At 68.8% G+C, this 57,671-nt stretch carries 41 protein-coding genes and 2 pseudogenes (1 of these 43 running past the window's edge); 27 read left to right on the top strand and 16 right to left on the bottom strand.

All coding sequences use genetic code 11. The features are described from left to right. The 4 genes and pseudogenes from F8271_RS32170 to F8271_RS04240 all read left to right on the top strand — a co-directional run. Nucleotides 1-570 (top strand): annotated as a pseudogene (locus tag F8271_RS32170) (hypothetical protein); the annotation flags it as partial. Nucleotides 571-683: 113 nt separating this feature from the next. Then, nucleotides 684-1,412, top strand: a complete 729-nt coding sequence (locus tag F8271_RS04230; protein ID WP_151488259.1) for a BTAD domain-containing putative transcriptional regulator — start codon at nucleotides 684-686, stop codon at nucleotides 1,410-1,412. A gap of 351 nt (nucleotides 1,413-1,763) precedes the next feature. Beyond that, nucleotides 1,764-4,955 (top strand): DISARM system SNF2-like helicase DrmD, encoded by a 3,192-nt coding sequence (drmD, locus tag F8271_RS04235; protein WP_225854152.1) that lies wholly within the window; start codon nucleotides 1,764-1,766, stop codon nucleotides 4,953-4,955. Then, complete coding sequence (locus F8271_RS04240; RefSeq protein ID WP_151488356.1) at nucleotides 4,955-9,037, top strand: DNA methyltransferase; 4,083 nt, start codon at nucleotides 4,955-4,957, stop codon at nucleotides 9,035-9,037. The genes drmD and F8271_RS04240 overlap by 1 nt, the downstream gene beginning before the upstream one ends. A 22-nt stretch (nucleotides 9,038-9,059) precedes the next feature. Here the strand turns inward: F8271_RS04240 and F8271_RS04245 are convergent, their stop codons facing one another. Continuing rightward, nucleotides 9,060-10,298, bottom strand: coding sequence for a type IIL restriction-modification enzyme MmeI (locus F8271_RS04245; RefSeq protein WP_151488260.1), 1,239 nt, complete (start codon nucleotides 10,296-10,298; stop codon nucleotides 9,060-9,062). Between the two features lie 69 nt (nucleotides 10,299-10,367). On the opposite strand from F8271_RS04245, the gene F8271_RS04250 reads away from it, so the two are divergent. The 4 genes from F8271_RS04250 (at nucleotide 10,368) to drmC (ending at nucleotide 18,335) form a co-directional block, all read left to right on the top strand. Then, nucleotides 10,368-11,669, top strand: coding sequence for a recombinase family protein (locus F8271_RS04250; protein WP_151488261.1), 1,302 nt, complete (start codon nucleotides 10,368-10,370; stop codon nucleotides 11,667-11,669). Between the two features lie 147 nt (nucleotides 11,670-11,816). Beyond that, the gene (drmA, locus tag F8271_RS04255) at nucleotides 11,817-15,527 is read left to right on the top strand and encodes a DISARM system helicase DrmA (protein WP_151488262.1); all 3,711 of its coding nucleotides are present in this window, start codon (nucleotides 11,817-11,819) and stop codon (nucleotides 15,525-15,527) included. Then, the gene (gene drmB / locus F8271_RS04260; protein ID WP_151488263.1) at nucleotides 15,527-17,557 is read left to right on the top strand and encodes a DUF1998 domain-containing protein; all 2,031 of its coding nucleotides are present in this window, start codon (nucleotides 15,527-15,529) and stop codon (nucleotides 17,555-17,557) included. The genes drmA and drmB overlap by 1 nt, the downstream gene beginning before the upstream one ends. Beyond that, nucleotides 17,547-18,335 carry a DISARM system phospholipase D-like protein DrmC gene (gene drmC / locus F8271_RS04265; RefSeq protein ID WP_151488264.1) on the top strand — a complete coding sequence of 263 codons (789 nt, stop codon included), beginning with the start codon at nucleotides 17,547-17,549 and terminating at the stop codon, nucleotides 18,333-18,335. Before drmB ends, drmC begins: the two co-directional genes overlap by 11 nt. 15 nt (nucleotides 18,336-18,350) lie before the next feature. On the opposite strand, the gene F8271_RS04270 is transcribed toward drmC, so the two are convergent. The 5 genes from F8271_RS04270 to F8271_RS04295 form a co-directional block, all read right to left on the bottom strand. Further along, nucleotides 18,351-18,629, bottom strand: a complete 279-nt coding sequence (locus tag F8271_RS04270) for a hypothetical protein (RefSeq protein ID WP_225854153.1) — start codon at nucleotides 18,627-18,629, stop codon at nucleotides 18,351-18,353. Then, complete coding sequence (locus F8271_RS04275; RefSeq protein ID WP_151488267.1) at nucleotides 18,626-19,285, bottom strand: hypothetical protein; 660 nt, start codon at nucleotides 19,283-19,285, stop codon at nucleotides 18,626-18,628. Before F8271_RS04275 ends, F8271_RS04270 begins: the two co-directional genes overlap by 4 nt. Nucleotides 19,286-19,790: 505 nt before the next feature. Beyond that, entirely contained in the window at nucleotides 19,791-20,477 is a 687-nt protein-coding gene (locus F8271_RS04285; protein ID WP_151488271.1) for a DUF2637 domain-containing protein, read from the bottom strand. After that, entirely contained in the window at nucleotides 20,474-20,872 is a 399-nt protein-coding gene (locus F8271_RS04290; RefSeq protein WP_151488274.1) for a hypothetical protein, read from the bottom strand. The genes F8271_RS04285 and F8271_RS04290 overlap by 4 nt, the downstream gene beginning before the upstream one ends. Then, nucleotides 20,869-21,117, bottom strand: a complete 249-nt coding sequence (locus tag F8271_RS04295; RefSeq protein ID WP_151488279.1) for a hypothetical protein — start codon at nucleotides 21,115-21,117, stop codon at nucleotides 20,869-20,871. Before F8271_RS04295 ends, F8271_RS04290 begins: the two co-directional genes overlap by 4 nt. 272 nt (nucleotides 21,118-21,389) lie before the next feature. On the opposite strand from F8271_RS04295, the gene F8271_RS04300 reads away from it, so the two are divergent. From F8271_RS04300 to F8271_RS04310, 3 genes are all read left to right on the top strand, one after another. Then, complete coding sequence (locus tag F8271_RS04300; RefSeq protein ID WP_225854154.1) at nucleotides 21,390-24,143, top strand: BTAD domain-containing putative transcriptional regulator; 2,754 nt, start codon at nucleotides 21,390-21,392, stop codon at nucleotides 24,141-24,143. Between the two features lie 90 nt (nucleotides 24,144-24,233). Continuing rightward, the gene (locus F8271_RS04305) at nucleotides 24,234-24,953 is read left to right on the top strand and encodes a hypothetical protein (protein WP_151488285.1); all 720 of its coding nucleotides are present in this window, start codon (nucleotides 24,234-24,236) and stop codon (nucleotides 24,951-24,953) included. A 44-nt stretch (nucleotides 24,954-24,997) separates the two neighbouring features. Next, complete coding sequence (locus F8271_RS04310; protein ID WP_151488294.1) at nucleotides 24,998-25,876, top strand: hypothetical protein; 879 nt, start codon at nucleotides 24,998-25,000, stop codon at nucleotides 25,874-25,876. A gap of 63 nt (nucleotides 25,877-25,939) precedes the next feature. Here the strand turns inward: F8271_RS04310 and F8271_RS04315 are convergent, their stop codons facing one another. Next, nucleotides 25,940-26,428 (bottom strand): helix-turn-helix domain-containing protein, encoded by a 489-nt coding sequence (locus F8271_RS04315; RefSeq protein ID WP_255473640.1) that lies wholly within the window; start codon nucleotides 26,426-26,428, stop codon nucleotides 25,940-25,942. 40 nt (nucleotides 26,429-26,468) lie between these two features. Between F8271_RS04315 and F8271_RS32175 the strand changes: the two genes are divergently transcribed. Both F8271_RS32175 and F8271_RS04320 read left to right on the top strand, forming a co-directional pair. After that, nucleotides 26,469-26,648: a hypothetical protein gene (locus tag F8271_RS32175; protein ID WP_192580136.1), complete on the top strand. Its 180-nt coding sequence runs from the start codon at nucleotides 26,469-26,471 to the stop codon at nucleotides 26,646-26,648. A gap of 135 nt (nucleotides 26,649-26,783) precedes the next feature. Continuing rightward, nucleotides 26,784-27,956 carry a serine hydrolase gene (locus tag F8271_RS04320; RefSeq protein ID WP_151488307.1) on the top strand — a complete coding sequence of 391 codons (1,173 nt, stop codon included), beginning with the start codon at nucleotides 26,784-26,786 and terminating at the stop codon, nucleotides 27,954-27,956. A gap of 418 nt (nucleotides 27,957-28,374) precedes the next feature. On the opposite strand, the gene F8271_RS04325 is transcribed toward F8271_RS04320, so the two are convergent. Further along, nucleotides 28,375-28,914, bottom strand: a complete 540-nt coding sequence (locus F8271_RS04325; protein ID WP_151488311.1) for a TetR/AcrR family transcriptional regulator — start codon at nucleotides 28,912-28,914, stop codon at nucleotides 28,375-28,377. An 86-nt stretch (nucleotides 28,915-29,000) separates the two neighbouring features. Here F8271_RS04325 and F8271_RS04330 point away from each other — a divergent pair, with 86 nt between their 5' ends. Then, nucleotides 29,001-29,891 (top strand): NmrA family NAD(P)-binding protein, encoded by an 891-nt coding sequence (locus F8271_RS04330; protein ID WP_151488318.1) that lies wholly within the window; start codon nucleotides 29,001-29,003, stop codon nucleotides 29,889-29,891. A 9-nt stretch (nucleotides 29,892-29,900) separates the two neighbouring features. Here F8271_RS04330 and F8271_RS04335 read toward each other — a convergent pair whose 3' ends face one another. Both F8271_RS04335 and sigJ read right to left on the bottom strand, forming a co-directional pair. Continuing rightward, nucleotides 29,901-31,088: an NAD(P)/FAD-dependent oxidoreductase gene (locus F8271_RS04335; protein ID WP_151488327.1), complete on the bottom strand. Its 1,188-nt coding sequence runs from the start codon at nucleotides 31,086-31,088 to the stop codon at nucleotides 29,901-29,903. Nucleotides 31,089-31,171: 83 nt separating this feature from the next. After that, entirely contained in the window at nucleotides 31,172-32,116 is a 945-nt protein-coding gene (sigJ, locus tag F8271_RS04340; protein WP_151488338.1) for an RNA polymerase sigma factor SigJ, read from the bottom strand. 137 nt (nucleotides 32,117-32,253) lie between these two features. Here sigJ and F8271_RS04345 point away from each other — a divergent pair, with 137 nt between their 5' ends. The 4 genes from F8271_RS04345 to F8271_RS04360 all read left to right on the top strand — a co-directional run bounded on the left by F8271_RS04345 (nucleotide 32,254) and on the right by F8271_RS04360 (nucleotide 38,599). Further along, nucleotides 32,254-35,805: a S8 family serine peptidase gene (locus F8271_RS04345; RefSeq protein ID WP_225854156.1), complete on the top strand. Its 3,552-nt coding sequence runs from the start codon at nucleotides 32,254-32,256 to the stop codon at nucleotides 35,803-35,805. Nucleotides 35,806-36,233: 428 nt separating this feature from the next. Next, nucleotides 36,234-36,503, top strand: coding sequence for a hypothetical protein (locus F8271_RS04350; RefSeq protein WP_151488339.1), 270 nt, complete (start codon nucleotides 36,234-36,236; stop codon nucleotides 36,501-36,503). Next, a complete protein-coding gene (locus tag F8271_RS04355) occupies nucleotides 36,503-37,537 on the top strand; it encodes a hypothetical protein (RefSeq protein WP_151488340.1) in 1,035 nt (344 codons plus the stop codon). The genes F8271_RS04350 and F8271_RS04355 overlap by 1 nt, the downstream gene beginning before the upstream one ends. A 132-nt stretch (nucleotides 37,538-37,669) precedes the next feature. Next, a complete protein-coding gene (locus F8271_RS04360) occupies nucleotides 37,670-38,599 on the top strand; it encodes an LLM class F420-dependent oxidoreductase (RefSeq protein WP_151488341.1) in 930 nt (309 codons plus the stop codon). Nucleotides 38,600-38,613: 14 nt separating this feature from the next. Here F8271_RS04360 and F8271_RS04365 read toward each other — a convergent pair whose 3' ends face one another. Then, entirely contained in the window at nucleotides 38,614-39,027 is a 414-nt protein-coding gene (locus F8271_RS04365) for a hypothetical protein (RefSeq protein WP_151488342.1), read from the bottom strand. Between the two features lie 101 nt (nucleotides 39,028-39,128). Here F8271_RS04365 and F8271_RS04370 point away from each other — a divergent pair, with 101 nt between their 5' ends. After that, nucleotides 39,129-39,899: a hypothetical protein gene (locus F8271_RS04370; protein ID WP_151488343.1), complete on the top strand. Its 771-nt coding sequence runs from the start codon at nucleotides 39,129-39,131 to the stop codon at nucleotides 39,897-39,899. Then, on the top strand, nucleotides 39,896-41,173 hold the full coding sequence (locus tag F8271_RS04375) for an FAD-binding protein (RefSeq protein WP_192580131.1): 1,278 nt from the start codon (nucleotides 39,896-39,898) through the stop codon (nucleotides 41,171-41,173). The genes F8271_RS04370 and F8271_RS04375 overlap by 4 nt, the downstream gene beginning before the upstream one ends. Here F8271_RS04375 and F8271_RS04380 read toward each other — a convergent pair. Genes F8271_RS04380 through F8271_RS04390 form a run of 4 tightly spaced genes read right to left on the bottom strand, consistent with a single transcriptional unit; the run spans nucleotide 41,158 to nucleotide 44,234 of the window. After that, nucleotides 41,158-42,303, bottom strand: a complete 1,146-nt coding sequence (locus F8271_RS04380) for a site-2 protease family protein (protein ID WP_151488344.1) — start codon at nucleotides 42,301-42,303, stop codon at nucleotides 41,158-41,160. The genes F8271_RS04375 and F8271_RS04380 overlap by 16 nt on opposite strands. 19 nt (nucleotides 42,304-42,322) lie before the next feature. Further along, entirely contained in the window at nucleotides 42,323-43,225 is a 903-nt protein-coding gene (locus F8271_RS04385; protein WP_192580132.1) for a 7-cyano-7-deazaguanine synthase, read from the bottom strand. A 5-nt stretch (nucleotides 43,226-43,230) separates the two neighbouring features. Next, nucleotides 43,231-43,473, bottom strand: coding sequence for a hypothetical protein (locus F8271_RS32180; protein ID WP_192580133.1), 243 nt, complete (start codon nucleotides 43,471-43,473; stop codon nucleotides 43,231-43,233). Further along, the gene (locus F8271_RS04390; protein ID WP_151488346.1) at nucleotides 43,470-44,234 is read right to left on the bottom strand and encodes a hypothetical protein; all 765 of its coding nucleotides are present in this window, start codon (nucleotides 44,232-44,234) and stop codon (nucleotides 43,470-43,472) included. The genes F8271_RS32180 and F8271_RS04390 overlap by 4 nt, the downstream gene beginning before the upstream one ends. Nucleotides 44,235-44,407: 173 nt before the next feature. Between F8271_RS04390 and pglW the strand changes: the two genes are divergently transcribed. The 3 genes and pseudogenes from pglW (at nucleotide 44,408) to F8271_RS33765 (ending at nucleotide 51,797) form a co-directional block, all read left to right on the top strand. Beyond that, the gene (pglW, locus tag F8271_RS04395) at nucleotides 44,408-48,550 is read left to right on the top strand and encodes a BREX system serine/threonine kinase PglW (protein WP_151488347.1); all 4,143 of its coding nucleotides are present in this window, start codon (nucleotides 44,408-44,410) and stop codon (nucleotides 48,548-48,550) included. Nucleotides 48,551-49,780: 1,230 nt separating this feature from the next. Then, nucleotides 49,781-50,914: pseudogene (locus F8271_RS32940) on the top strand (DEAD/DEAH box helicase); the annotation flags it as partial. Then, a complete protein-coding gene (locus tag F8271_RS33765) occupies nucleotides 50,814-51,797 on the top strand; it encodes a DEAD/DEAH box helicase (RefSeq protein ID WP_255473641.1) in 984 nt (327 codons plus the stop codon). The pseudogene F8271_RS32940 and the gene F8271_RS33765, both read left to right, overlap by 101 nt. Here the strand turns inward: F8271_RS33765 and F8271_RS04410 are convergent. Next, complete coding sequence (locus tag F8271_RS04410; protein ID WP_151488350.1) at nucleotides 51,778-52,005, bottom strand: type II toxin-antitoxin system VapB family antitoxin; 228 nt, start codon at nucleotides 52,003-52,005, stop codon at nucleotides 51,778-51,780. The two genes, F8271_RS33765 and F8271_RS04410, sit on opposite strands and share 20 nt — an antisense overlap. A gap of 203 nt (nucleotides 52,006-52,208) precedes the next feature. Between F8271_RS04410 and F8271_RS04415 the strand changes: the two genes are divergently transcribed. The 4 genes in view from F8271_RS04415 to pglX are tightly spaced (at most 34 nt apart) and all read left to right on the top strand, a layout consistent with a single transcriptional unit that may run on beyond the window. Beyond that, entirely contained in the window at nucleotides 52,209-53,528 is a 1,320-nt protein-coding gene (locus F8271_RS04415; protein ID WP_151488351.1) for a DUF3696 domain-containing protein, read from the top strand. Beyond that, complete coding sequence (locus tag F8271_RS04420; protein WP_151488352.1) at nucleotides 53,518-54,399, top strand: hypothetical protein; 882 nt, start codon at nucleotides 53,518-53,520, stop codon at nucleotides 54,397-54,399. Before F8271_RS04415 ends, F8271_RS04420 begins: the two co-directional genes overlap by 11 nt. Before the next feature lie 12 nt (nucleotides 54,400-54,411). After that, complete coding sequence (locus F8271_RS04425; RefSeq protein WP_151488353.1) at nucleotides 54,412-56,109, top strand: DUF262 domain-containing protein; 1,698 nt, start codon at nucleotides 54,412-54,414, stop codon at nucleotides 56,107-56,109. Between the two features lie 34 nt (nucleotides 56,110-56,143). Then, nucleotides 56,144-57,671: the start of a BREX-2 system adenine-specific DNA-methyltransferase PglX gene (gene pglX / locus F8271_RS04430; RefSeq protein ID WP_151488354.1), read on the top strand. 1,967 nt of this gene lie beyond the right edge of the window; the window shows 1,528 of its 3,495 coding nt (coding positions 1-1,528); its start codon is at nucleotides 56,144-56,146; its stop codon lies beyond the right edge, outside the window.

A 57,671-nucleotide genomic window follows, 5' to 3' on the forward strand; every position in this document is an offset into this window, starting at 1 on the left:
ACCGCCGACCCGACCACCGCCGACCCGACACACGCCGACGCCGCCCACCTCTACGCGGAGCTGCTGACCCGGCTCGGCAACCCGGCAGCGGCCATCCGCTGGGCCGGCTCCGCTCACCACAGCCGCGCCCACCTGCACGGACCCTCCGCCCGGTCCACCCTCGCCGCCGTCCACACGCTCGCCACCGCCCACCGGCAGGCCGGGCACCACCAGCGCGCCTACCACGCGTACCGGCACCTCGCCGACCAACTCACCGCCACCGCCGGACCCGACGCGCACCCCACCCTCGCCATCCAGGCCACCCTCGCCCTCGTCCTGCGCGACCTCGGCCACTGCGGCGCCGCTCGACGCCTACTTGCCGACACCATCACCGCGCACCGCCGCAACCACCCCCACCATCCCGCCACCGCCCGCATGCTTCACCACCTGCACGAAATGTGGCAGCACTGCGCAGACCGCGGACACGAACACACCGACATCGAGCCCCCCACAGCGGAAGAACAACGGCAGCACAGCCAGGCGAGATCTGAGGTCCTATGGCACTCCGCCGGTCATCTCTCCGACCGCTGAGCGGTCGGCACGAGTTCGGCGGGTTCACGACAGGGCGACAGGATCTGTACCGTGTCGATGATGAGCAACGAGCCCTCGCCCACGACGCCGAGGGCGGTCACTGGCACCCAGCCATGAACGACGCCCGACCCGAAGATCCTCCCGTGATCAGCCCTGCGATTGGCGCCAACGCGCGCCCAACTGGCGCCTGTGCGAACGGCGACCCCCTCGGCGAGCGAGCCAGTGTCGGAGCGAACCGGGTCCGCGTCCGGGTGCTCGGCCCGCCGGCCATCCTCGGTGTTCCCGAGGAGCAGCACGTACGCCCACAGGCTTTGGAGTTCCTCGCCTACCTAATTGCGCGGGGAGGGTCGGCCTATCAGCACGAGATCCTCGGCGACCTCCTGCCCGAGCCGCCGCACCGCCTCGCGGCGCAGCGGCTGCACACCTACACCTACAACCTGCGCCAGATCTTCCGCTCCACCGGCGGGAACGACACCTACCTGCGGCTGCGGCGACACCACTACACCCTGAACACCGACGCGTTCGACGTCGACCTATGGGCCATTCGCGAGGCGATGATCGCCTCGCAACGCGGCACCGACCCCGCAGCCCGCATCACCGCCTTGCGCCGCGCGGTCGCCGCCTACCGCGGGCCACTCGCCGCCGACACCGGATACCTCTGGCTCGCCCGGCACCAGCAAGCGGTAGCCCACGAGTTCGTGACCGCGGCCGTGACCCTCGCCGAAGCCCTCGCTGACAGGCCCGCCGAAGCCATCGCCGTCCTCGACATCGCCGCCCGCCACCACCCGGACAACGAACTCCTCGCCGCCGCCGTTGCCAGAATCCGCGATCGGTCAAGCTGACCACCGTCGCCCCGGACAGCGCCGCTGCCGCAACCGACCAGAGGTTCCCTACACTCCCAAACCGGCTCCTGTCAGATTCTGCGAACGCCTCAATTTCGTGATCTTGAAAGATTCACCCGAATGGACGATGAGCAGAATGGGTCAGATCGTTCCAAAGTCGATATCGACGGAGCCCTGACTAACCGCCAGAGGCGAGTGAGATTGGCGTGCCATCGTGGTCGCGGTGGCCGTGAACGTGGCGAGGCGCTGCCGGGGGGAGAGAGAAGGTCTCGTGCTTTTGGAAGAATATAAAGTGAGCGCGCGAACTGTCGTGATGAGTCGGATGTCAGAGCGCGTGATGGTGTCGAGGTCGTGACTGGGGTGGTTACTGCTGTGCTTGCTGCCGAGGATGTGAAGGCTGCTCGACGCGGTCTGCCGCCGCTGCCGGAACCCGGTCAGGTGGTCGAGGTTCGCGGCTCGACGTGGGCTGTGTCCAACGTTCAGGTGCAGGGTCTTCCGCGTAGCCCGGCCGACGAGTCGGTAGCGCAACTGAGCCACGTCGTCGACCTGCTTTCCCTCGATGAAGGCAGCCTGGGCGCGCAGCTCAGCGTGGTATGGGAACTCGAAGTCGGCCACTCTGTTGCCCCAGCGCAGGGCCTCCCGGACGTGATTCAAGTCGACGGTTTTGACGATCCGGAGACGCTGGCTGGCTTCATCGATGCGATGCGGTGGGGAGCCGTCACGAGCGCCGACCCCAACCGCTATCAGGCTCCGTTCTGGTCTGGGGTGAACGTAGAGGCGTATCAGCTCGAACCGCTCCGCCGGGCTCTTGGGGCACCGCGCGCGAACCTGTTGCTGGCCGACGACGTCGGCCTGGGTAAGACGATCGAGGCAGGGCTGGTAATCCAGGAGTTGTTCCTGCGTCACCGTGCCCGCACCGCGATCATCGTGTGTCCGCCGAGTCTGTCGCTGAAGTGGCAGGACGAGATGCGGGAAAAGTTTGGCCTGGAGTTCACTATCGTCAACTCCGAGCTGATGGCTGAGGTCCGTCGTACCCACGGTCTACAGGCCAACCCGTTCCGGATCTTCCGGCGGGTGATCGTGAGCATGGCCTGGTTGCCGCAGGTCCGGGCCCAGCGCCTCCTGCGCGACATCTACGCGCAGGCCACGAACGCCAAGACCGGCAGCCGGTACGCCTTCGACATCCTCGTCGTTGACGAAGCGCACCATGTGGCGCCAGCGAGTCCCTCGATGGTGAACGGCGGGCGCGGGTACGCGGTGGACACCCAGCGCACGATCGCCGCGCGGCAGCTCGCGGAGAAGTGCGAGCATCGTCTGTTCCTGAGTGCGACACCGCACAACGGGCACCCCGAGTCGTTCACGGCGCTGATGGAGATGATCGACCGCCGACGCTTCGCCCGTGGCGCGAACCTCGACCCCACCGCGCTCAAGGACGTGACGGTCCGACGGCTGAAGGCGGACCTGACCGGTAAGGGGTTCAAGAAGCGCCAGGTCGGGACGATCGAGTTCGACCCGTCGGAGTCCGAGCAGCGGATGTTCTCGCTGCTGGACGAGATCGTCACCAAGAGCGCACGTTTGAACGGCACCAAGCCCGGCGGCGACATCGTGACGATGCTGCTGAAGAAACGGTTCTTGTCCAGCCCGTTCGCCTTCGGCATGACCCTAAGCCACTACCTGTCATCGAGGGCTGGCCGCGGACTGTCTGACGACGAGTACGACGACATCTTCGGCGAGGGCCAGTCCGACGAGGAAGAGGGCTTGTGGGAGCAGGACGAGGCGGAGAGACTACGCGAGTCGAAGGTTTCCGACCCGCTCGTCGGAGCTGATCCTGGCCAGCTAGAGACCCTGATGAACTGGGGTCTGGGCTATGAGAGCCGCGCTGACTCCCGTGTCGATCGGCTTACCGGCTTCCTCGACGCGAACTGCCGTCCCGACGGCAAGCGCTGGACCAACGAACGCGTCGTCGTCTTCACCGAGTACGCGCACACCGTCGACTGGCTCACCCGCGTGCTGCGCCAGCGCGGCTACAGCGACGACCGGCTCGCGGTGATCCAGGGCTCAACCCCGCCGGATCAGCGTGAGTACATCCGTTCCCAGTTCACCGCTGATCCGTCAAAGGAGCCGGTGCGCGTGCTGCTCGCCACCGATGCCGCCGGTGAGGGAATCGACCTGCAGACCTACTGCCACCGACTGGTCAACTTCGACATCCCGTTCAACCCGTCCCGGCTCGAACAGCGCATCGGCCGCATCGACCGGTACGGCCAGACCGAAAAACCGAAGGTGTTCCACTTCCTGCCCGTGCGGGGTTCCTCCACATACGGCGCTGACTTGAAGTTCATGCAGATCATCGCCCGTAAGATCGCACAGGTCGAGTACGACCTCGGCTCAGCCAACCAGGTCGTCGGTGACGAGATCCAGGGCCACTTCGGGCGCCCCACACGTACGACGAAGAAGTCCAGGGGCATCGACCCCAACGAGGTCATCAACGCAGCCTTGGCCGGCGGCATGGAACTCAATGCCCGCCTCACCCAGCTGGAGCAGGGCTACGCGTACCAGCGCACCGAGATGCACCTCGAGCCGGCCAACTTACGCCGCGTGGTCGGCGCTGCGCTACGGCTCAACCACCAGGAAGCCCTGGTCCCGAACCATGAGTTCGCCCAGGACACCGACGCCGAGGTATTCACCGTGCCGACCCTCACAGCAGGCTGGCGAGACAGCCTCCGCGGCCTCGACACCCGCCTCGATCCCGGTGTACTGCGGCCCATCACCTTCGACCCGGAGGCTGCCGAAGGGAGAGCCGACCTGGTATACGTCCACCTTGGCCATCCGATTGTGCAGAAGGCTCAAAGGCTGCTGCGCCGGTCGTTGTGGAGCGTTGATTCGACTCTTCGGCGTGTGACGGCAGTGGTTGTAGACGGCCTTGATGAATCGTTCGTCGCCGCCGTGACCCGCATGGTTCTAGTCGGCCGCGGCGGCGTCCGGCTGCACGAAGAGGTCTTCCTGGCCGGCGTCCGGCTGCGCGGACGCCGCGCAATGGCCGAGGATCGGGCAGAGGAGGCACTCGATAAGGCGCTGGACCGGGAGAACCTCACTCTGGCTGATCAACGGGTCCGCGACCAGCTGTGCAACCTGTGGAACGTGGCTGACGCCCCGCTGCGCCTGCGACTCGAAGAATCGATGCGCACCCGCGCCGGCCGTCGACACGACCTGGTCACCGAGCAACTCGCCCGGAGGCAGGCCGCAGACGTGCAGCGGGCGACGGAGATTTTCGCCGCTTTCCGTGCCAATCTCCGCGACTCGCTCACCCGCCTTCGTGCCGAGGAAGACGCAACCGCTGGGCAACTGTTCACCGACCCGGACCAGCAGCGGCAGTGGCGGCGCGACATCGAGGCCATGTCCCGCCGCTTGGACGAACTCGATGACGAGCAGGCGCGTGAAGTCGCCGCCATCAACGACCGGTATGCCGAGGTCAAGCCGCACACGACCGCAGCCGCCGTCGTGTTCGCCCTGACCCGGGACGACGCAGATGGGTGGCAAGAGTGATGGTGCGCCGCTACAACACCCGACGCTCCACCCCCAGCGTTGCAGACCAGCACCGCGCCTGGCTGGAGCTGGTCGACACTGACGGCCCGTTTCTCGCCGTTGCGCCGCTCAAGCGCGTGTGGCCCCAGGGCATGCCCACGCTGTCCGACGCCCGGAAGGCCGCGTTGGTCGACGCCCGCAAGGATTTCGAGGCCGCGTGGGAGCGTCTCGACCGTGCACCGGACTCTGAGCAGGCCCTGGACACCTACCGCCTCGTGCGCGACAAGTGGGTCGAGACGATCCTTCGCGACGCCGCGGGCTGGGCAGAATCGCTGTCGTGGGGCGAAGTGCCAGGCGTGGAGGCGCACTCACCCAATCGGGCCGTCACTGTCCGCGCGCAGGCGTCGCTCAACGGCCCCGAAGGGGTCGGCGCGCTAGTTCACGTCGTCGATCCCGTCGAATCGCTGCGCGAGACCCTCGGCGACCTCTGGGCGGCCAATCCGATCGACCGCGTCGAGGTGATGCTGCGCGAGAACCGTATTCCCATCGGCATCGTCACGGACGGCCGCTGGTGGGGGCTCGTCTGCGCCCGGCAGGGAGCGATGCTCGCCTCTGGCCTCGTGGATGCGCTGACCTGGATCGAAGAACCGCGAACACGGGATGCGTTCCTCACCCTGATCGGCCGGCCGTACCTGATTGCTGGGGAGCCGAAGGACCGCCTTCCCGTGCTGTTCGAGGAGTCGGTTGCCGCAGCCGAGGAGATCACCGAGGCCCTGGGCGCCCAGGTACGGCGAGCGGTTGAACTGATCATCCAGTCCTTGTCCGAGTCGGCCGCCGACGCTCGACGACGCAGCCTTCCAGACCCGCTGTCGGCGCGCCCGCGCGACAGCTACGAGGCCGCCGTCACGGTGATGATGCGCGTCGTCTTCCTCCTGTTTGCCGAGGAGCGCGGTCTGCTGCCCTCTGGCGAACTGTTCGACCAGGGCTACGGCATCGCTCGCGAGCTTGATCAGCTCATCGCGCGCAGGACCGAGGAGAGCGAGGAGGCCCTCGACTCCACCTCGTTGACCTGGCACCGGCTTCTTGCGACCAGCAACGCCCTCTACCACGGCGCATCCTTTGAGAACATCCGTATGCCCGCCTACGGCGGCTCCCTGTTCGACCCGTCCCGGTTCCCGTTCCTCACCGCCGTGGCCGACCAGGGCTCCCTGGCCGTCACGGTTTCGGACCGTGTCATGCTTCACGTCCTGCAGTCCGTGCAGATCGCCGACATCAAAGGCGAAGCGCGGCGAATCTCGTTTCGCGACATAGATGTCGAGCAGATCGGCTACATGTACGAGGGACTGCTCGGCTACACCGTCGCCGTTGCCCACGAGGTCACCGTCGGCATCAAGGGCAGTCTGGGCGAAGAGCCCGAGATCCCGCTCGCCACGCTCGATGGGCTGGCTGCAAAGAATCCCGACCGTAAGAAGTTCGCCGATGCCCTCCGCGCCTGGGTGGAGCAGGATCAGCCCTCTGCCAAGCCACCGTCACGAGCTGCCATCGCCAAAGCCGTTGACGCCGACATCGACCCGAGCATCGTCAGCGCGCTTACCCAAGCCGTTGGCGACGACGTCGCCCTACGCGACCGCGTCAAGCCATGGCTCGGGCTGATCCGCCTCGACCTGCGCAAGCGGCCGATCGTCGTCCTCGACGGCGGCCTGCTCGTCAGAGAAACTCCATCCCGGAAGAACGCTGGCGCCCACTACACCCCGAAGTCCCTCGCCGAACAGGTCGTGCTCCACGCTCTCCAACCGCTCTGCTACGCGCCCGGCCCGCACCAGACAGCCGATTCGGCGACGTGGAAGCTCAAGTCGTCCAACGAGATCCTCGGCCTCAAAATCGCCGACATCGCCTGCGGCTCCGGGGCGTTCCTCGTCGCCGCCGCCCGCTACCTAGCCGAGCGCGTCGTCGAAGCCTGGACTATCGAGGACCGCGCGAACGCAGGCCGCAAAGACCTCTACACCCTCGCGATCCGCCAGGTCATCGCGAAATGCCTTTACGGCGCCGACATCAACGACATGGCCATCGAGATGTGCAAACTCTCGCTATGGCTCGTATCTCTCGACCGTAACCTGCCGTTCTCGTTCGTCGATGACAAGGTCTTCCTCGGCAACTCCCTGCTCGGTCTCACTGGGATCGAGCAACTTCGAAACCTGCACATCGATCCGCGCAAGGGAACCAAGTGGGTCACCAAGAGGCTGTCCTCCGGCACCGACCTTACGTACGTCGTTGACGTTGACGTCGACTCGATCATCGCCAAGGCTGTCGCCCTCCGCGAGAACCTTGCGTCACCAGTCGACGACGCTGACCCCGCTCGCTCCAGCGCCGCGAAGCGCCGTCTGCACACGCAGTTGCGCGAGGTGACGGCAGACTTGCGGAAGATCGCAAACGGTGTCATCGCCGCGGGCCTGCCTTTCGGCGGCAAGCCCGGCAAGACTCTGAACGCCGCGTATGACGACTTGCGCATGGCTGCCAGGAAGGCATATCCGGGCACGGCTGGCGGTGGCTCCGACAGTGCGCGGCTCGAAGCAATCATCGACCGAGGCCTCACACCCGCCGTCGAGACTGACTACAAGCGTTGGCAACCACTTCACTGGATCATCGAGGCCGCCGACGTCATGGTCGGCCACGGCGGCTTCGATGCCATCATCGGCAACCCACCGTTCCTTGGCGGACAAAAGCTCACCGGCGCCATGGGCACGCCGGTCCGCGACTGGTTCGTCAACATCCTCTCCGAGGGCCGCCGAGGCAGCGCCGACCTCGTCGCCTACTTCCTCCTACGTGTCACCTCGCTCTTGCAGGCGAAGGGCACCCTCGGTCTGATCGCCACGAACACGGTCGCCCAGGGCGACTCCCGCGAAGTCGGCCTCGACGCCATGGTGGCCGCCGGCTTCACCATCACCCGCGCCATACAGTCCCGGTCCTGGCCGGCGGCAAGCGCCAACCTCGAATACGCCGCCGTCTGGGGCACACTCGGTTCAGTCGCCGATGCGGTCCCGCGCGTGGCCGACGACGTGCCAGTCGGCCGCATCAGCACCCTGCTCGAACCGCAAGGCCGTACCGCGGGCAATCCGATCCGCTTGATCGAGAACACCGGCATCGCCTTCCAGGGCTGCATCGTGCTCGGGATGGGCTTCGTGCTCGACTTGGCTGAAGCGCAAGAGTGGATTGCCACCGATCCACGCAACGCCGAGGTGCTCTTCCCATACCTCAACGGCGAAGACCTCAACTCCCGCCCAGACGCCTCAGCGTCACGCTGGGTAATCGACTTCAACGACCGCACCGAAGCCGAAAGCGCGATGTACCGGCTGCCATATGCGAGGTTGCTGGAGCAGGTCAAGCCCGAGCGGTCAGGCAAACCGAAAGCCGTGCGAGAAGCTCCATGGTGGCTTTTCCTGCGTACGCGGCCAGCCATGCGCAGGGCGATCGCCGAGTTGCCTGAGGTGTTGGTCATCGCTCTTGTCAGCAAGACCGTCATGCCCGTTCGCGTCGCGAACGTGCAGGTCTTCAGCCACAAGCTAGGTGTCTTTGCTACGGACTCGTATGCGGATCAAGCAGTGCTGTCGTCGACGGTTCACCAGCTTTGGGTCGTCAAGTACACGTCAACGATGCGGGCGGACATCAACTACTCTCCGTCGGACGTGTTTGAGACCTTTCCTCGCCCGCCCTTTGCTGATCGTCTTCAAGCTGCAGGGCGTTCTCTCGACGAGGAGCGCCGGGAGGTCATGCTTCGACGCGGGCTCGGTCTCACCAAGCTCTACAACCTGGTAAACGACGCTGAACTAAGCGACGATTCCGACCGGGATGTTGCTCGGATACGAGCACTGCATGTGCATCTTGACCATGAAGTCTTGGATGCGTATGGCTGGTCTGACATCACGCCTGGCCACGGATTTCATACATTTAGGAAGATGCAGCGATGGACCGTGAACCCGGCGGCGCGGATCGAGATCCTAGACCGACTTCTCGACGAGAATCGTCGCCGCGCCGAACGACAGGCACAGGTTTTTGGGGGCGCCACCTTGGAGACCGGTGAACCCGACGACGAAACGCTCTTCTGACCGCTCCAGGCGGGGTCTCAGCTCAGTCGAAGAGGGTGTATTCGTCGAGCGGCACGGCACCGCTTCCTGCGGAGCTTCGACCACTGGGCTGAGCCCCCGCACGGCGATGATTCTCCAGCAACAGGCGGTCGAGGATCTCGACGCGGGCGGCTGGGCTGATCGTCCAGCGAATGACTTGCCGGTACGCATCGAAGCCGTGGTCCAGGCGAACGTCGTCCCACCCATACGCGGCCACGGTTGCTTCGTCGACCTCGACGTGAAGATCACGCAACCGGTCCACGTCCTTGTCTCGCTGGATCCCGGGGTCGTGGGCGAGGTTGTACAGCTTCGTCAGGCCGAGGCCGCGCCGGAGCATGATTTCGCGCCGCTCGTCGTTTAGTAAACGCCCGGCAGCGTCAAGCCGGTCAGTTGCGGCGGGTAGGGGGAAGGTCTCGAACACGTCCGACGGCGTATAGCGAACCCGCGTCTCCAGGGTCGAGCCGTAGGTGATCGCCCATATCTGGTGCAGGTTTGATGACAAGAGTGCCTGGAGGCTATATCCATCGGAGGCGAACACGACCACTTGCTCACTCGGCACCTGTCCTGCCGGCACGCGCAGTGGCATGACGGTCTTGCTGACACGCGCGATGACCAACACCTCAGGCAACCCCGCGATCGCCCTCCGCAGCGCCGGCCGCTTCTCCGCGAACTGCCACCAGTAGTCGCGGTAGACCTTTCGATTGTTCAGCGTGCGCTCTGGCTTGACGTGGTCTTTCGCCCACGCGTATGGCGCGGGGTATCCGGCCGCTGCTGGTTCGGTGCGGTCGTTGAAGTCGATTACCCAGCGTGACGCTGAGGCGTCTGGGCGGGAGTTGAGGTCTTCGCCGTTGAGGTATGGGAAGAGCACCTCGGCGTTGCGTGGATCGGTGGCAATCCACTCTTGCGCTTCAGCCAAGTCGAGCACGAAGCCCATCCCGAGCACGATGCAGCCCTGGAAGGCGATGCCGGTGTTCTCGATCAAGCGGATCGGATTGCCCGCGGTACGGCCTTGCGGTTCGAGCAGGGTGCTGATGCGGCCGACTGGCACGTCGTCGGCCACGCGCGGGACCGCATCGGCGACTGAACCGAGTGTGCCCCAGACGGCGGCGTATTCGAGGTTGGCGCTTGCCGCCGGCCAGGACCGGGACTGTATGGCGCGGGTGATGGTGAAGCCGGCGGCCACCATGGCGTCGAGGCCGACTTCGCGGGAGTCGCCCTGGGCGACCGTGTTCGTGGCGATCACGCCGAGGGTGCGTCCGCCTCTTAAGCGCGAGGTTGCACTCCTCTAATGGATGTGTCTCTGATGACGTGTATGAATCTGAACCAGGCGCGCCGCTGCGTCCTTTACGCTCGCCTCAGTGTCACCAAGGAAGAGTCCGTTTCGATCACTCGGCAACTCCAGTCCTGCCGCAGGTATGCGGAGGCGCGCGGATGGGAGATCGTCGGTGAGTTCATCGACGACGGCGTCTCCGCGACCGCTAACCGGCCCGAAGACCGCAAGGGTTGGTGCTCGCTTCTCCGGGCCGCCGAGTTTGACGCCGTGATCATCTGGAAGGTGGACCGGCTCGCACGGCGCGTCCTCGACTTCCTCCACGCCGACGAGACCCTGCAGATGCGGGGCGCGGGCCTTGTAGCGGTCGAGGACCCGATAGACATGACCAGCCCGCAGGGCCGCGCGTTCGCGGTCATGCTGGCCGTGTTCGGCGAAATGGAGGCTGAGGCAATCAGGGCACGCGTCCGTGCAGCCCGGGTGCAACTGCTTAAGGACGGCCGCTGGCCAGGCGGCGGCATCCCGTACGGCTATCGATCGATCGCGAATCCGGCCGGCCCAGGCCGCGTACTGGTCAAGGACCCCGAGCGTGCCCGCTGGCTCACAGAGGCGGTCGCGATGGCGCTGGAGGGCACCACCGTCAACGCGATCGCCACGTGGCTGAGCGACAACGGCGCGCCGCTTCCTAGTCGGCAGAGCGAAAAGAAGGCCGCCGTCACCTGGAACCGTCAGACTGTCGATGGTCTGCTTCGCAACCCGGTCCTAGCTGGGATGACACCCCATAACCCGGGCAGGGCGAAGAGCGCCAAGCGCGTGGACCCGTTCGCGGTGGTCCGTGACGAGCACGGCCGGCCGGTCATCAACGAGTCGTTGGCCGTGATCAACGGTGAGGTCTTCGCGGTGCTGCAGCACATGCTCGACTCGCGCACCAGCCCGCAGGCCCGCAAGCGAAGCGACCGGCAGGCGACGAGCCCGTTCCTGTCGCGTGTCGCGCGCTGCGACGACTGCGACGCGTACATGTGCCGCGGGACGAACCAGAAGCGCCCCATTCTCTATTGCCCGACGTGCAGGCAGACCATTGGCCGGGCAGCCCTCGACCCCTATCTCGTCGGACGCCTCGTGGCGGAGCGCGGCAGCGAGCTGCTCGGCGACGCGACCGTCGAGCAGAGTTGGGCCGTTGCCGGCGCTGACGAGGTAGCCCGGCGAGCTGTGCTTCTCACCCAATTGGACAGCCTGCGAATCCGTCGCGGCGTCGTGGGGCGCTCCTTCGACGACGAGCGCGTCCTGGTCCAATGGAGACTCTCAGACTCCGGCCAGCAGGGCGATCTTCTCGCGGCGGCGTAGATCCGCGCTCGCGCGGAGGGGCTCGCACCGGCCAGTCACGAGACCGCCCAGCGACGTGCCGGGGTCCCGTGACTGGCCACCGGGGTGGCTTATCGCTCACGGCGGGTGACGCTCGCAATGTTGGTTATGTGCGGCAGACTGTGGCGCATGGCGGACGGCACTGAGGCGACGGCACCTCCAAACGGCGGGTATGTGCTCAACCACGAGGCTGATGGCACGTCGTTCACGGTTCGGGAGAACCTCGTTGACATTTTGGAGCGGGAGTTGCTCGGGCCGATCAACGGACCCGAGGAGCTGCTGCCGTTCAGCCCACGCCAGCAGTATCTTCTCGGCCTAATCGCGCCAGTCAAGCTCACGAGCGCATCCCCGTCGGGGCTCGATCAACGTGACGCGAACGACCTACCCGAGATTCCGCTCGACGAGAGGCATACAGAGGGGCGTGGTGTGCCGGCGGTGCCCGCCGACGATGGCGATGCGGACACCGAGGATGACGATGCGGAGGACCGTGCGCCGAAGCAGGGGCTGATGATCCCGGCGTCGATGGGGCTGCGGTTCCAGGTGCCAACTGACCTGGTGTCGTTCACGGTGACAGCGTCGTGGGGAACATACGAGACGGTCGAAACCGAGAAGGTCAACAAGGCCGGGCGCCCTGTGCGTCAGTACCAGCGCACCCCGGTCGAGGAGTCGCGGACAGTCGCGCTGCGAGATTTAAAGCCGGGGCATACGGCGACGATCGTGCTGCGCGGCGCGATCTGTCTGCGTATCGACCGATATGACGATCCCGAGTACCAGCGCGTGCTCGTCGAGATCGCGCTGTGCAATGACCGCGAGACCCCGTTGCCGATCCCGTCGAACATGTGGATGTTCCAGACCCAGCTACGAGTCGACGCCAGCGGGGCCGAGGTGTTCCTGCCCGTGCGTGATGTCCTAGAGCAGGAATGGCCGGAGTACGACGACGAGGTGCGTCGCCTCGACCTTCAGTACAAGGACCGGCTGGAGTTCGCGATCGGGCGCACCTGTTCGGCCGACTGGGTCGTGCGCCCTGGGTCGCGGCGGGCGACGGAGGTGTCGACAGCGTGGTTGCCGGTGGCGGAGACCCCGCAGACGAAGGCAGGCGAAGTTGAGGGCGCAACTTTGTCGATGAAGGCGCTGTCCGTGGCCGGTCCCGACGAGGTCCAGGCAGGTCTGGTACCGCTCGTGTCTGGGTACGGCACCTGGCTCGACCGGCAAGAAGCGGCGGCGAAGACGCTGCCGACGCATCTGCAGGAGACCGCCGAGCTGGTGCTATGGGAGGCGCGGCAGGCGCATCAGCGTCTGGTCGAGGGGCTGGAGTTCGTAGCGTCCGACCCGGCTGCGCTGCAGTGCTTCCGGTTCATGAATCGGGTCATGCGCGATCAGCGGCTCGCCTCGCAGGTGGTCGAGGCGCGCAAGTCCGACTCGACTCTATCGATCGCGCTGGCGCGCCAAAATCTCGAACTCGCAGAGGCAGACGGCAAGCCGGTGGCGTCGTGGCGGCCATTTCAGCTCGCGTTCATCCTCATGCAGCTACGTGCGCTGATCGACCCGTCCGCGACTCTGCGCAGCGGCGAGCACCAGGCCAAAGTTGAGTTGCTGTTTTTCCCGACCGGTGGTGGTAAGACCGAGGCGTACCTGGGTCTGGCCGCGTACACCTTCGCGATCCGACGGCGGCAGGGGGTGGTCGCCTCCGCGGACGGGTCGCTCAACGGCGATGACGGTGTCTCAGTCCTGATGCGGTACACGCTGCGGCTGCTCACCGCGCAGCAATTTCAGCGCGCGACCGCGCTGGTATGCGCGGCGGAACTGGTGCGCCGCGAGGACGAGGTGACGTGGGGGACCGAGCCGTTCCGCATCGGGCTGTGGGTCGGCACGGATGTGAGCCCGAAGCGGTTCGAGGAGGCCGACGAGCAGCTCAAGAAGGTTAACGACGGTGCCTCTCACCGGCTGACCGTGCTGCAGATCCAGCGCTGCCCATGGTGCGGCACCGAGATCACCCCGGCGAACGTCAAAGGCGATCCCACGTCGCGGCGGGTGTTCGTGCACTGCGGCGACGAGCTCGCCCGGTGCCCGTTCTCAAGAGGCGGTGGCGTGCCCGAGGGTCTGCCGATCCTGACGGTTGACGAGGAGATCTACCGGCTGACCCCAGCGTTCGTGATCGCTACCGTCGACAAGTTCGCCCGACTGGCTCGCGAGGGTGAGGCGGCGTCGCTGTTCGGGTTTGTCGCCAAGCGTTGCGGCCGGCACGGTTACGTGCACCCCGACTACACCGGCTGCACGGTCAGCTTCCACCAGACCGCCGGAGTGCATCGCGCGGCGACCGTGGTGCCCGTCGGGCGGCTGCGGCCACCGGACCTGATCATCCAGGACGAGCTGCACCTAATCACGGGAGCGCTCGGCACAGCGATCGGGCTCTTCGAGGTCGCTGTCGAGACGTTGTGCTCGTGGCAGACCCCGGACGGCCAGCCGGTAAGGCCGCTGATCGTTGCATCCACGGCGACCGTCCGCAATGCCGGCGAGCAGGTGCGGGCACTCTACGGGCGCAAGGTCGAGATCTTCCCACCGCAGGTGCTCGACGTGGCGCACACCTTTTTCTCCCGCGAGGTGTCGGTCTCGACCAAAAATCCCGGCCGCCGCTACGTCGGGGTCAGTGCCCAGGGCGTGCGCCTATCCAGCGCGGAGATCCGCGTCGCCGAGGTGCTGCTGCTGGCAGGACAGCTACTCTTCGACCGCACGGGCATCGAGGCTGACCCCTACATGACGCTAATTGGTTACTTCAACGCCACCCGGGAGTTAGCGGGTATGCGCCGATATGTAGATGACGACGTGAGCGCGAGGGTAGGCAACCCACGACAGGACTCGGGCTTTCCGCGCCGATACGGCACCGCGTTCGGCAGCCTCAACGTAGCCGAACTTACCGCGCGCATCTCCGGGGCGGACATCGGTAAGACTCTCGACCGGCTCGGCCTAGAGTTCGACCCGGGCCACGACACGACCGGCGCGTTCCGGGCCCGTATCGCCGCGGCAAAGGAGAACAAGAAGCCGCCATCGCGCGACGGCGAGGCGCCGTTCGACGTGGTCCTGGCCACCTCAATGCTGCAAGTCGGGGTGGACATTCAACGCCTCGGCCTGATGCTCGTCGTCGGCCAGCCGAAAAACACCGCCGAGTACATCCAGGCATCCTCCCGTGTCGGCCGCGACGCCGAACGCCCCGGACTGGTGGTGGCGTTGGGAAACTGGGCCAGGCCCCGCGACCTGGCGCATTTCGAACAGTTCCGCCACTACCACGAGACCTTCTACAAGCAGGTCGAGGCGTTGTCGGTCACCCCCTTCTCGCCCACCGCTCTGGAGCGTGGCCTCGACGGCCTGCTCGTCAGCGCGGTCCGCGTCGCCCAAGCCGTCGTCGCCGACGGGCTCTCGCCCGAACAGCAGGCGGGCCGCGTCGGCTTCCAACATGACGCCGTGGCCGCGTTGATCAACCGGCTCAAAGCCCGCATCCTGGCTGCCTCGCAGGACGAAGACCTGACAAGACGGGCCAGCGATCTGCTCACCAACCGCGTTGACCGGTGGGCCAGCCGAGCTAGATACGCCACTGAACTGCATAAGACCCTCGTCTACGAGCGCACCGGCGAAGGCGACAAGTGCCTACCGCTGATCATCAGCCCTGAGAACCACCGCGCCAACGTTGGCAGCAAGGCCGAAGCGCCGTTCGTGATCGCGAACTCGATGCGCGAGGTGCAACCCGAGATCAACATTCTCGTCTCGCCGATACCGGAGCGGCTGTTCGCCCGAACCCCTCCAGGCGTCGACAACTGGACACTGCCCGCCGGGGAGAACGACTGATGACCGACACCGTCGCAGAGGTGCTTCCCGATTACAACGACGCTCTCGACCCACTCGGCGACGTGGAGGCGGGCCAGGCCAAGAACCGCGCCAAGGTCGGCTCCGCTCGCCCCTCGTCGCTGCTCTACACCTATGGCCCGGGGGCGATTATGGACCTGCCCAACTTCTCGGTCATGCCCGCAGGCCTCGATGACTGGGAGCCGATCTGGAAGCGCCGCGAGGTCGTACCAACGATTCTCGAACCGCGCCTGCTCAACGTGGTACGCCTGCACCTCGGCCCGCAGGTCGACGCCCTTCGGCCGTTCCCGTGGCAGCCGAAGAAGGGCGTCCTGTCGAACGAAGGCTCGGACCTCGGCCTGCCGGCAAGGGTGTTCCCCCAGTGGTTCCGGTGCACCGGATGTGACTACCTGGGTCCGCTCACCCGATTCACCTACACCAACACCCATCCGTTCCGGCCAGACCTGGCGCAGTTCGCCCACAAACCGTGCCCAGGCCGCGGCGGGAGGGGCAGGCGCGCGGGTAGCCCCGCCGTGGCCGCACAGCACCTACTTACCTGCACGAACGGCCACCTCGACGAGTTCCCCTACACACTCTGGGTTCACCGTGGGGCAACCTGTCCGAATGCGGAATCGCCCGAGCTGAAGATGCGCGATGCGAACGTCGGGAGAAGCGTCGGGTCGACGATCATCTGCCAGGCATGCGGAACGACCCGCGGGATGGCGGAGGCGCAGGGATCGAAGGGCCGGGAAAAACTCCCGCAGACCTGCCGCGGTCGCCACCCACACCTGGGCGCGTTCTACCCCGGATGTCGGGCCCGCCCGGCGCTGATCATGATGGGCGCGTCCAACCTCTGGTTCACCTCGACGCAGAGCATCATCATCATGCCGCGCTCCGACGCCGAGAAGAAGGAAGCCCTCGGCGACCAGTTGCGCGTCGAGGTCGGCATCGACCAGATCAAGCAATTCGGCGAACAGGTCCCAGTCATCCGCGCCCTCGCGGCCGCACGAAACATCGACGTCACCGGACTCACCGACGCTGATATCGCCACCGCCGTCGCCGAAGTCCTCGCACCACCCGAGTCCGACGAAGCCCGCGAAGAACGCCAGGCGAACTGGGACCCGATCGAGCTGCTCATACCTGAGTGGCGCTACCTGCAGAAGCCGGCACTGTTCCCAGAACAGCAGAACAACACCGGGCTCATGGTCACCGAGATGCAGCGCGGGCCCGACCTGCACCGATATGTCGCTCGCGTGGTAGGTGTCAACCGGATGAAGCGCGTCAACGCCGTCCTCGGCTTCACCCGCTTGGACGAGATGGATCGCGTTAACGACGTCGCTTCACGCCTGGTCACCCTCACCCGCACCGCGAAGCCGACCTGGGTACCCGCCACCGAGGACCGCGGCGAGGGCATCTTCCTTCAACTCGACCTCGACGCCGTCGCCAAGTGGGAGAAGACGGTTGAGGGCAGTGCACTGTGGGAGGCACACCGGAAGGCACACCGGCGCAACTTCGCCCGACGCTTCTCCGAGACCGCCAAAATCCTCGATCCCGACACCCGCCTGCCCGGACCGCGCTACTGGCTGGTCCACACATTCGCCCACGTCCTCATCCGCGAGATGGCGATGTACTCCGGATACGGTGCCGCGAGCCTCACCGAGCGCATCTACGCCTGGAACGACGCGTCACAGCGTGAGTCCGCTGCCGGGCTGCTCATCTGTACCACCGCCTCCGACAGCGAAGGCACCCTCGGCGGGCTCGTTGCACTGGCCGAACCCGCCCGCTTACAGACCATCGTGCGAACCGCGCTGCGCCGGGCCACGCGCTGCTCCTCCGATCCGATCTGCGCCATGCGCACGCCGACGGACCCGGAGGACTTTCTGCATGGCGCCGCCTGCCACACCTGCAGCTTCGCCTCAGAAACCTCCTGCGAGAAGGCGAACCGGTTCCTCGACCGGCGGTTCCTGCTCGATCTTCCCACCGCAGACGGCCCGACCGTGCCGGGATTTTTCGGTAGCTCCCATGGCATCTGACCCCTTCGCCGAACTGGGCAGCTTCCTCACCGCCACCGAAGCACAGCGACTCGCCGTCCAGTTCAAGATCGGGCAGCACACGATCGCCGCGCTGACCGAGGTCGCCGCAGCGCGAAGGGAGACCGTCAAGCGGCTCCTCGTGGCAGCGGCGCTCGGGCACACCGACAGCGAGCGGACCGTGGGCGTGTTGCGCGCCATCGCGGGGGCGAAGTCCGTTCTGCGAGAACTGACTCCCGTCTGGACGATGCCCGGCAACGAAGCCACCGTCGGACACCTCACCAGCGAGTTCCACCGTATCGCGCGAGCCGCCCGGCAATCTGTCACTGCAGCGACCTACAACTTCCAGGACTCATCGCAGATGCGGTCCGTGCTCAAGGAGGCATCCGAACAGCCTGGCGTCGTCGTCACCGTCTACGTCGACGGGAACGTCGCCGACGCCGCTAGGGTGAAGGCCCAGCTCCCACGCGCCACCGTCTACCGCTCCACCGAACTGCCCAACGGCAACCACGTGCGCAGCCACGCCAAGTTCATCGTGATCGACCATGAACTACTCCTGCTGACCAGCGCCAACTTCAGCTACTCCGCCGAGAACGTGAACGTTGAGTTCGGCGTCCTGATCCGCGACTCTGCACTCGCCGAGTCCATCGAGGCCACCATGACGAGCAAGCACGGGTCGCTGTACGAGTTGGTTAGCCGCGCACCCGGTGAGACTGTGCCCCATCGGCCCCTGATCCCGGATGCCCGCCAAAGCGGTTCAGGCCCAGCCCGGCTGCTCTGATCGAGCGGTCGACGATCAGGTGCGGTGACCGAAGTCGAAGCCGGCCACCCACTTCTTGAGAGCATCACGAATGTGGGCGCGGACGTACGTCTGGAACCGGGTTCCCGGCATCGCGCCGAACTCGAACGGCAAATGGCCAGCCGCCTGGCTCAGGCACTTGTTGGCTACCGGGGAAAAGGAGTTGGTCACGAACAGGCTCCCCATCGTCCGCGGAAAGTAAGCCCGCACACCGACATACTTCAGCGCCTCGTCCCGCGGAACGCCGAGCGGGTAGTACTTGCCCTCGATTGTCAAGACGCAACCGGACGCCTTCGGTAGTTGCGTCTTGTCCCGACATGCGCGCGCCGCTTTCGTGTCGACGTGTCGGCGCTGCCGAACGAGTCCTGTTTAGGAACGAAGTAAAAGTCCTGGTGCCACAGTCCGTAGGATTCGCCGGATTCAAGCAGCAGCTGGAAGTGGTCGAATCGGTCAACGGTGCCTGCCGGACGTTGGAATCTGACCAGGTGCGCCTGCGAGAGCAGGGTCAGCGCTCGTTTGGTTTGGCGCAGCGCTCCCGCCACCGGGTCCGCAGTAGTGGTCACCGCGGGAAGCAGATCTACCCAGCCTGGCCGGTCGGGTTCCTGAAGCTTGCGTGTGTTCTGGATCGAGCTACCGGCGCGGCGCCGGCTCTGGGCCTCGAAAAGGGCAACGAGGTAGAGATGCAGCGCCCAGCCTCGCGCAGTGATCAGGTCCGCGACCGGCGCCGACCGCTGAGCTGGCGTGGCTCCGTAGATGCCTTCCGTCGGCCGTCGGCGCAGGATGAGGCTGCGGCGCACCTCGAATCGGCTGCGGGCAGCGCCGCCGTCGCCATAGACCCGATGCAGCGCGTTCTGGGCTTTGGCGTACGGCGTGGCGAAGCCGCGAAGCGCTTGTCCCCGGCGGCGCTGTCGGTCGTTGTCGCGTTGGGCCATCGCCTCGCCTTCCGAGTATGCGCCACCGAAATAGTGGTGACCGGTCTGCCCGCACAAGAAGTAGTCGGGGGCGCCTCGACGCGTAGAAGAAATGCACGCGCCAAGAACGGGCAGGTGAGATCCCATCTGTTCGGGACGCAGGTGCGGGCTGATCGGTCTCACGGCGTCCTGACCAGTGCCGCGACGTTCTGCTTTGCTGGCTCTACTACGGCACGGTGCCGCAGAGCAGAAACTTGAAGGACGGCCCCGCAGCGAACTCGTACGCGCTGGTTGCCTTGTGGATCGTTGTCGTGTGTCTGGCGGCGCTCCTCGTCGGAGCGGCGGCGGGATGGCTGTCTTGGCTAGACGATCGACGGGTCGCTCGCGCTGTGCTAGTCGGCGGGTCGGCTGCCGGAGGAGCCGTCGCCCTTGCCGTTGCCGCTGCGGCCTTGTTCACTTGACCTGCGGTATCGTCGCTGAGACTGCCTTGCCGGGATTCCCTGCACTCCCAGAATTCGTCACTGGCCTACGTCTGCTTGGACGTCAGGAGGCGACGGGCGTGCCGTTCGGACACGCCTGCGGCGTCCGCGATGTCCGCCAGGCTTGCGCCCGGACGTTCCGCCCGCAGTCGAGCGACCAGGTCCACTGTTCGCTCGCCTTGCTCGCTGTCACGCGTCCGCGGTAGCGCCGCGGATCTGAACTTCCTGTTGTTGCCCGTGGTGTGCTGGGTTGCGTTGAGCGGCGATGGGACCTTCGGTGCCAGCACCGAGACTGGAGCGTCTGAGCGAGGTTGCTCCGCGCCACCCCGTGGCTCGCGCTTCACCATGTGTGGCGGGGGCAGATCAATGGCGGGGCGCGCCCGCGACAACATCTCGACCACGAGGAGCAGCGCTACCGCCGGCCACGCTGCGACGATCCGCGCACCCAGGGTCGGATGGGCGGCGGCGATGTTCGCCGCGACGCTGGCGGCCACGCCAGCCACGAAAGCGACCCGGGCTGACCAGCGGACAGGTCGCCCCTCTCGCTTGTCCTCGACCATGGCCGTAGAGGCGACGATAAGCATGCCGTCGACGGAGATCGGCAGAACGAGTGCGACCTCGGGTCGCTCGCCAAATCTGAGGGCGACATCGACCATGTGGCTCCAGGAGGACCATGCGGCGATGGACGCGACGGCCGCGGTGCTGATGTTGCGGGCCAGCCGGGTTGGTGTCATCGGTCTACCTCCGGCCGGATCCGCCCCCGTATGGTCCGGACCTCGACGGGATCGACGGCGGGACGTCCGCCGATGTCCAAGCGGGTCTGGACCTCGGCCCACCGCTCCCAGCGGTGGACCACCTCGCCGGGGTCCAGCCCGGTCGCCTCGGCGATGTCCGCCAAGCCGGCTCCGCGTCGCAGCGCCCGGTGGACGATGATCGGCTGCCATCGACTCCACCACGAGAGCACGGCGGCGGCGAGCGCCAACTCCGTCAAAGCCTCTGTCCGGGACGACCTGGACGGCTGTCCCAGCGCGTGGTCGTGGAGTTCGATCAGCACTTGGAACGGGTTGATCTTCTCGGCCTCGGAAAACCGGACCACTGGCCCGGCGTCGAGAGTGTGGTCGTCGGTCATCGACTCCTCCCGTCGGGGAGGAGTACGTTCAGGATCGAGATCGTCTGTACGAACGTCTCGTACGCGACGGCCTCGGTGGTGAGCGGATCGGTCAACGTGTCATGAAGATGGGCGAGGATCTCGATCACCAGGCGGGAGTGGACCGCCCGCGCCGCTGGTGCCGCCAATCCCTCATATAGGAATTCTCGGACAAGGTCGGTATCGGCCAGCCGCTCGATCGGCGACGGCCTGAAGTCCCGCGTCATTGGGCTGACCTGCCCAAACGCAGCGGCAGGGGGTTGCCGGCGATGGTCGCCGGTTGGTTCGCATGGTGGTACCTCCGGCCCACTCGAGACAGATATCCAAACGGAGGGGTGCAAGGCTGCGGAAGCGCAGGCACTGGGGATGTCGTGGCCGCGGCGTGGACCCTGCCGGCCACCCGGCAGCTCCGGCGTCGTGTCCAGTGCGCGACGAACACAGCGAGGGTGCCCGGCCCCGGATCTAGCCTGATCCGGTGATGTCGACGGCAGGTACGGGCGTGCGCGTCAGGCTGCTCGGGCCGGTGGAGGTGGTCGTCACCGACACCCCGCAGGCGGTGAACGGCCTGCGCCGCAAGGCGGTGCTGGCGACGTTGGCGCTGCACGTGGGCCGGGTCGTGAGCGTCGACCAGCTCGTCGACGTGGTCTGGGGTGAACATCCACCGGCCACCGCCGCAAACACGCTGCAACGCCACATCTCGCACCTGCGCGCGTTGCTCGGCGAGCCCGGATCGATCGTGGCGCGCCAGCCCGGTTACGTGCTCGACACCGGGCCGGTATCCACCGACGTCCAGGCCGCCGAGCACCTCCTCGACCTGGCCCGGCGCACGGCGGATCGGACCGAGCGGGTGGCCCACCTGACGGCGGCGGTGGCACTGTGGCGTGGACCGCCGCTGGCCGACGTGGCCGGGTCCGCCTGGCTGGAGGAACAGGCGGACCACCTGGCACGCCTGCGGTTGGAGGCTGAACGGGCGCTCGCCGAGGCCCGGTTGTCCGTCGGCGAGCACGCCCGGCTCGTCCCCGGATTGGAACGGCTCGTCCGGCAGCAACCCTTCGACGAGCATCTGCACGCGCAACTGATGCTCGCCCTGTACCGCGACGGCCGACAGGGCGAAGCGGTCGCCACCTACCGGCGGCTGCGTGACGCCCTCCGTGACAACCTCGGCATCGACCCGAGCCCACGGCTGCGGGACCTGCAGAGCGCCATCCTGCGTCAGGACACCGCGATCGACGCGCCCACCCCGGCCACGGCGGCACGGGTGGTGGTGGCACAGTTGCCTCCCGCCGTACCGACGTTCACCGGACGCGACGCGGAGCTGGCCGCCCTCGACGCGCTCGTGGACCGGGGCGGCGCCGTGGTGGTGTCGGGCACCGCGGGCGTCGGCAAGACCGCGCTCGCCGTGCACTGGGCGCACCGCGCGGCCGGCCGTTTTCCCGATGGGCAGCTCTACGTCAACCTGCGCGGCTTCGACCCGGCGGCCACCCCGACCGAACCGGCGCGAGCGCTGCACGGATTCCTGGAGGCGCTCGGTGTGCCGGCGGCACGGATGCCGAGCGACGAGGACCTGATGGTGAGCCTGTACCGCACGACGGTGGCGGGCAAGCGCCTCCTGGTGGTGCTGGACAACGCGCGCGACGCGGAACAGGTCCGGCCGCTGCTGCCCGGTTCACCCGACTGCCTCGCCATCGTCACCAGCCGCGACCAGCTCATCCCGCTGGTCGTCACCGAGAGCGCCCAACCGGTGATCCTCGATCTGCTGAGCCGCGGCGAGGCCCGCGACATGCTGGTCCGCCGGCTCGGGGCCCGGCAGGTCGCCGCCGAGCCCGCCGCGGCCGACGACATCGCCGACCGGTGTGCGCGGCTGCCCATCGCCCTGGCCATCGTCGCGGCCAGAGCCGCCACCAACCGGCACCTCCCGCTGGCGGCGGTCGCCGGTGAGCTGGGCAACCTGGACGCCTTCCACGGCGGCGACGAAGCCACCGACGTACGGGCGGTCTTCTCCTGGTCGTGCCGGACGCTCAGCCCACCCGCGCTGCGGCTGTTCCGGTTGCTGAGCCTGCATCCCGGCCCGGACGTCTCCACCCCGGCCGTGGCCAGCCTGGCCGGCGTCCCGCCGCAGACGATCGGCCCCCTGCTCACCGAGCTGACCCGGGCGAACCTCCTCACCGAGCACGCGTACGGGCGCCACGCGTTCCACGACCTGCTGCGGGCGTACGCCGGCACCCTCGCCGACGAGGCGGAGTCACCGGCCGACCGCCGCGACGCCATCCACCGGCTGCTCGATCACTGCCTGCACACCGCGCACGCCGCCGACCTCGCACTGCACCCGCACTTCAGCGAGATCAGCCTCTCGCCATCACGGGCGGGTGTGACGCCGGAGCACCCCAGGAGCCGGTCGGCCGCCACGGCGTGGTTCACCGCCGAGATCCCCGTCCTGCTCGCCGCGGTACCGCTCGCGGCGCGGTCCGGGTTCGAGGGCCACGCCTGGCGGCTCGCCTGGACGATGGGCGGCTTCCTGCACCGGCAGGGGCACTGGCAGGACTGGCTCGGCACGCAACGCATCGCTCTCGCCGCCGCGTCCCGCATCGGGGATCGGGCCGGGCAGGGCCACGCCCACCGCAGCCTCGGTCTCGCCTGCTCCCGGCTCCGCCGCCACGACGAGGCCGACGACCACCTGCGGCGCGCGCTCGACCTGTTCACCGACGTCGGCGACGACGCCGGGCGGGCACACACCTGCCTCAACCGCGGTCAGTTGGCCGAGCGTCAGGGGCGGTACCACGAGGCACTCGAGCATTCCCGGCGGGCGCTGGCCCTGTTTCAGCGGACCGGCAACCGGGCCGGGCAGGGGTACACCCTCAACGCGGTCGGTTGGCAGGAAGCGCTGCTCGGCAACTACCACCGTGCCCTCGAGTCGTGCGGCGAGGCGCTGACGATGCTCCAGGAGGTGGACGACGTGCAGGGGCAGGCCGACACCTGGGACAGCCTCGGCCACGCCCATCACCAGCTCGGCGACGACCGGCGGGCGATCGCCTGCTACGAGCACGCGCTCGAACTCTTCACCCAGGTCAACGACCGCTACGCCGAGGCCAGCACGTACGTCAATCTCGGCGGCAGCCACCGGGCCCTCGCCGACCTCGGCGCCACCCGCGCGGCGTGGCGTCGTGCCCTGAGCATCCTCGACGACCTCGGCGACGCCGACGCCGACTCGATCCGCGCCGACCTCGCACAGCTCGACGCCACCAGGCTGCGCTGACGCTCCCCGCTTTCAGCGCGGTTTCCGGGCCGCTTCAGCGCACCCCGGCACTCTTCGGGCACCAGGTTCCTTCGAGGAATGGAGCGTTCGATGAGTCGCTTGGCACGCCGCCTCGCGGTGATCGGGGTGGTCAGCGGGACGGTGCTGGCCATGTCCTCCGCCGCCGTGGCCCAGACCGACGAACCGCCGACCAGAGGCACCGACTGTGTCGTCCAGTACGTCGACGACCGTGGTGAGGTCGTCCGCACCGGGACCGAGCCCGAGGGGCGGATGTACGGCCAGTTCCGTTGCGTCGGCGGGCAGTGGAGGTTTGCCTGGGAGCCGTTCGGGGCGGACGACCTGATCGCGGCCGACGCGATCCGGATCGATCCGTCGGGCGCCGTCTCGGTGCGCCGATTCACCGGCCCCGCTCTCGGCAACGACCTCACGCTGGGCGAGATCGCCGCCATCGCCCGGGCCGTCACCGGCAGCCCGGCGGTGACGATCGACCGCGCGATCGTGGCGGTCGACGACGGCAAGGAGCGGACCCCGGAGCAGGTCGAGGCACTGCTGGCCGGCAAGGACGACACCGGCGTACGCGTGCTGGACATCATCGAGAAGCCGAATGCCGCCATGTCGACGAAGGACGTCATCGACGAGGCCGGTGGGCTGCCCGAGACGACGGTCGTCTACTTCAGTCTCTGGGGCGCGATCAAGTCGGTGTTCGCCTGGATCGTGGACACGATCAGCGACGTCGGTGAATGGATCGACGACCACTGCGACTGGGGGTCCCCGAACATCGTGGGCGACATCGTCACGTGCCGCTGGTAGCCCGTCCGACCCCGCCGACACCCGATCATCGAAATGAGGACAGCATGACAGCTCTGCGGGACATCACCAGGCGCGTCACCATCGTCACCGCGGCACTGATCGTCGGGCTGACCGCTTCGTACGCGCCGTCCCAGGCCGCCGAGGATCAGGCCCGGACGACGATCACCGACCAGCCCGGCGCTCCGGGGATCATGCTCCACCAGTTCGAGGACCTGACCGGCCGGCCCGTCGGCGATCTGGACACGGTGCTGGCGGTCGACACCGGTGGCCGGAACCTCACCGTCGACCAGCTCGACGCGCTCGTCGCCGGCAGAGAGGTCGACGGCGTCACGGTCCTGGGCGCGATGTCCGGCGGCCGGGACATCCTCGACACGACCATGGCCGACCTCGCCGACGGCGTGTACGACGGCAGGGGTGACACCCCGACGTCCTCCCTGCTCTTCGCCTCGTCCACGCCGGACGGCCGGGAGTGGTGCCTGACCATGTGCATGGCCTCGGGCAAGTCCTTCTGGGAATGCGTCCTGTCGCGTCGCGGCGACCAGACTCTCACCCTGGACCTCGGCGGCGGCACCACGCTAGGCGGGATGAAGGCGGCCTTCGAGAAGGCCAACAACGCCGCCGCCGAGGGGCCGTACGCGGTGGAGACGTTGACCGGTGACGGCGAGCCCTCGGCGGAGGAGATGGAGACGCTCCTCGACGGCGGGGAGGTCGACTCGCTGCGCCGGGTGGCGACAGTGGAGGGACCGGACCCCGAATGGGCGCTGGGCGACGTCGCCGAAAAGTCGGGCGTCCCCTATCTGAAGACGAGGATCCACATCTTCACCCTCGGGCTTCCCATCCTCGGGAAGATCGTCGTGGTCTGCGTCTCGCACAACGACGGAAAGACCTGGAAGTGCGCGGCCAAGCCGTGGGGCGGGTTCTAGCCGGTAGGCCGACGATCCCGCTCCGCGTCGATCTTCCCGGCCGGCGCGGAGCGGGATGCGCCCTCACACATCGGCGAGCTGCGCCGGGTCGAGCCGGGAGAGGCGGGCCGCGTCCTGGCCCGGCGGCAGCCCGAACAGCCGCCGGTATTCGCGACTGAACTGCGACGCGCTCTCGTAGCCGACCGCGAAGCCGACGGCCGCCACGTCACCGGGCTCGGCCAGCAGCCGGGCCCGCGCCTGCTGTAGGCGAACCACCTTCTGGAACTGGATCGGCGTCATCGTCGTGACCGCCCGGAAGTGGCGGTGTAGCGAGGTCACGCTCATTCCGGCGACGCGCGCCACGTCCTCGACACGGAACAGGTCGGCGTGGTGCTCGCGGATCCAGCGGATCGCACGCTCGATCTGCACGACGTTGCCGTCGGCCAGCCCGATCTGCCGGACGGTGCCGCGTTGCTCGCCGGTCAGCAACCGCCAGACCAGCTCGCGTTCCAGCCCCGCCCACAGCACACGCTGGTCGTCGGGACGGTCGAGCAGGCGCAGCAGCCGCACCACCGCGTCGAGCAGCTCGCCGCTCAGGGCGAACCTGGACGCGGTGGACGTGCGGTTGTCCCCGGAGCAGACGGCACGACTCGACGAGGTGTCGGCACCGACGCTGAACTTCCCGGCCGACAACAACCGCTACCTCGCGCCGAGGCTCGCCTTCGCGGGCGCGACGGTCGACGGCCGGCCGAGCCCGGTGTCGTTCGGACTAGACAACGCCACCCGGTACTGAGCGCGCCCCGAGGGTCCACGCGGGCCGGGGGTAGCGCAGGCTGTACCGCAGGACGGCAGCAGGCGGGATCGTCCCTGTATCGGACTTCTTGCACCGTTGACGGTGTCCAGCCCGATGCCGATCCGAGGAGCGACAATGCCCCTGAACGTGAGCGATTCCGCCCGCCGCCGCCGGACCTGGAGGGTGGCGGCCGGCGCGTTGGCCGTCGTCGTCGCCACCGTGACCGCCCCCTCCGCGTCCGCCGCCGACGCGACCAGCCGGCATGTCGCCCCGCGGGACGCCGTCCAGCGGCGACTGGACCGTCTGGTCAGCGAGGACGGCTTCCCCGGCGCGCTCGCCTCCGTTCGGGGGACCAACGGGCGGGTCCGCGACTACACCGCCGGCCCGGTTCCCCGGAACGGCCAGGTCCGCATCGGCAGCAACACCAAGACCTTCACCGCGGTGGTCGTCCTGCAATTGGTGGGCGAGGGCCGCATCGACCTGGACGCCACTGTCGAGCACTACCTGCCCGGCGTCGTGCGTGACAACGGCAACGACGGCAGGAAGATCACGGTACGACAGCTCCTGCAGCAGACGAGCGGCCTGCCCGACTACGACGACGTGCTGTTCACCGAGCCGCAGGATCTCGTCGACAAGACCCACTCGTACTACCAGCCGCGCCGCCTGGTGGACGCCGCACTCACGACTGCCCCGCACTTCGCGCCCGGGGCGAAGTGGGAGTACAGCAACACCAACTACATCCTCGCCGGGCTCATCGTCGAGCAGGTCACCGAACGCCCGATCGGAGAGGAGATCACCAGCCGCATCATCACACCGCTCGGACTGCGCGACACCTACTGGCCGGGCGTCGGGGAACAGCGCCTGCGGGGCACCCATCCGCGCGGCCACGTCCGGGTGGCTCCGGACGCCCCGTGGGTGGACGTCACCGACATGGACCCGTCCCTGGGCTGGTCCGCCGGCCAACTGGTCTCGACCCCGGACGAACTGCGGACCTTCTTCGAGGCGCTCGTGGGCGGCAGGCTGCTCAAGCCGGCGCAGCAGGCGGCCATGATGGCGACCGTGCCCGCGCCCGGCTTCGAACCGACCGGCGAGTACGCGTACGGGCTGGGCATCGCCCGGCACGCGTTGCCCTGCGGCGGCGACGCTTGGGGTCACGGCGGCGACATCCAGGGCTTCGAGACCCGCAACCTCGCCACCCGGGACGGCCGGAGCGCCGTCGTGGCCGTGACCGGCCTACCGACCAGCGAGCAGATGCTGAGCGAGGTGAACAAGAGCGTCGACACGGCGCTGTGCGGCACCGACCAGTAAACCTGGCCGAGCGTTGGCTCGGGGAGCTGACCAACAAGAGAGCGCAAGGTGCCCGCTCAAGCAGTGACATCCGGCGACTGGATCGAGGACTGGAGACGACGACCCTCGGCCCCAACCTGAACCAAGGGCCGCGACCAGATCCTCGAATCCGTCGCCCACTACGTACCGTGCATCAACGACTCACCGCGCCAGCGGCTAATGGTTGATGTAGGCAGACGTGAGCACGTTGTCGTAGGAGCCGATGCGGTGATTGCCGTAACCATCGAAGATCACGTTGTCAGTTTCATTTAGGTTGACTCTCTGGTGCGGCCACACAAATACATATTTCCGAGCCGTAAGACGGGCGGTCGGGGCAGCCCGTGAGGGGTGGTGCATTCTCCGGCCATTCGAGCCAGCTCACGGATGCCCGGCTAGGCGGTTACCGCCCGGGTGGCTGAATTCCCGCCAGGGCGAGGGTCAGCAGCCGCTCCGCCTTGGCCGCGTCGGCCGGCTGCGCGGCGAGCGAGATCGCGTTGGCGAGGGTCAGCACGTCCGTCATCGTGACGTCCGAGCGTACGGAGCCCTGGTCCGTGGCTCGGCGCAGCAGCTTCTCGCCTGCCGCGGTGAGCGTCGCGCCGCAGGTCCCGTCCTCCTCGGGTGGCGCGTTCAGCAGCGTCACCGCCAGGCCGCGGGTCGTCGTGGCGTACGCGGTGACCTCGTGCAACCAGGTGGTGAACGCGGCGAGCGCGTCCGGTTCGGCCAGTAGGTCGTCGGCGCGGGCGGCCAGGTTGCGGACGCAGGTGCGGAAGACGGCCTGGAGCAGGGACCAGCGGGACGGGAAGTGTCGGTGCAGGGTCGCCGAACCCACGCCGGCGGATCGGGCGATCTCCTCCAGCGACGCGTAGGCGCCCTCGCGGGCGATCGCCGCGGAGGCCGCCGTGACGATGAGGTCGTAGTTGCGTTGTGCGTCCGCTCTCATGGCCCGCCGTTGCCAAAGTGGGGTGGTCCCCCATATCGTAGCCGACGAGAAGTGGGGGGAGGCCCCACTTGTTGTCGGAGGCGAACATGGTTGTCCTTGTCATCGGTGCGACGGGCAAGCAGGGCGGGGCGACGGCCCGCGCGCTGCTCGATCGTGGGGTCGCGATCCGTGCCCTGGTCCGCGATCCCGACGCCGACAACGCCCAGGCTCTGCTCAAGCGGGGCGCCGAGCTGGTCACGGGTGACCTGGACGATGCGGCGTCGCTGCTCGCCGCGGCCGAGGGGATGGACGGCGTCTTCTCCATCCCGTACCCCGACGTGACGAACATGCAGGGCGACGCCGAGTTGACCCGCGGCCGCAACGTGGTCGAGGCCGCACGCCGGGCCGGTGTGTCGCACGTGGTGCACAGCAGTGTCTCCGGTGCCGGTGACTTCCACCGCAGCCAGCCGGGCTGGGCCGAAGGGCGCTGGGACCGGCACTACTGGGAGAGCAAGGCATCCATCGACGAGATGGTGCGCACCGGCGGCTTCGCGCACTGGACCGTGCTGTTGCCCTCGACCTTCATGGAGAACCTCGTCGGCTGGTCCTACCTCTTCGGCGACTGGTCCAGCGGCACCATCATCACCGGCTTCGCCGCCGACACGCGGCTGCCCTGGATCGCCGTCGACGACATCGGCGAAGCCGCGGCGATCGCGTTCACCGACCCGGAAAGGTTCGGCGGCCTCGACGTCGAACTCGCCGGCGACCTGCTCACCATCACCGAGGTCGCGGCGATCCTCACCGAGGTCACCGGCCGGGAGATCGCCGCGCCCGTGCTCACCCCGCAGGAGGCGGTCGAGCGCGGCCTGCTCCCGGCCATGGTCAACGCGGTCGAGCGGATCAACGAGAACGGCAGCCCGGCCCGTCCGGAGAACGCCCGGTCGCTCGGCCTGCCCACCACCGACTTCCGTACCTGGGCACGGCGCACCTTCTCCTGACCTCACGGCTCACGACATCGTCGTGAGCCTCTCCGACCGGGTCGCGATGATGCGGTGGCGGCGTACCGGGTACGGGATCGGGTGCGAGATGCTCCAGGCGGCGCCCTTGCACACGATCTCCTTGTAGCGGGCCGCCAGCCGGCCCGTGAGCAGGGACGGCCTGGCCCGGTCGTCGGCGGTGACGTACTGGATGATGCCGTCGCGGCGGCCGAGGCTGATGCACTGGTTGAAGTAGCGCAACGGCGCCTTCGGGATCTTCTTCCGGCCGGTGAGGCGCGCGGCGATCGCGTCGGCGGCCTGCCAGGCCATCGGGGTGCCCGAGGCGCAGGACATGCGCAGCGGCTTGCCACCCGGCCCGTCGGCCAGTCCGGCGTCGCCCACCGCGTACACCTCGGGGTGGGAGACGGAGCGCATCGTGGCGTCGACGATGATCTGGCCGGTCGCCGCGACCGCGAGGGTCGTGGCGGCGGCGATGGGGTGGACGGCGAAGCCGGCCGTCCACACCGTCACGTCCGCCGGGAGCACCCGGCCGTCGGCGGTGACCGCACCGGTCGCCTCGACGCGGGCGATGTCGGTGTGCTCGTGGACGGTGATGCCGAGCCGGTCGCAGACACCGCGCAGGTGCTGCTGTGCCTTGTCGTTGAGCCAGTCGCCCAGGCCACCGTTGGCGGCGATCGAGACGTGGAGGTCCGGCCGGGCCTCCGCGATCTCGGTGACCGCCTCGATGCCGGTCAGGCCCCCGCCGACGACGAGGACGGTCCCACCGGCCGCGAGCCGGGCGAGGCGGTCGCGCAACCGCAGCGCCGACGGCCGGCCGGCGACGTGGTACGCGTGCTCGGCGACACCGGGCACGCCGTGGTCCGCGGCGGCGCTGCCCAGGGCGTAGACCAACGTGTCGTACGCGATCTCGTCGGCGCCGTGCCCGTCGGTCAGCGCGACGGTGCTGCGGTCGGCGTCGACGGCGGTGACCCACGCCTGTCGAACCTCGACGCCGGTGCCCGCGTAGACATCGCTCAGCGCCCGATGCTTGAGGTCCTGCCCGGCGGCGAGTTGGTGCATGCGAACCCGCTCGACGAAGTCGGCCTCCGCGTTGACCACGGTGATCTCGGTGTCGTCGGGGTGCAGCCGCTTGGCGAGGCGTCCGGCCGCGATGGCTCCGGCGTAGCCGGCCCCGAGGACGACGATGCGGTGCTTCATGGTGGCACTCCTGTCTCGGTGGGTGGTCGCTTCCTGAACCGGACAGCGACGCGATCCCTGACAGGGGGCGGCTATGACCTGGGTCACCAGACGTGGAGCAGCGGCTCCCCGTGCTCGGACGCGGCCCACTGGCGGGTGGCGCGTTCGAGCTTGTCGGGGTTGACCTGGGTGTGGATGGCCGCGACGCCGTCGGACGTCACCTCCAGCGACATGACGCCGACGACCCGGTCGTCGATCACGACCACCACCGCCGGGCCGCCGTTGACGATCGCGGAGTAGAGGGCGGGGCTGCCGCCCACCAGGTCCCGCTTGACGCCGCTGGGCTTGAACAGGCCGCGCAGGAACTTCGCCACCGCCAGCGCACCGGAGATCGGCGTGGTCCGGGCCGGGATCTTGCCGCCGCCGTCGCCGACGCTCGTCACGCCGTCGGTCAGCAGCTCGATCAGCCGCTGCGTCTCGCCACTGTTGGCCGCCGCGAGGAACTCCGCGACGATCTTGCGGGTGGCGGCCTCGTCGACCTCGGCGCGGGCCCGGTCGGTGGCGACGTGCCGCCTGGCCCGCCGGTAGATCTGCTGGCAGTTCGACTCGGTGAGGCCGAGGATCTCGGCGATCTCGCCGTGCGCGTAACCGAAGGCCTCGCGCAGCACGTACACCACACGCTCGTTGGCGGACAGCCGCTCCATGAGGGTGAGCACCGCCATCGAGACCGACTCCCGCTGCTCGACCGTGTCGACCGGGCCGAGCATCCGGTCCCCGGCGAGGACCGGCTCCGGCAGCCAGGTGCCCACATAGGTCACCCGCCGGGCCCGTGCCGAGGTGAGCTGGTTGAGGCACAGGTTGGTGAGCACCCTCGTCAGCCACGCCTCGGGCGTCTCGACGTGTTCCCGGTCGGCGGCCTGGCAGCGCAGGAACGTGTCCTGCACCGCGTCCTCCGCGTCGCTCGCCGAGCCCAGCAAGCGGTAGGCGATCGCCTCCAGGCGGCCCCTGGAGCGCTCGAACACCTCGACGTCGTCCGGAGTCAGCGGCATGGCTCGACAGTATCCACGGATGTCCCGCCGTCTGTCGGCGAGTGGACATGGCGCAACGTGGCCAGCAGGCCTTGACCTCGCCGTAATGCGTTCTCTGCAGCCTTGGTGCACCCGTTTCCTACCGCACAGGAGTCGCGTTGCTCGTCAATTCGTTACTGGCCGTGCTGACGGCCGCCACCATGGCCACACCGCTGCCCGTCCCACCGGCCGCCGCGGCCGCGCCGGCCGCCGGGTCGCCGTCGCGTACGGTCACGCTCATCACCGGCGACCAGGTCAGCGTGACCGGCACGGCGGTGACCCGCGTGCAGGCCACCGCAGGGGTACGCGTCAGCACCTTCCGCGGCGAGACGTACGCCTACCCGGACGCCGCGCTGCCGTACGTCGCGTCCGGTCTGCTCGACGCCGACCTGTTCAACGTGACCCGGCTGATCGCCGACGGCTACGACGACGCGCACGCCGACCGCCTGCCGCTGATAGTCGAGTACGCGGCGGGCGCCCGGGCGCTTCCGAAGAGCGCCGCCGAGGTACGTCCGCTGGAGAGCATCGGCGGCGCGGCGATCACGGTGGCGCGCTCCCGGGAGTTCTGGTCCACGATCGCCGCCCCGGGCACGTCGATGCGGGGTGGTGTCTCGCGGATCTGGCTGGACGGCAAGGTGCGCGCCGCGCTGGCGGACAGCACCGCGCAGATCGGTGCCCCGAAGGTGTGGGCCGGCGGGGACACCGGCGTGGGCGTGGACGTCGCGGTGCTCGACACCGGCGTCGACCGGGAACACCCGGACCTGGCCGGCCGGATCGAGGAGGCGACCAGCTTCGTTCCCGGCGAGGAGGTGACCGACCGGCACGGGCACGGCACCCACGTGGCGTCCACGATCGCCGGTACGGGCGCGGCGTCGGGCGGTGCCGAACGTGGTGTGGCGCCGGGCGCCGACCTGCACATCGGAAAGGTGCTCAACGACCAGGGCGAGGGCCAGGATTCCTGGATCATCAGCGGCATGGAGTGGGCGGCCCGTACCGCAGGGGCACGGGTGGTCAACATGAGCCTGGGCGGCCCTCCGACCGACGGAACCGACCCGCTCAGCGCCGCGGTCGACCGGCTCAGCGCCGAGACCGGAACGCTGTTCGTGATCGCGGCCGGCAACAGCGGGCCGGACCTGGTGACCGTCGGCGCGCCTGGTGCGGCCGCGTCGGCGCTGACCGTCGGCGCGGTCGACGCGCAGGACCGCCTCGCGGTCTTCTCCAGCCGTGGCCCGCGCCACGGCGACAACGCGCCGAAGCCCGACATCACCGGGCCGGGCGTCGACATCCTGGCCGCCAGGTCCCAGTACGCGGCCGCGGGCGAGGGCGCGTACCAGACGATGAGCGGTACCTCGATGGCCACGCCGCACGTGGCCGGCGCGGCCGCCCTGCTCGCCGCGACCCACCCGGACTGGACCGGCGCGCGCCTCAAGGACGCGCTGATGAGCACCAGCAAGGCGACGCCGCGGCATCCGCTGGAATGGGCCGGAAGCGGTCGCGTGGACGTGGACGCCGCCGTGCACGCCACGGTGTTCGCCACCGGCACCACCTTCGCCGGGCTGCGCTGGCCGTACTCGCCGGGGCAGCAGGCCGAGCAGACGATCACGTACACGAACACGGGCGACCGGGCGGTGACGCTCGACCTGGCGGTCACCGGACCGGCGTTCACGCTGCCGCAGCAGCGGGTGACCGTGCCGGCGCGGGGAACCGCCACGGCGACGGTGCTCGCACCGCTCGACCCGATGCCGGACGGCACGTACGCGATCGGGTCGGTGAGCGCCACCGGCGCGGACGGCGTCTCCCTGCGCACCGTCGTGGGTCTCAACCGGGAAGCCAAGCACGCGAACCTCACGGTGACCGGCAAGGGTCCGGACGGCAAGCCGCTGAGCGGCGTCCTGATCATGAAGGACGTGCTGAACGACACCGTCCCGAGGGTCTTCGAGGTCGACGCCGGCGGAACGCTGACGGTGCGCCTCCCCGCGAGCACGTGGGCGATGTGGATGTACGCCGACGTGCCGGGCGCCAATGGACCGCACTCGTTGGGCCGCGCCGTGCTGGCCGCGCCCGAGGTCGTCCTCGACAGCGACCGTGAGGTGCTCCTGGACGGCCGCACGCTCGTCCAGGCCCGCGCGGTGACCCCGTCGCGGAGCAGCCTCGCGCAGCTGCGGGTCGACCTGTTCCGCTCGCACCCCGGCAGGTACCCGTTCGGCGACGACTACGTCCTGGGCCCGCAGTACGACAGCATCTGGGCGACGCCGACCGGGCGCAAGGTCACCCAGGGCGCCTTCACGTTCGGCACCCGCTGGAGTTCCACCGAGCCGATGCTGTCGCTCACCGCGGCCGGTGAACGCTTCGACGATCTGCTCTCGCAGTCCGGCTCGTCGAGACTCCCCGAGGGCGTCTACCGGCAGGGCGCGGTGCTGATCCCGCCCGGCGGGTCGTTCGCACCGGCCCGCGGCAAGGTGGCCGTCGTCCGGTACGTCGACGTGCCGACCGCGATCGCGCAGGCGGACGCCGCCCACCGGGCCGGCGCGACGATGCTCCTCATCGTCAACACCGGTCCGGGCCGACTGGACGCCTGGTGGGAGGTGGGCGACCCGAGTACGCCGCTGCCGGTCGCCGCCATCGCCCGCGACCCGGGGGAGCGCCTGCTGACCCTGCTCGGACGGTCGACGGTCACCGTGGAGTCGCATCCGGAGCCGCGCTACGTCTACGACCTCAACCGGTGGCACTCCGGCGCGATCCCCGCCGACCTCACCTGGCGGCCGCGCGAACGCGACCTGGCCCGCGTGGAGCAGGACTTCCGCAGCCGCAGCGCGGGTGCCGGTTACCTCACCCGCAGCGACGCCCACCCCGACCGGCCCGGCTCATCCCTCGTCGGGCCGATCGTGCCCATCCCGGTGCAGGGCCGGCGCACCGACTGGGTGTCCAGTGGGGAGTGGCGTGAGCAGGCCGGCGCACCCGAGATGATGATCCTGTCGGACGCGCACTCGTACCCGACCGGCCACACCACGACCACCTCCTGGTTCGCGCCGATCGGTCGGCCCCGGCTCTTCGACGACGGCCCGTTCCCGGCCCCGGCGCGGATCGGTGAACTCGTCGGCGTCTTCGGCATCCCCGCCTTCGGTGACGGCGACCCCCACCACCAGGGCATCCTGGCCGGGGGTGCGACCCAGACCATCGCGCTCCACGACGGCGGCACCGAACTCGGCAGGGCCGACGGGGACATCCTGATCGCCGAGGTCGGTACGGCGGCGAAGTCCCTGCGGATGGTCGTGCAGACCTCCCACGACGGCAGCGTGACGCCGTACAGCACCCGCACGGACACCGAGTGGGCCTTCCACTCCCCGGCACCGGACCTGGAGCACGTGGAGTCCGTTCCGTTCGACCTGGTGCAACTCGACTACCAGGTGGCGACCAGCCGGTCCGGTGTGGCGTCGCGGCATGCCCGGCTCGGGGTCACCGCGAGCCGGATCGACGGCAGGCCGCTGGGCTCGGCGACCCGCGTCGAGGTGTCCTACGACGACGGTCGCACGTGGCGGAAGCTCGACCGCTCCGGCACGCTCGACGCCCCGAGGTCGGCCCGGTTCGTCAGCGTCCGGGCGACCGCCACCGACGCCGCGAAGCACGGCTCCGTCACCCAGACGGTGATCCGCGCGTTCGGCGTCCGCTGAGATGGTCCCGGCCCGGCCCTCCGGCCGGGCCGGGACCAACCGCGGCCGTCCGGGCCGCCGACCCGGTCCGCAGTCCGCCCTATTGATGGGCAAGTCGGCAGCACTGTCGCGAACCGGACAAGACGGTAAAGCCCCTGGTGGAGCACTGTTGGGGCAGGGGAAGAGGCGGACGGATGTCGGGCTACATCCCATTCCTCCGGCCCGACGCGGACAGCATCGTCCGCGCCGGTGCCTCCCCGCCCACCCCGCCCACCGCTACGGGCGCCCGCAGCGGTGTATCGCCCACCGGGACAAGGACGTCATTCACCGCCGGCAGTCAGGCGCCGCTTTCGCGCCCGCCGGTCTTTCGCCACCGAGGACTCCGCGTGGAGTCGGTGTCGCTTCCGTACGCCCGACCCACGGCGGGACCCGAACAGAGAGGGTCCGACATGGCCAGTCCCATCGCGACCGCAGCTCTCAACGCACCCGCGTACGAACCGGGTGAGCAGATGCTGCTGACGATCACCTACTCCGACGCCGACACCAAACCGTTGACCATCACCCTCGTGGTCGCCGACGCGCAGGGCAACAGCAGCGCGCCGGTCAAGGTCACCGCAATCATCGACCCGCTCACCGTGACCGTCAGCGACGACTCCGGGCGTACCTGGAACCGGGTCTCCGACAACGGCGCCGTCGCCGTCTACCGGGCGGTGGCGTGATGCCCCGCGTCACCGTCCAGGTCCGTGACGTCGCCGGACACACCGCGACCGCCACCGCCGACTACGAGCTGCGTCAGTCGGTGCTCGGCGGCTACTACCTCTCCGGGGGTGCCGACCCGAGCGCCGACATGGCCGGCGGGAACTTCCGCTCGCTCACCCAGTACCGCAGCTTCGCAGACGGATACATCTTCCCCGGCTACAACCGGCCGTGGCTGATCAACCTGGGCAAGGCCGGCGTGCAGATGAACATGGTCCTGGAGTTGAAGCACTACGGCGCTCCGAGCGGGCCGCAGACCTTCACCGTGGACGGCACCAGCTACACGGTGCCGGCGCCGTCGATGACCATCCAGCAGCGCCCCGGCACCACCTGGCCGAAGGCGTACGGATACAACCAGGTCGTCGACGGTCAGTGTGACGGGCTGTTCGCCCGTGCCCTGTCGCAGTACCGGACGCTCGGCTTCGGGGTGAACATCCAGATCGCCTCCGAGCTGGACACCGACCACGAGTTCGGCACCACCGAGGCCGGCAAGGCGTACACCTGGGAAGGGTCCGACTGGCGGGCGGTGCAGGCCATCAACTACATCCTCACCTGGTTCAAGGCCCGGACGTTGCCCGCCGGGACCACCTTCTCGGTCGGAGTCGGCGGCTTCGACCGGGCCTGTTTCCAGCGCACCCACCCGGAGTCGCTGATGTCGCGCCTGGACTTCCTCCAGTGGAACGTCTACGCCACCGACGCGAGCCACACGGCGTTGGGCCGCTTCCGGCGTACGAAGGACTGGGCGGTGGCCGACCTCGGCCCGGTGGCGCTGTCCCGTCGGGTGATCATCGCCGAGTGGGGGGTGCGCTCGGCTGAGATCCCGAACCAGTCGGGCTGGATCGCCACCGTCCCGGCGGCCATCGCGCAGCTCAACGCCGAGCGTGGGCCACGGATCACCCAGACCAACTACTTCAACTCCGGGTGGGGCACTCTCTCGCCCAAGGAGGCCGGGCTGGCCGCGTTGCACAGCGCGTACGGCACCCGACCGTTCATCTGAGGGATCCCGGCGGCCCCGGGTCACCGGGGCCGCCGGGCCGCGGGCTCACACCCCGCCGAGCCGTTCGGTGTACGTGTCGCGCAGCTCGCAGGGTGAGCCGGCACAGCCGATCCGCGACCTATGCTCGGGATCATGGAACTGCGGATCTTCACCGAACCCCAGCAGGGCGCCAGCTACGACCAGTTGCTCGCGGTGGCCCGGTGCGCCGAGGACGCCGGGTACGGAGCGTTCTTCCGCTCCGACCACTACCTCAGGATGGGCGACGCCAGCGGCGAACCCGGCCCCACCGACGCCTGGACCACGCTGGCCGGCCTGGCCCGCGACACCAGCCGGATCCGGCTCGGCACGCTGATGACCGCCGCCACCTTCCGGCTGCCCGGCCCTCTCGCGATCACCGTGGCGCAGGTCGACCAGATGAGCGGCGGCCGGGTCGAGCTGGGCATCGGCACCGGCTGGTACGCCGACGAGCACACCGCGTACGGCATCCCGTTCCCGGCGCTGGGTGAGCGGTTCGACCGCCTGGAGGAGCAGCTCGCCGTCATCACCGGTCTCTGGTCCACGCCGGCGGGGGAGCGGTTCACCTACGACGGCCGGTACTACCCGATCGTCGACTCGCCGGCCCTGCCCAAGCCGGTGCAGCAGCCCCGCCCGCCGATCCTGCTCGGCGGGATGGGTCCGAGGCGCACCCCTCGGCTGGCCGCCCGCTACGCCGACGAGTTCAACCTGCCGTTCGCGTCCGTGCCGGACACGGTCGCGCAGTTCGACCGGGTCCGCGCCGCGTGCACCGAGGTCGGGCGCGACCCGGCCGAGATGACCTGGTCCAACGCGCTGGTGCTCTGCTGCGGGCGCGACGACGCCGAGGTGGCCCGCCGGGCTGCCGCCATCGGGCGCGAACCGGACGAGCTGCGCGCCAACGGCCTCGCCGGTACGCCCGCCGAGGTGCTCGACACCGTCGGCCGGTACGCGCAGGCCGGCAGCCAGCGCATCTACCTCCAGGTGCTGGACCTGTCCGACCTGGAGCACCTTGAGCTGGTGGCCAGCGAGGTGATGGCGAAGCTCTGAGACGGACCGGCCGGTCAGGCGCCCCGGTGGGCGCCGACCGCGCCCGGGTCGCCCAGCCCGGTGTCGAGCCGGCCGTCGCGGTCACTGTCCACGTAGGTGATGTCCGGGACCCCGTCGCCGTCCACGTCGATCTGGACGATGTCGGCGACGCCGTCGCCGTCGAGATCGGTGACCACCTCCACCGAACCGTCCAGATGCCGGGTCACGATGGACTGTGCCCCGGCGGCGCGCGGCGGCGGCCCGGGCGACGGTGCCGGCGTCGGCGCCGGGGCGGGCGCCGGTGTGGGGCGGGGGCCGGGCGTGGGCGACGGATGGCTCGCCTCGGCCGGCGGCGCGCTGGCCTGCTCGATCCCGCTGCCGGTCGGGTCCAGCTCCTCCTCGCAGGGGAAGACGTCGCCCCGTGGGGCCGGATCGCGGTAGCTGCTCATGGGCGTAGGGTTCCCCGACGATGGCGAGAACAACCGTGCCCGATCGTCCGGTGTCCGTGGCGCCCGGTCTGTCGGAGGATGCGGGGACCGACGCCACGGTCATGAACGGGGGTCCGAGCGTGGAACTGCGCCGGAGTCGGGGCGCCCTGGTGCTCGCCCTGGTCTGCGTACTCGGTGGGGTGGTTCTGCTGGCCCTGCCCCGCGACGGGGCGCTGCTACGGACGATCATCGCGGTCGGTGCCATCGCCCTCGGTGTCGTCGCGCTGGTCAGCGCGTTGCGGCCGTTCCGGTTCGGGATCGGCGCGGACGGGCTCACCATCCGCCGGCCCGGCCTGCGCCGGTCGATCCGGTGGGCCGAGGTCGACGCCGTGGTCCTCGACGAGCCGCCCCGGCGCGACGGCCGTCCGGAGCCGCCCCGGCTGCTGCTGGTGCCCGCGCCGGACGTGCCGCTCGAGCCGGTGACCGCCCGCCATCCGATCGACGGCCGGCCCGCCATCGAGTTGCTCGTCCTCGACCAGGTCCGCGAGCAACCCGAGCAGGTGTCGGCCGCGCTCACCCGCTACGCCGGCGACCGTTTCGTGGATCTGCCCGCGTTGCGCCGCGCCGCCTTCGCCGACCCGGACCTCCCCACCGGCCTGCGCGGCTACCGGATGGACCAGGTCGACCGGTTGATCCGGCGCGGCCAGGACGCCCTGGTGTCCGGCGACGCGCAGACCCGGCAGGCGGCGCGCGGCGAGATCGAACGCCTCCGCGCCGCCGGCCTGCCGGTCGCCCAGCGGGGGTACGGCACGCTGGCGACCGAGGCCGCTCTGGACGCCCTCGTCGCCGCGTTGGCCGACCACCAGTCCACCGATCGGGAGACCGCCACATGATCGCGCAAGACCGAAGCGGCCAGCCGGCCGTGGACGTGCCACGCCGCAACTGGGCCGGCAACGTGCGCTACTCCGCGCGGGCGTTCCACCGGCCCACGTCCACCGACGAGCTGCGCCGGCTCGTCGCCGGCAGCGACCGGATCCGGGCGGTCGGCACCGGGCACTCCTTCAACCGCTTCGGCGACACCGACGGCGACCTCGTCACCCTGGCCGGTCTGCCCCCGCGGATCGAGGTGGACCCGGAGCGCGGGCGGGTCACCGTCGCCGGCGCGCTGCGCTACGGCGACGTTGCCCGACACCTGCACACCCAGGGGTACGCGCTGGCGAACCTCGCCTCGCTGCCGCACATCTCGGTGGCCGGCGCGGTGGCCACCGCCACCCACGGCTCCGGCCAGACCCACGGCAACCTGGCGACCTCCGTCGCCGCGCTGGAGCTGGTCACCGCCGACGGCGAGTTGCTCCGGGTGGACCGCGACACCGACGGGGACACGTTCGCCGGCATGGTGGTCGGGCTCGGCGCGCTCGGCCTGGTCACCCGGGTCACCCTGGACGTGGTGCCGACCTTCGAGCTGCGCCAGTACGTCCGCCTCGACCTGGCCCGCGAGGCGCTGGACGAGGCGCTCGGCTCGGCGTACAGCGTGAGTGTCTTCACCGACTGGCGTACGCCGCGACTGCGGGAGGTGTGGCGCAAGCAGGTGGTGGACCAGCCGCCGCCGGAGGCGGACTGGTTGGGCACCACGGCCGCGAACGAGCCCCGGCACCCGGTGCTCGGGATGCCGGCGGAGAACTGCACCCCGCAGCTCGGCGCGCCGGGCCCGTGGCACGAACGACTGCCGCACTTCAAGCTCGGCTTCACCCCGAGCAGCGGCGACGAGCTCCAGTCCGAGTACCACCTGCCCCGCTCGGCGGCGATCGAGGCGCTGGCCGCGTTGGACGACGTGGCGCACCTGATCGCCGAGGTGTTGCAGGTGTGTGAGCTGCGGACGGTCGCGGCGGACGAGCTGTGGCTCAGCCCGAACCACCGGCGGGACAGCTTCGTCGTGCACTTCACCTGGATCGACGACGCCACCGCGGTGCTGCCGGTCCTGGCCGCCGTCGAGGAGCGCCTGGCACCGTTCGCGCCCCGCCCGCACTGGGGCAAGGTCTTCGTCACCGACCCGGCGGAGCTGGCCGCCCGCTACCCGAGGTACGACGACGCCACGGCCCTGCTGACCCACCTGGATCCGACCGGAAAGTTCCGCACCGACCTGCTGGACCGCTACTTCCCGCGCTGACCGGCCGGGGTGCGCAGGGTGCCGCGCTGGACGGCGCGGCTGATGTCGCTGGGGGAGACGATGCCGGCCAGACGGCCGTCGTCGTCCACCACGAGGGCGCGGCCGTCGGCGCACTCGCTGAGCCGGGGGAGCAGGTCGTTCAGCTCCTCCCCGAGCTGGGCGAGGACCAGTTGGTCGGCCCGGCACGCCACCTCGGCCAGGCTGGTCGACGCCCGCCGGTCGGCCGGTACGCCCCGCACCCGGTCCAGGGTGACCAGGCCGGTCGGCCGGCCCTCCTCGGTCAGGGGCAGTGCCGAATGCCGGTACGCGAACAGGTAGTGGTCGACGAAGTCGGCCACCGTCATCTCCGCCGACGCGGTCTGCGGCTGCGGCGTCATCACCTCGCCGACCCGGATGCCCCGCAACGCGCTGCCGGTGCGGGCCTGCCGCTCCTCCATCCCGGCGGCGCCGATCAGGAACCAGCCGATCAGCGCCAGCCAGAGCCCACCGAACCCGACCCCGGACAGGAACTGCCACAGCCCGAGGCCGATCAGCAGCACCCCCAGCACCCAACCGGCGCGGGCCGCGACCACGGACGCACGAGTCCGGTCACCGGTGGCCTTCCAGACGGCGGCGCGCAGCAACCGACCGCCGTCCAGCGGCGCGGCCGGCAGTACGTTGAAGACGGCCAGCAGCACGTTGATGCCGGCCAGCCACGCCACCGCCCCGAAGAGCAGCCCGCCGGGCCCGACCAGCGCCAACAGCACCGCGATGGCACCGAAGAACGCCCCGATCAGCAGACTGACCAGCGGGCCGACGCCGGCGATCCGCAGCTCCGCGCCCGGGTCGCGCGGCTCGCCCCGCAGCTCGGCCACCCCGCCGAACAACCACAGCGTGATGCCGTCGACCTCCAGCCCGTTGCGCTTCGCCACCACCGCGTGCGACACCTCGTGGGCGAGCAGACCGACGAAGAAGACCACCGCCGCGGCCAGGCCCGCGAGGGCGTACGCCACCGGTGACCGATCGGGGTACGAGCGGGGGAACTGGTTGGCGGCCAGCCCCCACGCGATCAGCGCGAAGATGACCAGAACGCTCCAGTTGACCCCGATCGGCACACCCGCGATCCGGCCAAGCCGGAAACTCGCCCTCATCCCCGGCTCTTACCCCTCGTTAGCCTGCCCATGCCAGTCGACGAGGCGGCGTCTTGGTGGATGTGATCGGTTGGCCGTGCCGAGCGAACATCTGCGCAAGTTCCGTCCGACCGCGCTCCACCACCCTTAGCAGCGGCCCGGGTTTGACGGTGTCCGGCAACGGCGTGTCGGTCGTCAGGTCTCGAACGGAGATAGGGCGGCACAACCACCGGTGCAGCGCCCGTCGATCGACGGCAGCCTTCTCCCGGTCGCCTAACTTCCAGACATCCGTCTTGTACGGGGTGCTGTCGGTTCCCAGTGCGGCAAGCAGACCGGAATGGCGTACCAGACAGGGGTAACAGGTCCCGCAGTGGTAGTGCTCGGCACCCGGTCGGTCCCGAGGTGGGTGCCCACAGCTGATGGTGGCGTGGGTGAGGGTCGCCGGGGCCAGACCAGCGTCCAGGGCCTGCTGGCAAACCTCTCCCTTGGTCAGGTTCAGGTACGGGTTGACGACGGTCACCCCGCCACCGAGAGCGTCGATCAACGAGTTGAGCAGGTGCAGTGTCCCGGGATGTACAGATTTCGTGGAGCAGGCGGCTACCCGGGCCGGTGTGAGCGGGGGATTGACGGCGAGCTGCCCGTTCTCCGGTACGACCACCTGTGGCACCCCGTGGGCGGCAGCGAGGTAGATGGCGGTGGCGAGATAGAGCAGCCCGCGGGTACGCGCAGATTTTTCCAGCTTCCTGGTGAGACGGACCTGCTGCGACGCCTTGAGCTGCTCGATGTCGCGACAGGCCGAGCTCTCGATCGCGCGGAGAGTCTGGTCCTGCTGGCTGGCCCACTGGGGTTCGAAATAGGAGACGAGCAGGAGGGGGCCGGCCGCGACCTTGGCGCGCTCTGCTGCCCAGGCGGTGGAATCGAGCCCTCCGGAGAACAGGGCCACCTCTCCTACCTCGGGATAGGTGGTCCGGCGGCGCAATCGCGCAGCGACAGCTTGTCGGCCAGGTACACGGCTCGGGCGATCTGCAGCAGGTCCTGCGCCCAGTCCGGGCGGTCCTGGGGCACCTCGGCCAATGTCTGCAAACGCTGGTCGGCGTGCTCAAGCAGCGGCCATCCGATGGTCTCCCGCTTCCGATCGGTGGACACTCCGCCCCGGGCTGCGTAGTGATACGCGAAGCTTGCCCGGCTCACGCCGCCAGCTCCAGCCCGCTGTTGCCGAGCCCTAGGGCTTCAGTCACGGTGGTGGTCAGCAGGTCCTTGGCGACGTCGGCGAGCCGTGGTGGCTCGGGCCCACGGTCGACCGCTTCGGCGCAGGGGTTGGGCAGGACCCTGACGACCTGATCGGCAACGAAGCCAGCCACCACATCGGTCGGGTCGAGGATGACCAGCGCCGGCACGGCGATCTTGACGTTCTCCGCGATGAGAATGTGTACGAACTCGCCGACCACCTCACCGAAGAACGCCCGATACAACGCGCAGAACAGCTCGCCGGTGACCGGCTTTGGGCGGCCAGGATCGACGAGCGGTCCGTCCTGCGTCACGAGGTGTTCCGCGACGCGTCGCGCGGCCCGGCGGACGGCGGCGTCCACGATGAGTTGCCCATCGCCGGCGACCTGGCCGACGAACCGCCGGACGACCTCGTCGGCGTCATCCCCCGCGGCCAAGTCCCCCACCAGCGAAAGATCCGCTCGCCCGAGGTCATCGAGCAGCTCAATCAGCCGTCCGCCGGCCTGCTCGGCTGCCGCACGAATGCCGAACGCCTCCGGATCTGCGTTCAGGGCGTCTCGCAACGCTCGCTGGTACTGGGCCGCGATCGCCTCGGCGCGCTGTTGGTCATGCCGGAGTAGCTGGTCAGGACGGCTGGTGGCGTCAGGCGTCCAGGTGCGCAGGCGGCTTTTGGCGGCAGTCCAGCTGCCGTTCTTCGGACCTGATAGACGGGTCGAGGTGCCCATGGCGACCTCCCGGAGGGGTTGGGAAGGACGTCGAGCGAAGTCTATTGATACAGACGGTGTTTGGCTAGCTGCACTAAGTGCGCGGAGCGGTGGTCTCCGCTGATCAGGCGTCGAAACGGTAAAGTGCGCAGACTGAGCCGGAACATCGACGGCCGGGGTGGAAGGATCGGCGGATGCGGGAGGATTCACCGCGCTGGGAGGAGATCAACTCCAGCTCGTATGTCTGGGAGCAGGACGGGCTGCGCGAGTTGGCCGGCTACCTGCCCGACACCGACCCGTTCCACGTCTGGACGAACGTCGAGTTCGTCGGCGCCGACGGCTCGATCAACGAGGTCGATGCCCTGGTGCTGACGCCGAGCGGTCTCTACGTCCTGGAGTTGAAGCACTGGCAGGGCGAGATTCGCGGTGACGGTACCCAGTGGGTTCGACGGGCGCCGAACTCCCGGCTCATCCCCGAGGACAATCCGTACATCCTGGCCAACCGGAAGGCGAAGCGGCTGGCCAGCCTCATTCGCTACTACGCCAAGCAACACGGGCGGCAGCGTGAAACGCCCTACGTCGGTGCTGCGGTGTTCCTCCACGCGCGGGCGATGCGAGCTGACCTCGACGCGATCGGCAGTCAACACATCTACGGGCTGGAGGGTCACGACTCCGGCCTGCCCGGTTTGAAGAAGCTGTTGTTGGCCGTGCCCCGTAATCCCGATCACCTGGTGGACGAGGCGCGTGGGCGGGAGATCGTCGAGCTGGTGCGCGGCGCGAAGATCCGGCCGTCGGTGGCGGACCGCAAGGTCGGCCAACTGCTGCTGCATCCGAAGCCGTTCGCGGAGGGCCTCGGCTGGCAGGATTTCCTCGCCGGCCACACGCTGGACGCCTCGCTCGTGCGTCGGGTGCGGTTCTACCTGACCAGTCGGGCTGCCGAGCACGAGGTGCCGGCGATCCGCAAGGCGGCGGAGCGGGAGTTCCGCCTCCTGCAGGGCATCCACCATCCGGGAGTGGCCCGGGCGCACGACCTGGTCGAGCATTCGTGGGGGCCGGCGGTCGTCTTCGACCACCAGCAGGAGTGGGTACGCCTCGACCAGTGGCTGCTCCGGCGCGGCGACGCGTTGACGTTGGCCCAGCGGCTGCAGCTGGTGCAGGATCTCGCCGAGATCATCGACTACGCGCACTCTCGCCGACTGGCTCACCGGGCGCTCTCACCTCGGGCGATCTATGTCGGCGATCCGGACGGGTCGCGCCCGACACTGGTGGTCACCGACTGGCAGACCGGCGGTCGGTTGGCCGCCACGACTCAACTGACCCGTCTCGGCACCTCGAGCGACCCAGCCAGCCTGGAGCTGTTCTTCGATGACGAGGTCCGTCGTTATCAGGCGCCGGAGGCCGAGAACGCCACCCGAATGCCGGGCCACCAGCTCGACGTGTTCTCGCTCGGAGCGCTGGCGTACCGGATCTTCGCCGGGGCTGCGCCGGCCGCTACGCCGGAGGAGTTGGTTAACGCGGTTCGGGACAGCGGCCTGCACCTGGACGCCGCAGTCGATGGCATGCCTGACATTTTGGTCAAGCTGGTCTACGACGCGACCCGGGGCGACCCGGGCCACCGGTTATCCAGCGTTTCCCGTTTCCGCAGTGATGTGGAAGAGGTCTGGGAGAAGCTGACCGCACCGGAGCCAGAGCCGGTGACCGACCCGCTTTCGGCCCACCGGGGTGACGTGCTCGACGGCGGCTTGGAGGTCAGGGACCGCCTCGGTTCCGGCGCCACCGCGGTGGCCCTCCTGGTCGCCCGGGAGGGGGAGTCGCGCCCGCTCGTGTTGAAGGTGGCCCGCGACGAACAGCACGAGGAACGGCTGACCGCTGAGGCCCGTACCCTCGGGGGTTTGAAGCATCCCCAGGTGGCGGCGCTGGTCAAGGGGCCGGTGCGGGTCGGTGGCCGGACCGCGCTGCTGATGGAGTGCGCCGGGGCGCGCACCCTCGCCGAGGAGTTGCGTGGCGGTCGATTGGCGCTGGACCTGCTGGAGCGGTATGGGCGGGACCTCCTCGACATCGTCAACTATCTCGACGGGCAGGGCGTCTGGCACCGTGACCTGAAGCCCGCCAACCTGGCGGCCCGGCCCCGCCCGAAGGACAAGCAGCCGCACCTGTGCGTCTTCGACTTCTCGCTGTCGTCGAGCCCGGCCGACCAGATTGGCGCGGGCACCGTCGGCTATCTCGACCCGTTTCTCGGCCCGCCGCGGCGGATGCGCTACGACGCGGCGGCGGAGCGGTTCGCGGCGGCCGTCGTCCTCTACGAGATGGCGACGGGCACCCTGCCCCGATGGGGCGACAATGCCAACCCGGTGGTGGTCAGCGATGAGGTGACCCTCGATCCGGCGGCGTTCGACCCGGCCGTGGCCGACCGGCTTGTGGAGTTCTTCCGCCGGTCGCTGGCCAGGGACGCGGCGGTCCGGTTCGACACGGTCGACGAGATGACCGATGCCTGGCGGGCCATCTTCCAGCAGATCCCGCAACCGGCCGTGACGCCGGTCGGGCCGCTGCCTGCGGTGGTGGGGTTGACCCGTGAGTCACCGCTGGAGGTGACGGAGCTGACCGCGCGGGCCCGCTCGGCGCTGGAACGGCTGGGCATGCACACCGTCGGTGACCTGCTGGACGCCGAGCCATCGGAGCTGACCAGGGCCAAGGGGGTGCCGGACGCCACCCGTAAGGAGATCCTTGCCCAGGCACGCACGCTGCGGGCGGTGCTGCCCGGCGACAGCGAGCCGACTCCCACCGAGGAGCAGCCGCTGGCACAGGGCGTCGAGGCGCTCTGTGTGACCCTGCTGCCGGCCACCACGTCACGCAACCACCGGACGGTGGCCGTGCTGCTCGGGCAGGCGCCCGCCGACGATGGCACATTCCTGTGCTGGCCGGCTCAGAGCGAGGCAGCGCGAGCCACCGGCCGGAGTCAGCCGCAGATATCCAAGCTGTTGAGCGCGCAGGCCAAGACGTGGTTGGGTAACCCCGCACTGGAGGCGGTACGCAACGAACTCGTGGCGTTGCTCGACGCCCGCGGCGCGGTGATGTCCGCCGAGGAACTGGCCCAGTCGTTGATCGCGGCCCGCGGTTCCTACACTGCCGCGCCGAAGCGGTTGCCGCAGGCGGTCGGGCTGGTCCGCGCTGCCGTCGAGGCTGAGCTGAGCACCGGCGGGGACGCCCGGTTGGCCATCCAGCGGTTCCGTACCTCCAGCACCGTCCTGGTCGGTCGGGAGCCGGACGATCCGGCGTCCGACGTCACCGCCGCTGACTTCCTCGGGTACGTGGTGGCGCTGGGCGGCCGAGCCGTCGAGTTGGCTGACGCTGACCCGCTGCCGACCCGGCAGCGCGCTGTCGAGGAGCTACGCCGGCTGCCCTCGCCGGCCGGCATGCCTGCGGTAGCCGACCTGCGCTTGTTGCAACTCGCCGCGATCGGGAGCAACGACCGGGTCGACGTCAATGCGCAGGGGCAGCTCTACCCGGTGGGCATGTCGGCGGAGCGCGCGCTGCGGCTGTCGGTCGGTGGCCTGATCGGCCAGCGGCTCGGGCCGCAGCAGATCCGTGACCGGGTGCAGAGCCGCTTTCCCCGGGCGGAGCGGGTGCCGGACCGCCCCGCCCTGACTGACCTGCTCGCGGCGGCCGAGGTGCCGCTGACCTGGCACGCACAGGACCGGGTGTACGGGCCGGTGAGCATGCCCGCCTCGGTGACCGGCACCCGAATGGCCACCACGCACGCGCCGTTGCTTGGGCCTACCGCCACCGATGAGGTGGCCCAGAAAATCGCCTCGGCCATCGAGCGGCGGTCTTTCCTCGCGGTGCTGGCGCCATGGCGGCGGCTCGGCCCAGCCCGGCGGGCACTGCTGGCCCGGCTGCCGGTGGCCGAGGTGGATGTCACGGCGATCCTGCTGGAGCGCTTGCGTTCGCTGGGCTTTCCGTGGGAGGCGATCGTGGCGGCGGACAACGGCTCGGCTTTGGATGCCGACTTCCGCAGCCTCGTGGATCTGGTCCGACACCAGGTGGTGCCGGCCGTCAACGAAGCAATCGCCGCAGCCGACCGACCGGTGTTGATCACCGAGGCGGCGCCGCTGGCCCGGTACGGGCAGCTCGGGCTGCTCCAGGAGTTGGCCGATCCGACCAGGTCTCGACCGGCGGCCCGACTGCTGCTGGTGCCGGCCCGTCGACCTGACCCGGCGATGCTGGACGGGGTGCAGTTGCCGCTTACGTCACTGGCCAGCCAGTCGTTGTGGCTCGCCGACGACTGGATCGAGTCGTCCGCCAGCGAAGGGATTGAGTCGTGGCGAAGCTCGCCCTGAGCCCGGCCGAGGCCGCGCTCTATGAGCTTGTCGGCACCCGGGCGTTCGTGCGGGCACGCCAGTTGCTCGAGCACGGGGAACTGCTGGACATCCAGTGGGATCCGGAAACCGGTCAGGCGCACGGTCGGCTCGACGGCAGCGCAACCGGCCGGGTGGCGGCGACGGTGCTGTTGGACACCCGACGGCATGGTCGAGGCGTTGGATGGCTCCTGCGGGTGCGGGCAGGCCGGGTGTGCGCACCTTGTCGCCCTGGTGCTCGCGACACTCATTGCGGTCGAGCCCCGGAAACCCCGCCCGGTGCGGCAAACGGCGAGTTGGGAGCGGGCGGTCTCCGCACTGGTCCGGGACGTCGCCCCGCCGCCGGCTGTGCCGGAGTCGGAGCCACCCGGTCTCGGCCTGCAGTTCGACGTTGTCTCCCAGGGCTCGGACGGCGGCGCGGGATTCCAGGTCGACCTACGGCCGGTGCTGCCGGGCCGCACCGGCTGGGTGCGATCTGGAATCAGCTGGTCAACGTTGAGCTACGCCTACTTCGGCCGGTCGGGGCAGACCGAGCGGCACCGTCGACTGCTCGTCGAGATCGCCCGACTGGGGAGTACGGGCAACGACCCCTACCACTACTACGACGGCCATCGGCGGGCGTTCGCGCTGCACGAGTTCGCCAGCCGGCGAATCTGGGACCTGCTGGCCGAGGCGGACGAGGCTGGGCTGCCACTGGTGCAGGCCGGTAAGCGTGCCGGGCCGGTCGTGCTGGGTCGTCCGGCCCGGCTCTCGGTCCAGGTCGATCGGGCTGATGGAGAGCTGGTGCTGGCACCGACGCTGTCGGCCGGTGGCGCCCCGATCCCCGTGTCACGCGTACTCCTCGTCGGCGAGCCGGCGCACGGCCTCGCCGGGTTGGCGGAGCTCAGCGGGCCGGACGCCCGAGCCGGCGTACCGGCGCTCTGGTTGGCGCCGCTGGCCGGGACGTTGCAGCCGGGAATGCTACGGGCGCTCGGCGGGCCGGCCATCCGGATTCCGGCTGCCGAGGAGCAGCAGTTCTTCGACCGTTTCTATCCGGAGTTGCTCCGCCAGGTCGAGGTGTTCGCCGCCGATCCGGCCGTTCAGCTTCCGACGGTAGGGCCGGCCACCCTGACCGCGACAGCGAGCCCCGAGCCCGACCAGCGTCTCCGGGTGGCCTGGGAGTGGCATCGTGTCGTCGGGGGCCGACGCCATCCCGAGCCGCTGCGGGACGGGATGTCTGCCGTCGCGGATGAACGCCGCGCGGAGCTCCTGCGGCAGGTCGTCGACCTGGTCGCCAAGCCGGTGCCCGAGCTCCTGGACTCGACCGGGCCTCGACTGGCAGCCTCGGCGAGCCTCTCCGGTGACGCCCTGATCCGGTTCGTCAGTGACGTCCTTCCGCGACTGGCCGAGCTGGACGGTGTCGAGCTGGTCACCCCACCGGACGGCGCGCTCGACGACTACCAGGAGACGTACGCCGCGCCCACCATCACCTTCGCCGACGGCGGTGAGCCCGGCGAGCATGACTGGTTCGACCTGTCGGTGCGGGTCACCGTCGGTGGTGAGCAGGTCGACTTCGTCGCGCTCTTCGCGGCGCTCGCTCAGGAGCAGCAGTACCTGATCCTGCCCAGCGGCACTTACTTCGCACTCGAACGACCGGAATTCCAGCAGCTGCGGGATTTGATCGCCGAATCCCGGGCACTCGCGGACGCCCCACCCGGGGTGCTGCGGGTCGGCCGATTCCAGGCCGGGCTCTGGGACGAGCTGGCCGAGCTGGGTGAGGTCACCGGCCAGGCCGCGGCCTGGCAGCGGTCGGTACGCGCGCTCAGCGAGGCGGCACCCACCGCCGAACAGCAGATCCCGGCGGGGGTACGGGCGCAACTGCGCCCGTACCAGCAGGATGGTTTCCGTTGGTTGGCCACGCTGCACGATCACGGCCTCGGCGGCGTTCTCGCCGACGACATGGGGCTCGGTAAGACCCTGCAGACGTTGGCGCTGATCTGCCACGCGCGCGCCGAGTCACCGTTTCTGGTGGTCGCGCCTGCCAGCGTCGTCGCCAACTGGGCGAGCGAGGCGGCCCGCTTCACACCGGAGCTGGACGTGCGGGCGGTCACCCAGACTGTTGCCCGGCGCGGCGCACCCCTGGCTGAGGTGGCTGCCGGCGCGGACATCGTGGTCACCTCGTACACGCTGTTCCGGCTGGAGTACGACGACTATCGCACCATCGAGTGGGCCGGGCTGATCCTCGACGAGGCGCAGTTCGTCAAGAATGCGCAGTCCCAGGCGCACCGCTGTGCGAAGCTTCTGCCGGCCCCGTTCAAGCTGGCGATCACGGGCACGCCGATGGAGAACCACCTCGGGGAGCTCTGGGCGCTCTGCTCGATCACTGCGCCGGTTGCTGCCCCGTGCCGACCGGTTCACCGACTACTACCGCAACCCGATCGAGAAGGAGCGGGACCCGGACCGGCTCGCCCAGCTACGCCGCCGGATCCGGCCGCTGATGCTGCGCCGACGCAAGGCGGACGTGGCGGCCGACCTGCCGGCCAAGCAGGAGCAGGTCATCGAGGTGGAGTTGGACCGCCGGCACCGCCGGGTCTATCAGGCTTACCTGCAGCGGGAGCGGCAGAAGGTCCTCGGTCTCCTCGGTGACCTGGAGAAGAACCGGTTCGAGATCTTCCGGTCGTTGACGCTGCTGCGGCAGGCGAGCCTCGACGTGGCGTTGGTCGACCCGAAGCACCAGAATGTGCCGGCGACGAAGCTGGACGTGCTCACCGAACGGATTTCCAGCCTGGTCGCCGAGGGGCACCGGAGTCTGGTGTTCAGCCAGTTCACCCGCTTCCTCGGCGCGGCCCGGCAGCGACTGGAGGCGGCCGGGATCAGCTGCAGCTATCTGGACGGGACCACCCGGGACCGGGCTGCCGTCATCGACGGATTCAAGAACGGCGGCAACCAGGTCTTCCTGATCAGCCTCAAGGCCGGTGGCTTCGGCCTCAACCTCACCGAGGCCGACTACTGCCTGCTGCTCGACCCGTGGTGGAACCCGGCTGCGGAGAACCAGGCGGTCGACCGGACGCACCGCATCGGCCAGACCCGCAACGTCATGGTGTATCGGATGGTCGCCAAGGACACCATCGAGGAGAAGGTGATGGCGTTGCAGGCGCGTAAGGCGGAGCTGTTCAGCAGCGTCCTGGACGGCGGCGAGTTCGCTTCCGCGCAGTTCACCGCCGCCGACATCAAGAGCCTGCTGGAGTAGGCGGCGTCGGCTTCTCATGGGTCTCGACGGGACCCGTCAGATCGGGAAGCCCTCCGCTCTTGAGCCAGTCGGCGAACTGTCGCCGATTCTCCAGGTCGACGACAGCCTTGAGGGCCGCGTCGACGGTGGCCCGTGTCGTCGCGGTGCCGAGGATCTGGCCGGCCTCGGCCAATAGCTTGTCATCCACATCAAGGACAGTCCGGCTCATGGGTACTCCTCTGGTGAGCGATCATCGCCGATGGCATCGATTGGTCGGCATGCCCTTGATAGCAGACGCTGCGGGAACGCCCTAACGTTCGCCCCGTAAGCCAACGTCTGGATTTGAGCGTCGCAGGCGTCGGCGCGCCTCCCGTCCGGAGTGGACGACGGGAGGGCACCTGCGTCGTCACTTACTGTGGTAAAAATCTAGGAATGCCGCTGCGCAAGATCGTGTTGGAGAACTACCGCTGTTTCCGGGACCGGCAGGAGATCGAGTTGGCCCCGGTCACGGTGGTCCTCGGTAAGAACAACTCTGGCAAGAGTGTGCTGACCCGCGCGCCGCTGGTCATCGCCACGGGCTTCAACACCAGCGGCACGGCACCGCTCGACCTCGACAGGCTCGGGCCGGACACCGTGGACGACTTCCGAGAGCTCTACCATGATCATCTCACTGGACGCCCGATAAAGCTCGGGCTGGTTGTCGAGGGCAGATCGAGGTTTGCTCTTGAGGCCGAGATCCAGTACGTGGACAGCATCAACAGCGCGGTCGTGTCGAGTCTGGACATCGTGTCGCCGCAGATCACGGCGATGCTCGTCTCATCACGGTTGGTCGCGTCCGGCCAGCGCGATACACCCGACATCGACGGGATCGCCGTCACTCCGCTGCCCCAGATTCGTCAGGGTGAGCAACTGGAGTACGAAATCAAACAGGTTGGACGAGAGCGGACTGTCCTGCCGGTCGCCTTCAAGGGACTCGTGCCGGACCTGAGCGCGGTGCCGGGGCTGACGGACCTGGTCGACTTCGAGCTAAGTCCCGGCCCGATCCGATATCTCAGCCCATATCGGGAACGGGTCGCTCGGCAGCACCGACTGCCGCTGGGGGCACCGAAGCTGTTGGGCGTGCAGGGCGAAGGAATGCAGGGCATCCTCGCGGATGACGCCCGCCGAGCGGGTGGCGCCCTGGTCGCACGAGTCAACGAACTCCTGGAAGCGATCGTGCCAGACTGGCGGATCGCCGAGATCCCGGACGGCACCCTCTGGTCGACGGTACTGGTCCGGCGGGACAGCGAGGTCAGGGTCAACCTGGCCGACGCGGGTACCGGGCTGGCCCAGGTGCTGCCGATTCTGGTGCAGTGTGCCCTCGACGAGATGCGCGGCGCTACGGACCTCGCGCCCTTGCAGATCATCGAAGAGCCGGAGATGCACCTGCATCCGGCGGCGCACGCCGAATTGGCGGACCTCTACCTCAACACCGCCAGGGCGACGAGCACCCAGTTCCTCATCGAGACGCACAGCGAGACGTTGCTGCTGCGACTACGCCGCCGGATCGCCGAGCACAACGACATCTCGGCCGACATGGTCCGGGTGTATGTCGTCGAGCAGCGGGACGGTGCCTCGGTGGTTCGTCGGGTGGACATCGACGAACTAGGCAACCTTGACGACACCTGGCCCGACGGCTACTTCTCGCAGGACTACCACGAGGTCCGAGCCCTCGCTGCCGCACAGATGGAGCGACTCGACGATGCTTCTTGACATCGACACTGAGGTCTTCGATGGCGATGACCATCTTCCGGTGATCGAGATCCTCAAGCTGGTCGCACGGGGACGTCACGATTGGTCGCCGACCGGCCCCGAGGCGGTACGCGCCGCATCCTTCGTGGCGACGCTCTACGCGGCCAAGATCAAAGGGCCGGACCTGAAGCTTTGGGCCACGAAGGCTGTCGAGGCGGCAGCGGACCGTGGCCTACCGGCCGCCGCCCGGCCTCGCAGCCGACGGGGGTTCGCGGTGACGACGGGAAATGTCGGGGCGGTCGCCGATGACCTGGGCAAGCCAGCGGTGCTGGTGGTCGAGAACAGAATCGGCGACGGCGGCTTCGTCCAGGCAATGGCGGCTGCCCTCGACGACCAGCGGGTAGTCCAGGCGCTTCGGAAGCGGTGGTTGAAGTTTTGCCACAGCGGCGGCACCGGTCAGATGCCGGCTCTGGCAGCCGACGAGTGTCGGGACTTCTCGCTGATCATTCGGGTCGCGATGCTGCTCGACAGCGACCGTGACGATGCCGCCAAACCTAGCCCGAACGACGCCAAGGTCCGGCAGGCGCAGCGCGACGGCGTGCCGCACGTGCACATGCTCACCTGGCGGATGGTCGAGAACTATGTGCCCTTCCAGGTGTGGGACCGGCACTTCCCGCACCGCACGGACAAGGTCAAGGAACTCCGGGGGATGGTCCCGCAGCAGCGCGGATACAAGCATCTCAAAGTTCACTTCGTAGGCAAGGATGGGAAGATGCCTTCGCCACTGATGCCGGAGGGCCTGATGTTGTCCGAGGCCGACTTTCATGAGCTAGGACCAGACGTGGTAGCCGAGCTGCGGCAGGTGCTGGCAATGATCCACGAGATCCTGTAGGACACTGGCATCATGCTGAGTGAGCGCGGCGAGAGCCGACTCGAACCGGCCGTGCTTCATTTGGACGCGGTTCTGGATGACGTTGGCGCAGGCGTGCTGCGGGTGCCGGCCTTCCAGCGGCCGTTCGTGTGGCGCCCTGAGCAGATGCTCGACCTGTTCGACAGCGTCGAGCGGGGCTACCCGATTGGGAGCCTGTTGCTATGGGAGACCACCAGGCAGGTCGAGTCACTCGACCAAGTCGGCGACGTGACCGTCGACGATCCACCCCCGGGGCAGGTGGTGTCCTATGTGCTGGACGGACACCAGCGGATCTCCACGCTCTTCGGTGTCCTTCGTCGCCTCGGTCGTCCGCCTCGCCCTGACGATCAGCGCGAATGGAAGTGGCGGATCTACCGCGACCTCTCGCCCAGGAGTGACACCGAGCGCTACCGCCACCACCGTGCAGCTGGCACTCCACCCGCTCCGGCACCGGACAACTTTCTCCCTGTCCGCTCAGTGGCGAACACCCTCGACTTCCTGAACTTCTCACGCAACCTGGAGTATCGCGTGGGCCGGGACAGGGCGGATCGGCTGGTGCGCGAGGCGGATCGGGTCGTTCAGCGCATCAAGGGCTACAAGCTCAGCCTGATCACAATCAAAGGCGGTGACCTGGAGCAGGCGGTGGAGGTCTACACCAGGCTCAACCGCAAGGGCGTACGGATGGATGCCGACCAGGTGATATCCGCGCTGACTCACCGGCCGGGTCAGCGCACGCTGGCCAACCGCGTCGACGACATCGTGGAATCGGTCGCAACCACCGGTTTCGGTGAGCTGCCTCGTCTGGCCGTTTTCCGCGTCGTCCTGGCGGTCGCCGATGAGCCGGACGTGATGACACCGCGGTGGGAGGCAATGGCCCAGCGACTTCAGAACCGCTTGGTTGATGCCGTTCCCGCAGCGGAGCAGGCGGTACACCGCACGGTCGAATTCTTGATCTCTGCGGGTCTGCCCCTGGCTCGGTTCCTGCCCTACGCACACCAACTCGTGGTGCTGGCCAAGTTCTTCCACCATTGCCCTGAGCCAAACGATGACCAATGGTTCGAGCTGCGGCGCTGGTTCTGGGTCACCTCCTGGGCTGGCTCCTTCGCAGGTGCGAACTCGACGGTTCTCCGGTCGGCTCTCGAGGAGATGCAACTGTTCGCCACCCGGCGGGTCAGGCTGAGCCTCGACACCGGGGCGGTCCAGCCGATGCCCGACGCCTTCAACCTGAACAGCGCTCGTACGTTGGCCTATGTCGCGTGGGAGACGAACGAGCTGCCCAAGCGCTCGGATGGAATGGGTCAGGAGTTCGACGTGGTCCGGTTGCTCGCCTCAGGTGCGACCCAGGCATATCGTTCGGTAGTCGCCGGTGATTCCCGGCCCGCCAACAAGCTGGTCTTTCCTACTGTCGCGGGGCTCGGGGTGGAGAAGTCACTGACCGACCTGCCAGCGGACGGCGGTGGACTGTTCGACCACGATCCCGCGAGCCCCTACTCATCTGCAGGTGCTCGCCGGATCCTCGAGAGTCATGCCATCCCCTTGTCCGCCTGGTTTCGGCTGAAGGAGGGCAACGGTGCCCTCTTCGTTGCCGACCGCACTCGCGAGCTAGAGGTCCGGCTGCGTGCTTTTGCCGAGGAGATCGGGTTCGGACTGGGTGATGATCTCGAAGGCGTGGCCGACGACGACTCGGAGTAGTGGCTGTGAGGGGGAACGGCCTTAGAATCTGGCGGTGATCGAGCTGAAGGCGTTGCAGACGCAGGTCAAGACCCTGGTGGACGATCTGCGCCGGCAGGTCGCGGAGGCGCCGGGCCTGCGGGCGGAGCTGCGCCAGGAGTACGCGGCGGCGAAGGACGCCCAGCGCGTCGGCGGCAGCTTCGAAACCTGGCTCGACGACGTGCTCGACCAGGCAGCGGTTGCCTGGGTGCTCGGCTGCGTGTTCGTCCGGTTCTGTGAGGACAACGCGCTGGTCGAGAAGCTCTGGATCGGCGGGGCTGATCCGGCCGCGCCGGCCGAACGGGCCGTGCAGCACCGGCAGGCGTACCTGATCGCCAACCCCCGGCACAACGACCGGCACTGGCTGCGGGAGGCCTTCGGCTACCTGGCCGAGCTGAAGGCCACCGGCAAGATCTTCGACAGAAAGCACAACCCGCTGTGGCGCTTCGACATCTCCGGCCCGGCAGGCGAGGAGCTGAGCGACTTCTTCCGGCGCGGCGCGGGCGCTGTCTCGCTTCGTCGACCGGACCTGAACACCCGGTTCCTGGGCGACCTCTACCAGGACATGTCGACGCACGCGAAGAAGACGTACGCGCTGTTGCAGACCCCGGAGTTCGTGGAGGAGTTCATCCTCGACCGCACCTTCGAGCCGGCGGTCAAGGAGTTCGGCCTCGCCGCGACCAGCGTCATCGACCCGACCTGCGGTTCTGGGCACTTCCTGCTCGGCGCGTTCCACCGGCTGGTGGGTAAGTGGCGGGACCGGGAGCCAGCCACCGACGTGAAGGTGCTCGTCGAACGGGCGCTCGGCCAGGTGACCGGCGTCGACATCAACGCCTTCGCGGTGGCCATCGCCCGGTTCCGGCTGCTGATCGCCGCGATGAAGGTGTGCGGGCTGACCAAGCTGGAACGCACGCCGGCGTTTCCGGTTAGAGTGGCGACTGGCGACTCGCTGCTGCCGTGGGGGGCGTTCAGCTCCCGAGCGCAGGGCGACCTGCTCGCCGAAATTGAGGGCAAGGCGATCTTCGCGTACGAGAGCGAAGACGCCGACCTGCTCAAGGACTACCTAGCCGAAAACCAGTACACAGTTGTGGTGGGTAACCCGCCCTACATCACCGTCGCGGACAGCGCCCGCAATGGCCTCTACCGCGAGATCTACAAGACCGTCTGTTACCGGCAATACGCGCTGACCGTACCCTTTGCGAAGCGTTTCTTTGATTTGGCCAAGTGGTCAGACGAGCACGGCGAGGGCGCTGGGCACGTTGGCCAAATCACCGGAAATTCATTCATGAAGCGCGAGTTCGGTAAGCATCTGATCGAAAAGTACTTTGCGCACGAGGTTGAATTGACGGAGGTGATCGACACCTCCGGTGCCTACATTCCTGGCCATGGCACTCCCACAGTAATCCTAATTGGTCGGCCCAACAGTCGCCGCCGTTCCGGCACTGTCCGGGCGGTACTCGGTATTCGAGGCGAACCGTCTCAACCTGCGTTCGCCGCCAAAGGTCTAGTGTGGACAGCTGTCGTTGAACAGGTGGCTGTTCCAG

This window comes from Micromonospora sp. ALFpr18c (assembly GCF_008868155.1).
In the GTDB taxonomy this organism is placed as follows: Bacteria; Actinomycetota; Actinomycetes; order Mycobacteriales; family Micromonosporaceae; genus Micromonospora.

What these genes read in the sequence shown, in the direction of transcription:
- F8271_RS04230 (WP_151488259.1), top strand. Translation starts at nt 684, where the DNA reads ATGAACGACGCCCGACCCGAAGATCCTCCCGTGATCAGCCCTGCGATT.
- F8271_RS04240 (WP_151488356.1), top strand. Translation starts at nt 4,955, where the DNA reads ATGGTGCGCCGCTACAACACCCGACGCTCCACCCCCAGCGTTGCAGAC.
- F8271_RS04250 (WP_151488261.1), top strand. Translation starts at nt 10,368, where the DNA reads ATGAATCTGAACCAGGCGCGCCGCTGCGTCCTTTACGCTCGCCTCAGT.
- drmA (WP_151488262.1), top strand. Translation starts at nt 11,817, where the DNA reads ATGGCGGACGGCACTGAGGCGACGGCACCTCCAAACGGCGGGTATGTG.
- drmB (WP_151488263.1), top strand. Translation starts at nt 15,527, where the DNA reads ATGACCGACACCGTCGCAGAGGTGCTTCCCGATTACAACGACGCTCTC.
- drmC (WP_151488264.1), top strand. Translation starts at nt 17,547, where the DNA reads ATGGCATCTGACCCCTTCGCCGAACTGGGCAGCTTCCTCACCGCCACC.
- F8271_RS04275 (WP_151488267.1), bottom strand. Translation starts at nt 19,285, where the DNA reads ATGGCCCAACGCGACAACGACCGACAGCGCCGCCGGGGACAAGCGCTT.
- F8271_RS04285 (WP_151488271.1), bottom strand. Translation starts at nt 20,477, where the DNA reads ATGACACCAACCCGGCTGGCCCGCAACATCAGCACCGCGGCCGTCGCG.
- F8271_RS04290 (WP_151488274.1), bottom strand. Translation starts at nt 20,872, where the DNA reads ATGACCGACGACCACACTCTCGACGCCGGGCCAGTGGTCCGGTTTTCC.
- F8271_RS04295 (WP_151488279.1), bottom strand. Translation starts at nt 21,117, where the DNA reads ATGACGCGGGACTTCAGGCCGTCGCCGATCGAGCGGCTGGCCGATACC.
- F8271_RS04305 (WP_151488285.1), top strand. Translation starts at nt 24,234, where the DNA reads ATGAGTCGCTTGGCACGCCGCCTCGCGGTGATCGGGGTGGTCAGCGGG.
- F8271_RS04310 (WP_151488294.1), top strand. Translation starts at nt 24,998, where the DNA reads ATGACAGCTCTGCGGGACATCACCAGGCGCGTCACCATCGTCACCGCG.
- F8271_RS04320 (WP_151488307.1), top strand. Translation starts at nt 26,784, where the DNA reads ATGCCCCTGAACGTGAGCGATTCCGCCCGCCGCCGCCGGACCTGGAGG.
- F8271_RS04325 (WP_151488311.1), bottom strand. Translation starts at nt 28,914, where the DNA reads ATGAGAGCGGACGCACAACGCAACTACGACCTCATCGTCACGGCGGCC.
- F8271_RS04330 (WP_151488318.1), top strand. Translation starts at nt 29,001, where the DNA reads ATGGTTGTCCTTGTCATCGGTGCGACGGGCAAGCAGGGCGGGGCGACG.
- F8271_RS04335 (WP_151488327.1), bottom strand. Translation starts at nt 31,088, where the DNA reads ATGAAGCACCGCATCGTCGTCCTCGGGGCCGGCTACGCCGGAGCCATC.
- sigJ (WP_151488338.1), bottom strand. Translation starts at nt 32,116, where the DNA reads ATGCCGCTGACTCCGGACGACGTCGAGGTGTTCGAGCGCTCCAGGGGC.
- F8271_RS04350 (WP_151488339.1), top strand. Translation starts at nt 36,234, where the DNA reads ATGGCCAGTCCCATCGCGACCGCAGCTCTCAACGCACCCGCGTACGAA.
- F8271_RS04355 (WP_151488340.1), top strand. Translation starts at nt 36,503, where the DNA reads ATGCCCCGCGTCACCGTCCAGGTCCGTGACGTCGCCGGACACACCGCG.
- F8271_RS04360 (WP_151488341.1), top strand. Translation starts at nt 37,670, where the DNA reads ATGGAACTGCGGATCTTCACCGAACCCCAGCAGGGCGCCAGCTACGAC.
- F8271_RS04365 (WP_151488342.1), bottom strand. Translation starts at nt 39,027, where the DNA reads ATGAGCAGCTACCGCGATCCGGCCCCACGGGGCGACGTCTTCCCCTGC.
- F8271_RS04370 (WP_151488343.1), top strand. Translation starts at nt 39,129, where the DNA reads ATGAACGGGGGTCCGAGCGTGGAACTGCGCCGGAGTCGGGGCGCCCTG.
- F8271_RS04375 (WP_192580131.1), top strand. Translation starts at nt 39,896, where the DNA reads ATGATCGCGCAAGACCGAAGCGGCCAGCCGGCCGTGGACGTGCCACGC.
- F8271_RS04380 (WP_151488344.1), bottom strand. Translation starts at nt 42,303, where the DNA reads ATGAGGGCGAGTTTCCGGCTTGGCCGGATCGCGGGTGTGCCGATCGGG.
- F8271_RS04390 (WP_151488346.1), bottom strand. Translation starts at nt 44,234, where the DNA reads ATGGGCACCTCGACCCGTCTATCAGGTCCGAAGAACGGCAGCTGGACT.
- pglW (WP_151488347.1), top strand. Translation starts at nt 44,408, where the DNA reads ATGCGGGAGGATTCACCGCGCTGGGAGGAGATCAACTCCAGCTCGTAT.
- F8271_RS33765 (WP_255473641.1), top strand. Translation starts at nt 50,814, where the DNA reads ATGCGCAGTCCCAGGCGCACCGCTGTGCGAAGCTTCTGCCGGCCCCGT.
- F8271_RS04410 (WP_151488350.1), bottom strand. Translation starts at nt 52,005, where the DNA reads ATGAGCCGGACTGTCCTTGATGTGGATGACAAGCTATTGGCCGAGGCC.
- F8271_RS04415 (WP_151488351.1), top strand. Translation starts at nt 52,209, where the DNA reads ATGCCGCTGCGCAAGATCGTGTTGGAGAACTACCGCTGTTTCCGGGAC.
- F8271_RS04420 (WP_151488352.1), top strand. Translation starts at nt 53,518, where the DNA reads ATGCTTCTTGACATCGACACTGAGGTCTTCGATGGCGATGACCATCTT.
- F8271_RS04425 (WP_151488353.1), top strand. Translation starts at nt 54,412, where the DNA reads ATGCTGAGTGAGCGCGGCGAGAGCCGACTCGAACCGGCCGTGCTTCAT.